Below are 56,335 nucleotides of genomic sequence, written 5' to 3' on the forward strand. Positions count from 1 at the left end.
TTGCTTTCGGTCCAGGAAACGTTGGCATCCGGAACATCGCGCAGCGCAAGGGCCATGGCCTTGATGACCATGTCGTTGACGGAGAGCTTGTAGGCGGCGCCGCCATCCTTGCGGGGAGCCGCGTCGTTAAGCTGGGCGCGCAACGCCAGCAGCGCATCGAGTTCGCAATCGACGGTGACGTAGAAGTGCGGCACGGTCTGCTTGGATTCGACGAGGCGCTTGGCGATGACCTTGCGCATGCCGTCATGCGGCACGAGCTCATAGGAGCCGGGCTCGAACAGCTTGAGCACGGCCTCCTCAGAAGCGCCCTTCGGTGCGGAGGCAGGAGCCGCGGCAGCCTGGGGAGCAGCTGTAGCAGGTGCCGGAGCAGCCTTTGCACCGCCGCCTGCGGCCGCAGCTTCCACGTCGCTCTTGACGACGCGACCGTGCGGACCCGAACCAGCGATTGCCGACAGGTCGATACCTGCTTCCTTCGCCAGTCGACGTGCGAGCGGCGAGGAGAAGGTGCGGTTGGTGTTTTCAGCAGGCGCTCCGGTGTCGACCCGGCCGGTCGCAGCCACCGACGCGGACGGCGCGGATGCGGGTTCGGCCTTCGGCGCAGCGACAGCTTCGGCCTTCGGAGCCGGAACGGCAGCACCTGCACCGCTGGCCGCAGCGCCGACGTCTTCGCCGTCGGCAGCCAGAACCGCGATCAGCGCATTGACCTTGACGCCTTCGGTGCCGGCGGGAACGACGATCTTGGCAACGGTGCCTTCGTCGACGGCTTCGACTTCCATCGTCGCCTTGTCGGTTTCGATCTCGGCGATCACATCGCCGGACTTAACCGTATCGCCTTCCTTGACGAGCCACTTGGCCAGATTGCCTTCTTCCATCGTCGGAGAGAGGGCAGGCATCGTGATGTTGATAGGCATCGAAATACCCTCCCCTTGTTACTTGTAGCAAACGGCCTTCACGGCATCGACGACTTCGCCGACATTCGGAAGCGCGAGCTTCTCGAGGTTGGCGGCATAAGGCATCGGAACGTCCTTGCCGGCGATCGTCAGGACAGGCGCGTCGAGATAGTCGAAAGCCTGCTGCATGACGCGGGTGGCGATTTCCGTACCGACCGAGTTCTGCGGATAGCCTTCTTCGACGGTGACCAGGCGACCGGTCTTCTTGACGGATTCGATGACCGTTGGCAGGTCCATCGGACGGATCGTGCGAAGGTCGATCAGTTCGACGTCGATGCCGAGCTTTTCGAGTTCGGCGACAGCCTTGGTGGCATAGGTCATGCCGATGCCGAAGGAAACAACCGTGACGTCCTTGCCGGGGCGGTGGATGCGCGCCTTGCCGATCGGCAGAACGAAATTGTCGAGCTTCGGCACGTCGAAGTGCTGACCGTAGAGAATTTCGTTTTCGAGGAAGACAACCGGATTCGGATCGCGGATAGCAGCCTTCAGCAGGCCTTTGGCGTCGGATGCCGTGTAGGGCATGACGACCTTGAGGCCGGGGATCTGGCTATACCACGACGCGTAGTCCTGGCTGTGCTGGGCGCCGACGCGGGCCGCCGCACCGTTCGGGCCGCGGAAGACAATCGGTGCGCCCATCTGGCCGCCCGACATGTAGAGCGTCTTGGCAGCGGAGTTGATGATCTGGTCGATCGCCTGCATGGCGAAGTTGAAGGTCATGAACTCCACGATCGGCTTCAGGCCGGACATCGCGGCACCGACGCCGACGCCGGCAAAGCCGTGCTCGGTAATCGGCGTATCGATCACGCGGCGTGGGCCGAATTCCTGCAGCAGACCCTGGGTAACCTTGTACGCGCCCTGGTATTCGGCAACCTCCTCGCCCATGACGAAGACATTGTCGTCAGCGCGCATTTCTTCGGCCATCGCGTCGCGAAGCGCTTCGCGAACGGTCATGGAGACCATTTCGGTGCCTGCCGGGATCTCCGGATCGTTCGGCACGTATGCCTTCGGCTCGGCCGGTACTGGAGCCTGCGCAGCAGCGGCAGCCGGCTTTTCTTCAGCCTGCGGTGCAGCGGCGGGAGCCGGCACTGCTGCCGGAGCGGCAGTGGATATGTCGGAAGCTGTTTCACCGTCCTGGAGGAGAACAGCGATCTTGGCATTCACCTTCACGCCTTCGGTACCGGCTGGAACCAAAAGCTTGCCGATGACGCCTTCGTCGACCGCTTCGACTTCCATCGTCGCCTTGTCGGTTTCGATCTCGGCAATGACGTCGCCTGAAGTGACCTTGTCACCTTCCTGCTTGAGCCATTTGGACAGTGTGCCTTCTTCCATCGTCGGAGAGAGGGCGGGCATGAGAATATCGATTGGCATGGGTCAACCCTCCCCTTAAAGCAGAATGTCGGTGTAAAGCTCGGAGGCATCCGGCTCAGGAGCGGACTGAGCAAAATCGGCGCTGTCGGCGACGATATCGCGGACATCCTTGTCGATCGCCTTCAGATCGTCCTCGGATGCCCAACCGTTCTCGATGAGGCGCGCTTTCACCTGCTCAATCGGATCGGATTCGGAGCGCATCTTCTGCACTTCGTCCTTGGAACGATACTTCGCGGGATCGGACATCGAGTGGCCGCGATAGCGATAGGTCAGCATTTCGAGAATGATCGGGCCCTTGCCGGAGCGGCAATGCTCAAGTGCCTCGTCGGCAGCCGCCTTAACGGCGCGAACGTCCATGCCGTCGACCTGGATGCCGGGGATGCCGAAGCCCGAGCCGCGCAGCGAGTAGTTCGACTGAGCCGTCGCGCGCGCAGTCGAGGTGCCCATGGCATAGCGGTTGTTCTCGACGATGTAGATGATCGGCAACTTCCAGAGAGCAGCCATATTGAAGCTCTCGTAGACCTGGCCCTGGTTGGCGGCACCGTCGCCGAAGTATGCGATCGAGACGCTGTCGTTGCCGCGGTAGCGGTTCGCGAACGCCAGGCCTGTGCCCAGAGATACCTGGGCGCCAACGATACCGTGGCCGCCGTAGAAATGCTTCTCCTTGGAGAACATGTGCATCGAGCCGCCCTTGCCCCGGGAATAGCCGCTGATGCGTCCGGTCAGTTCCGCCATGACGCCGCGGGCGCTCATGCCCGTGGCCAGCATGTGACCGTGATCACGATAGGCCGTAATGACCTGATCGCCTTCCTTCTGGGCCATCTGCATGCCAACGACGACAGCTTCCTGACCAATGTAGAGATGACAGAAACCGCCGATGAAGCCCATCCCGTAAAGCTGGCCCGCCTTCTCCTCGAAGCGACGGATGAGCAGCATCTCGCGATAGGCCTTCAGCTCGTCTTCGCGATCGAAGTCGGCGATTGCGCCTCCGTTCGATTCCTTGCGTGCAGGTTTCGCGCTGGTTTTGCGGCTGGAAACGGTCGCGTTTTTTCGCGGCGCCATTCAACCCTCCCTATGGGTTTATCGGTTCTTAGGTGGCGCGTACCATAGGGAAGAAATTTCGCCACAGCAATGCCATAAATGCATGGCTCATATTCTGTGTTAAATTGTTGATAAACCTGATTTTATTTCGATTAACCTGAATTCGGTTAATTTGAATAATGACTGAATATGACGATCTCGTCGGCACGCGAGAAATTCAGCTGCAGACGCGCCTTCTCGTCCAGCATATCCCTGTCCATCGAACCATCGCTCAACAGCGCGACCTGATTTTCAAGATGCTCGCGCTTGGCCTTCAGAACCGTCAGCTCTCTCTCCCGCGCGACACGCTGGCGCTCGAACACTTCGGTTGCGCGCAGGCCGTAGTCGCCGTGGATGCAATGGTAGCCGAAATAGGAAAGAAAGGCGACAGCCATGGCCGGAACGACGAACCGGCCGATCTTTTTCTTCTTATGGTGCTTTGTCCACATAGACGCATTCTCGAAACGCATTACCTTTACGAGCGAGACTACCGACGAGAGATTAACCGTCCGTTGACTATGAACGCCACGCAACAAAAAACCCGCGCCGAGAGGGCGCGGGTTCCAAATACTTGAAATCAGACGGAATTAACCGCGGATGATCGAGCGGCCAGCGTAGCGTGCCTGCGGTCCAAGCCCTTCCTCGATGCGGATCAGCTGGTTGTACTTGGCGAGACGGTCCGAGCGCGACAGCGAGCCGGTCTTGATCTGGCCGCAGTTGGTCGCAACTGCGAGATCGGCGATCGTCGAGTCTTCGGTTTCGCCCGAGCGATGCGACATGACCGCGGTGTAGGCTGCCTTGTGTGCGGTGTTGACGGCGTCCAGCGTTTCCGTCAGCGAACCGATCTGGTTGACCTTTACGAGGATCGAGTTGGCAACGCCCATGCGAATGCCGTCACGAAGGCGCGCGGAGTTGGTGACGAAGAGATCGTCGCCCACCAACTGAACCTTCTTGCCGGCCAGATCGGTCAGCGCCTTCCAGCCGTCCCAGTCGTCCTCGGCCATGCCGTCTTCGATCGAGATGATCGGGTACTTCGCGGCGAGTTCGGCCAGGTATTCGGCCATGGCGCCCGGCTCCAGCGTGCGGCCCTCACCTTCGAGAACGTACTTGCCGTCCTTGAAGAATTCCGTCGAGGCGCAGTCGAGGCCGAGTGCGATATCGTCGCCCGGCGTGTAGCCGGCTTTCTCGATCGACTTCATGATGAAGTCGAGCGCCTCAGGCGCGCTTTTCAAGCCAGGTGCAAAGCCACCCTCATCGCCGACGTTGGTGTTGTGGCCCTGCGCCGACAGTTCCTTCTTGAGAACGTGGAAGACTTCAGAACCCATGCGGACCGCTTCGCGGATCGAATCGGCGCCAACGGGCAGAATCATGAATTCCTGGAAATCGATCGGGTTGTCGGCATGTGCGCCGCCGTTGATGATGTTCATCATTGGAACCGGCAGCAGGTGGGCGCTGGCGCCGCCGACGTAGCGGTAGAGCGGCAGTCCCGAGGCTTCGGCTGCAGCCTTTGCGACTGCGAGCGAAACACCGAGGATGGCGTTGGCGCCGAGGCGCGACTTGTTCGGGGTACCGTCCAGCTCGATCATCAGGTTGTCGATCTGGATCTGGTTTTCGGCATCGATGCCGCCGATTGCGTCGAAGATTTCCGTGTTGACGGCCTCGACCGCCTTTTCGACACCCTTGCCGAGATAGCGCTTGCCGCCGTCGCGAACTTCGACGGCTTCGTGCGCGCCCGTCGACGCGCCCGACGGAACAGCCGCGCGGCCCATGCTGCCATCCTCAAGATAGACATCGACTTCGACGGTGGGGTTGCCACGGCTGTCGAGAATCTCGCGGGCGATAATATCGGTAATTGCGGTCATGGGCTCTTCCTGCTCGAGGGTGGATAAATCGTTTGAAATTCGTCTTAATCGAAGATGCGCAAATTACAATGGCGGTTTGCGCGTCCTTGTCGACGATCATCGTGCGTGGCCTATTACACGATCATGTCAGTCTTTTGAACGTCAGCCCTTGGCGATCGCGTCAAAGGCCAGCAGCTTTTCAAGAAGGCGCGGCATATCCTTCAGGAAGACCATGTTCGGACCATCGGAAGGCGCGTTGTCAGGATCTTCATGCGTCTCGACGAACACGCCAGCAACGCCGACGGCAACGGCCGCACGCGCCAGCGTTTCGACGAATTCGCGCTGGCCGCCGCTGGAACCGCCCTGCCCGCCGGGCTGCTGGACCGAATGGGTCGCATCGAAAATCACCGGCGCGCCCATGGCCGCCATGATCGGCAGCGAACGCATGTCCGAAACCAGCGTATTGTAGCCGAAGGAGGCGCCGCGCTCGCACAGCAGAATGTTTGGATTGCCAGTCGAATTCAGCTTGTTGAGGACGTTCTTCATATCCCAGGGCGCCAGAAACTGGCCCTTCTTGACGTTGATCACGCGGCCGGTCTTGGCAGCGGCGACCAAAAGATCCGTCTGACGGCTGAGGAAAGCCGGTATCTGCAGAATATCGACAACGGTTGCCACGTCGGCGCACTGGTCTTCGGTGTGGATGTCGGTCAGAACGGGAAAGCCGTATTCCTTCTTGAGATCGGCGAAAACCTCAAGCGCTGTCTCCAGGCCGATGCCGCGTTGCGCCGAAAGCGAGGTGCGGTTTGCCTTGTCGAAGGAGGATTTGTAGACCAGCCCGATGCCGAGCTTGTCACACAGTTCCTTGAGCACGCCGGCGATCATGAATGCATGATCGCGGCTCTCCATCTGACAGGGTCCGGCAATCAGCGACAGCTTGCCGCTGTTCGAAAATACAACTGCGCCGGCACCCTCGCCGACTGCGACTTCGGAGTTTGTCTGGCTCATCATTTCTCCTCGAAAGCGAAGAGCGCACCTTGCCCTGAGGCCGCCTTCACTAGAATTCGATTGTTCTTGCGCGTGTAAGTGATCCCGTTAGCAGCCAAATGCGCTTCTGTCACGGCGAGATCGGCGACCTTGAACACGATGGCAACGCCGCGCAGGCCGCGATCGACGCCCGGTACGGCGAGATCGAAATAGGCATTCAACCCATCCGGCGAAAGAATGCTGATGCGAGCATTGGGCGTGGAAAGGCTGATGCCGAACGCCTCCTCGCGAACCGACGGCGTCGAAGAGGAAAAGCGCATGAACAGGCCAAACGCCTTCGGATCAGGGGCAGCGAGCACGATCTCGGTGATCCCGGTCACGCCATTCGTATGCGTTTCCAGTATCTTGCGGTCGGTGGGAAGCGCATTGATCCGCTGGCAGGTGAAGAGAAAGAAATCCGGTGCGCGAAGGTCCGCGGCAAAGGCGAGCCTGAAGGCCGCGGTCGTGCCGGAACCATCGGGCATCTTCATCGGGCGCTCGAACTGCAGCACCTCACCGCCGCTTATCCTGTCGGCATGGAAACGCGCGTGGTCGCGATCGGCATCCGTTGTCGCCAGGGCGATGGCCGACAGCCCGTTCTCGCCACAACGGAAACGAAAGGCGCGATCGCGCGCCGTGAAGACGTTCCCCTTCTTGATCGACGCCTCGTAGGCATCCGCGCCCGCGATGGCGAGCGGCTCGAGATATGTTTTGTCGGCGAAGAAGATACAGGCGTTTTCCGTTCCGAACGGGTGCCGCGCATCGGCTGCAACGGTGAAACCGAGCTTGCCGAGGCGCTCCCGCGCTAGGCCGACATTGGCGACAGGCAGGACAACGTGGTCCAGCGGATGGGCTTCACTCATGGCAAATCCTCTTCCGAAATTCGAAAATGATGTGCGCTGGCCTGCGGGACATTGCAAGAGGCATCAGCGGCATAGGTCGAATGAAGTGTAAAAACGCGACAAATCAGGGCCAAGTTTTACGAAAATTTAGGTACTTGCGGAACACATATGGAACATATAGTGTCTGTTCTGGCTTTGTTTCACGACTCTGGGGTTGACTTCGATGCTCACACGCAAGCAACAGGAACTTCTTTTGTTCATTCACGAGCGAATGAAGGAGTCCGGGATTCCCCCTTCCTTCGATGAAATGAAGGATGCGCTCGACCTTGCGTCGAAATCGGGCATCCACCGGCTGATCACGGCGCTCGAAGAGCGCGGGTTCATTCGTCGGCTGCCCAATCGCGCCCGCGCACTCGAAGTCATCAAGCTCCCTGAAGCGTACAATCCGAGCCTCCAACCACGACGCGGGTTTTCGCCGAGCGTCATCGAAGGCAGCCTCGGAAAACCGCAGATGGTCGCTCCCGTCGCGCCGAAGCCGGCTCCCAGTGCCGACAATGGCAATTCAGCTTCCGTACCGGTCATGGGACGCATCGCAGCAGGCGTGCCTATTTCAGCTATCCAGAACAACACCCATGACATCGTGGTTCCAGCCGACATGCTTGGTTCCGGCGAGCACTATGCGCTGGAGGTCAAGGGCGACTCGATGATCGACGCCGGTATCTTCGACGGCGACACCGTCATCATCCGCAACGGCAGCACTGCAAATCCGGGCGATATCGTCGTCGCGCTGGTCGACGACGAGGAGGCAACACTGAAGCGCTTCCGCCGCAAGGGGGCCTCGATCGCGCTCGAAGCCGCAAACCCCGCCTATGAGACGCGCATCTTCGGGCCGGACCGCGTCAAGGTACAGGGCAAGCTCGTGGGTCTCATTCGGCGCTATCACTGATCGGCAGTTCAATATCCGCGAAGCGGCCGCTGCGCCAGTCGTATGCGCGGTGGCGCATCCATGGGCGGCCGAGCTTTCCATGTGCCGCCGTGACGAGCGGAGTCCCCTGGTCGCCTATTCGTATTTCGAGGGCTCCGGACCGACGAAGTGTTTCGCCTGTCAGAAGCATCGACCCCGAGCGGCATTCTCCAGGACGGAGCCGAACCGGCGTGATAACGATATCGGCTGCGTCGCAGGCAGGACCGAGGTAGGCGGCGTTTTCAAGTGTCGCGACGACGTAGCCGCTGTCGAGCAGCGCCACGCACCATGCAGCCTTCAGGCAGACAAAACCACCCTCCGGAAGATCGACAGCGCGACGCATCATCCCTCGTGCCTGTTGCCGTTGCTGCGGCGTTAGCATCAATCGTTCTCCATCCTTCTTTTTTGGCACCACGAGCGCCCTGTTGCCGAGATACTGCGGTGGCTGATGGCGTTCGAGCGCCAGGGCTCTCTGCCACTGACTGAAGATGAAATCTTGGGGACGCTCTCGATTGGTCGCCAGGGCTTTTCCCGTGACGACGGCGACAAGTGTGCCGTCCTCCGAAACAACGAGGTCGGCAAGGGGCGCGGATGGCAGCAGCATGAGAGGCACTGTCGACACCGCAACGACAACCGCCCCCAGATAGCGCAGAGGCGTCAGCAACAGCGTCAGCAGAAGGAAACCCAGGACCGCCGCAAGAAAGTACCACTGCGGCAGTCGGCCCATGTCCACCGTTCCGCCCCATCCCGACACCATCTTGGCTATGGCGATGACCACATCCAGTCCAAGCCCAGCCGCCTTCCATGGCAGCACATCGAGCCCAAGCGGCGTCAGCAGCATGGCGAGCATTCCCATCGGCATCACGACGAACGAGATCACGGGCATGGCCATCAGGTTCGCCGGCAGCCCATAGGCGCTTAGCCTATGGAAATGCTCGATCGAAAACAGAGCCGTCGCGAAACCACCGATTACCGACGTCAATGCGACGCCGCCGAAGAACCGGACGACCGAGAAGACAGCCCTGATGACCGGATGTTTGAGAGGGAAGCCGTCGCAGTATGGCCGCTTCGCCCAGATCGCATACCCCGCCACAAGCGCGAGCGTCGCCGCAAAGGACATCTGGAATCCAGGGCCGAGCACCTTCGAGGGGGATGTGAGAATGATCAGCAGCGCCGACAACGCGATGTTGCGCAGGCTGATCGACGGCCGGTCGAACAGGACGGCAACCAGCATGATCGCCATCATGATGAAAGCGCGTTCGGCAGAGACGGAGAAACCTGATATCAGATAATAGGCAGTCAGCGCCAAAAGAGCACCGGAGGCCGCGATCTTCTTTGCCGGATAGGCCTGCGCGAAGGCCGGAAAGAGCCCGAGCACGGACCGCAATCCGACGAAGAAGATGCCCGCCGAGAGCGCCATGTTCAGACCGGAAATCGCGACGATATGGGCAAGTCCGGACTGGCGAAGCGCCTCCGTCGTTTCCGGGGAGATCGCGCGTCGCTCATCGGTCACCAGCGATGCCGCAAAGGCGCCGGTATCTGCCGGCAGGATCGATCGGATGCGATCGCCGATGCCGCTTCTTAGCCCGTAGAGCCACTCCACCGCCTTATCCCGCGTAGCGAGAGTGCGGGTCTCTTGCGGGGGCAAAGCTGAGGAAGGCGCGCCATAGAAAAAACCGTTGGCGCCGACCCCGTCGAAATAGGCGGAGAACGCAAAGTCGTTCAGACCTGGAAGTGCTGGCCCCGCCGGCGGTATCAGCCGGACGCGCCCGGTCAGCCAGGCACCGACTGCCAGCGGCTCACCGGCGCGCGCGACCAGCGACACACGCGCCGGCGCGCGTTTCACCCTCGGAGAATTCGTTTCGGTTACAGCCACGATGTAGCGCCATCGGCCGTTGTCGTCCCCTTCTCGACGCTCGACGCGCCCGCTCAGCGTGGTCGTCACGGCAGAGTCCAGGATCACCGTTCCGGCACGCCAGGTTTCCACTTGCGCCGCCGACATGCCGGCGACGCACAGCAAGCCGGCCAGAGCGGCTCGCCTGACGATCATGCGCCGGATCCCCGCAGCCAGCATGACAAGGAGCAGGGCTGCGAACCAAGCCGAGAGGCGGGTCAATGCAACATCGGCGTCGAACTTGAACCATGCTATCGCGCCCGCACCCATAAAGACCGGGGAGATCAGGAAGTACCGTCCGTGATCGAATTCCTCGGCCAGCGCGAGGCGTCCGGCTGCAACATGTCTGCGAGTGGCGCGTCCGGTTCTTGCCGTCCATCGAGACGCGGCCTGCGTCGGCGCTCGCCGCACGATGACGGCACCGCCGCGCTCGTCGGGATGAGCGCGCAAACGAATAGCGGGCGCCGTCTCAGACGCTGCAGAACCCGCTTCGATCGTTTTCAACTCCGGCATGCATCTGCACCCGGAAGCCACCTTCGCCCACCTCAAGAATGCAGGCTTCCGACGCTACAGGCAACAGTAATCGATTGAATTTCGAAGAGAAATCGGAACGCGGAAAAAACGAGGATAATCATCGGCTTCCGCTATGCGCGGCAGGCATCGCAGCACTGCCTAAAAGTTGATACTGCGATGCACAAAATGGCATCAAGAGAACTTGGCATTAACCGCGCGATCATATAGCTATCGCAAGCGACGCTTAACCCTATGGCGCTTTTATGGCGCCACCCGCCAGTTTGGAGGATCATAATGACGGATCGAAGCGCAACACTGAAACTTGGTGACAAGTCGGTCGACCTCGCCGTGAAAAGCGGCACGATCGGCCCCGACGTCATCGATATCGGCGCCCTCTATAAAAACACGGCTTCCTTCACGTACGATCCTGGTTTCACCTCGACCGCGTCTTGTGAATCGAAAATAACCTACATCGACGGCGACGAGGGCGTGCTGCTCCATCGCGGTTATCCGATCGAGCAACTGGCCGAGCATGGCGACTTTCTCGAGGTCTGCTACCTCCTGCTCTATGGAGAATTGCCGACCTCGGCGCAGAAGAAGGACTTTGATTACCGCGTTACGCACCACACGATGGTGCACGAGCAGATGTCGCGCTTCTTCACCGGCTTCCGACGCGATGCGCATCCGATGGCTGTCATGTGCGGCTGTGTCGGGGCGCTATCGGCTTTCTATCATGACTCGACCGACATCACCGATCCGCATCAGCGCATGGTTGCCAGCCTTCGCATGATCGCCAAGATGCCGACGCTTGCTGCCATGGCCTTCAAGTACCATGTCGGCCAGCCCTTCGTTTACCCGAAGAACGATCTGGACTACGCATCGAACTTCCTGCGCATGTGCTTTGCCGTTCCCTGCGAAGAGTATGTCGTCAATCCGGTGCTTGCCCGCGCCATGGACCGTATCTTCATCCTGCACGCCGACCACGAGCAGAACGCGTCGACCTCGACCGTACGGCTGGCCGGCTCTTCGGGCGCCAACCCGTTCGCCTGCATCGCGGCCGGCATTGCCTGCCTCTGGGGTCCTGCGCACGGCGGTGCCAATGAAGCGGCACTCAACATGCTGACCGAAATCGGCTCGGTCGACCGTATTCCGGAATATATCGCCCGCGCCAAGGACAAGAACGATCCGTTCCGACTGATGGGCTTCGGCCACCGCGTCTACAAGAACTACGATCCGCGCGCCAAGATCATGCAGAAGACGACGCATGAAGTGCTCGGCGAACTTGGCATCAAGGACGATCCGCTGCTCGACGTGGCAATGGAACTGGAGCGCATCGCGCTTACGGACTCCTACTTCATCGAGAAGAAGCTCTATCCGAACATCGACTTCTACTCCGGCATCACGCTGAAGGCTCTCGGCTTCCCCACGACCATGTTCACCGTGCTTTTCGCTCTTGCCCGCACCGTCGGCTGGATCGCCCAGTGGAACGAAATGATCGAGGATCCGCAGCAGCGCATCGGCCGTCCGCGCCAGCTCTACATCGGCGAGCCGCAGCGCGATTACGTGCCGGTTTCCAAGCGCTGATCTGCTAATTCTGGCGCCAACCAGCGTCAAAAGCCAACAAAAAACCCGGTCAGAAATGGCCGGGTTTTTTCTTTCGGAGAACGTCCAGAACGATCTCGGCGGCATGTTCGCCCGGCGGCTTTTCCGTTTGCATCCGCTGCCAGACGAGATCGTAGCCTTCCATCATGGATCTGCGCGGCAGCGTATCGCTGGAGAGCTTCTCCATCCACCGCGTGAAACTTGCGCCGCGAACGACCTCGTTGATGTATTCGGGGACCACGGCGTAGTCGGCAATCAGATTCGGGATGGCTGCCGTCCAGATCTTGATGCGGCCTGTCAGCAGCTTGATGATCCAGTCGGTCTTGTAGGCGGAGACGCAGGGTACCCCGGTCAGCCCCAGCTCGAGGATGACAGTACCGGATGCAGCCATGGCGGCGTCCGCTTCGGAAAAGGCGTGCCACTTCGCATCCGTGCCCGTGACGATATCGGGCTTTATCGGCCAATCCTTCACCAGTTCGCGAACCAGCGCTTCCCTGCGCAATGTCGTCGGCAGGACGAAGCGCGTCTCGCCGTTACGCCCGGCAAACTCGCTGACGGCATCGCCGAAATACGGCAGCAGCTTGGTTATTTCGGAGGATCGGGATCCCGGCAGCAGCATGATCGTCTTGCGACCGCCGTCGCCAAGCGGTTTCGTTTCGGCCCTGCGGCGACGCGCTTCCAGCAGCGCCGGCTCCGCCGTCAGACGATGACCCACGTAAGTCGTGGGCGGTCCGCCGAGGGTCTTCATGACCTCGGGTTCAAACGGAAGCACGGCAAGCACATGGTCGACGTAAGGGAGCATGCGTTGCGCCCGGTATTCCTTCCACGCCCAGACGCTTGGGCAGACGTAGTTCACCACAGGGAGGTCGGGCAATGCCGCACGCGCCCGCTTGGCAACGCGGTGGGTGAAATCAGGGCTGTCGACGATCACCAGGACATCCGGCTTCGCGGCAATAACCGCGGCCGCCGTCTGTCTGATACGCCGGACCAGGTTGGGAAGCTTGCTGAGAACCTGGGTGATGCCCATGATCGACAGCTCGGAAAAGTCGAACAGCGACCGCAAGCCCTGCGCTTCCAGTCCCTCGCCGCCGACGCCGATCAGTTCGATGGGTCCCTGATACAGGCCCCTCAGGCCCGCGACGAGATCAGCAGCGAGCAGGTCGCCCGAGACCTCGCCGGCTATGATTGCAACCTTCAACGCACGCGCATTCATTCAAGCCCCCAGGATGGCAATCCGCGATCCAGGCCGCAAACGAAGATGCCGGCCGCATCGGCCGCTGCGATCACTGCCGAACGGTCGAGGATCAGCGAGCGTCCCGCATCAACAGCGACGCCCGCGAGCCCCGCTTTGCGGGCATTCTCGACCGTCGAAATCCCGATGGAGGGCAAATCGGCGCGAACATCCTGCTGCGGCTTGCAGAGTTTCACCAGAACGCCGCGTCGGCGCTGGGATATCCGGCCGGCGGCGCGCAGACCCGCGACACGCTCCAGCATGCTGTCGGTGCCTTCCACCCCCTCAAGCGCGACGATACGTCCGCCGACTGAAACGGCACCCTGGCCGACATCAAGTCGCCCAAGCGCCTCGGCGGCCTCGCCTGCCCTTGCAATATCCTTTGCGTCATCCGCATCGGGCGCGACGGCACCGAGCGGCCCGACTGTCGCCAGAAGATCCGGGGCGATTTCCTGAACCCCGATGACCCGGCGGCCGTCTTTCTCGATCAGCTTGATCACCATGCGCAGCACGGTGTCGTCGCCACCTGACATAAGCGTACGAACGATGGAAGGAACCTTGGCCAATGTCTTCAGCGTCGGCCGGACCTCGCGCCATTCAGGGCGGCGTCTGACGCCCCCCGACATGACCACCCGCTCGATACGATTGACCTCTAGCAAACGATCGATCGCAGCAAAGTCCCCGACACCGACGACAACGTGCTCGAAACCATCCCAGGTGCGATCCGTTTCGTTTTTGAGCGCAATGATCAAGGGGTCCTCTCCACCGCTCTGCGCCGCCTCGGCGACATAGGACGGCAGAAAACCGCTTCCGGCAATAATTGCCAGACGGCCCTTCGCGTTATCGCTGACCGGAGACAAAGCTCACCCTTTCTGTCCCCTCGTCGGAGAGGAAAGAGCGCGGTCGCTTTCTGCTGCTATGAAGTCGAGGATATGCATGACCTGCTCGCAATCGGCATACTCTTCACGGATGGCGGCGGCATTGTCGCGCACAGACCCGGTGCCTTCGAAGATCGCTTTGTAAGCACGGCGAACGATGTGGATGGTTGCGCGATCGACGCCGGCTCGTGTCATGCCGACGACGTTCAGCCCACCGAGCAGGCCAGGATTCCCGTTCAGCATGCCGTACGGGATGACGTCGTAACTGACAGCGGAGAGACCGCCAACAAACGCGTGCCGACCGACGCGCGTGAACTGATGTACGGCCGAACCGCCGCCAAGGATGACGCGGTCTTCGATGACCACATGTCCGGCAAGCATGACATTGTTCGACATGATGACATGATCGCCGACGCGGCAATCATGCGCGATATGCGAATTTGCGAGGAAGAGGTTGTTGTTGCCGACGATCGTCTTGCCGCCGAAATCGGCGGTGCCGGTGTTCATCGTGACGCCTTCCCGGATCGTGCAGTTATCGCCCACCGAAAGCGTCGTCTCTTCGCCGCCATGATGAACGCTCTGCGGGTCGCCACCAACGACCGCCATTGGGAAAATGCGTGTTCCCTTGCCGATCGTCGTCCTGCCGGCAACGACAGCGTGCGCGAGCAACTCGACGTTGTCGCCTAGAACGACGTGCGGTCCAACATGGCAGAAAGGACCGATCTTGGCGTTTTCACCGATGACGGCTCCATCCTCGACGACCGCCATGGCATGAATGCTCGCACTGGCTGCAATTCTGCTCATGCTTGATCCTTGCGAACGATCATCGCACCAATGTCGGCTTCGGCGACGAGCATGCCGTCAACCTTGGCGTCGCAATGGAATTTCCAGATGTTGCCGCGCTGTTTTTGTTTTCGCACATGATACTCGACGCGGTCGCCGGGCACCACAGGTTTACGGAAGCGGGCATTGTCGATGGTCATGAAATAGACCAGATTGCCGCCTTCGCTTTCCTTCTTGGCACAGATTGCGCCGGCCGTCTGAGCCATGCCCTCGACGAGAAGAACACCGGGCATGATCGGCTTTTCAGGAAAGTGACCGGTAAAATGTGGTTCGTTTGCCGTCACGTTCTTGATGCCAATCGCTGAATCGTCACCGTCGATCTCGATGATCTTGTCGACCAGCAAGAACGGATAGCGATGCGGCAGGAGCTTCATAATCTCGATGATATCCGCCGAAGAAAGCGACTTCTTGACTTCCTCAGTCATTCTTTTCTCCCGTTTTCCTGGCGTTCGTTGTCCGCATCATCACCGCTGCAACTTCGCGCAGGAAGTCATGCACCGGCCGCGCGGGGATACCCCCATAGCGTTCCCCGGCGGGGATATCGGAGATGACACCGCTCATTGCCGCGATCTGGACGCCGTCGCCAATGGTAATATGGCCCTTAATGCCGCTATGACCACCGATCTGGACGCCATCGCCGATTATGGCGCTGCCGGCGATCCCCACCTGCGAGACGACAGCGCAATGCCGCCCGATGCGAACGTTGTGACCAATCTGCACGAGGTTATCGATCTTGGTGCCTTCGCCGATGACCGTGTCATCCATCGTGCCGCGGTCGATCGTGGTATTGGCGCCAATCTCGACATGGTCCTGGATGATGACGCGCCCGATCTGGACGATCTTGATCATTCCGCGCGGGCCTGGCGCATAGCCGAAGCCGTCCTGCCCGATCCGGGCGCCGTTGTGTATGATGACACCGTTTCCGACAAGCGCGCAGAGAACGCTGGCGCCTGCCGCGATCGAGCAGTTGCGGCCGATCTTGACGCCCGGCCCGATAATCGCACCAGCACCGATACGGGTACCCTCGCCTATCTCGGCATGCGCGCCAATGGCCGCGAAAGGCTCGATGGCGACGTTCCTCTCAAGCCTGGCGGTCGGGTCGACGGCTGCACGGTCGGAGACGCCCGACCCGTCCGACATAAGCGCCAGCGGCTGCAGTGCCTTCGGATACAGAAGTCCGCCTGCCATGGCGAAAGCTGCATGCGCATTCCTGGAAAGAAGAACCGGGACATGCGGCGGGACTATTGACTGCAGCGCTACACTGCAAAGCACCGCCGACGCCTCACATGTTGCAAGTTCGTCCTTGCTTCTCTTCGAGATGACATAGCACAGGTCGCCGGATTTCGCCCGGCTAACGGGCGAAACGGAATGAATCACAACATCGGCGTGTTTGGGGTCGGCAAGTTCTGCCCCAAGATACTGCGCCAGCTCCCAGAGCTTCACGCCATCGTGGGGCAGAAAGAAACCAGTTTGCTCCATCGGCAAATCTCCAGAACGGAATTCGATTGTACGGTTCCGGACTGCCGATATCAGAATTGGTTGTTTATGCCAAACTTGAAGTTCTGAACCTTGTCGAAGTCTTCCTTGAGCACCGGAACTGCATAGTCGACACGCAATGCGCCGAATGGCGAATTCCAGACCAGGCCAACGCCGACGGACGCGCGAATTGCAGCGTTGTCACCGTTCACGAACTCAGGTGAGTTGACCGGCACCTTGTTTCCGAACAGCGTACCGGCGTCCGCAAACACCGCGCCACGCAGACCGAAGTCACGCGGCACAGCCGGAAGCGGGAACGTCGCTTCTGCGGAGACCGTGAAATAGGTCGTACCGCCCAAGGGATCGTCCGGACCACCGCCTACGCGGGGGCCGATACCCTTGTTCTCAAAGCCTCTGATATCGCCATTCGTCAGGGTGAACTGATCGAACACGTTCAGATCGTCCTTAAATCCAATGACATAGCCGGCAGAACCGCTAATCGAACCGATGATATCGGCATCGTCAGCCAGAAGATGGAAATAACGCGCCTTGCCGTAGAGCTTGTAGAACTGAGAGTCACCGCCGAGCCCGGCGATTTCCTGGGTGGCGCTGGCGTAAACACCTTCGCGCGGCAGGATCATGTCATCAAGAGTGTTGTATGTCAGGGTCTGGGAGACCGACGACTTCACCCACGGGCTGTTTTCAACGAGGTTCTGATAGGGCTCGGACAAGGAATCCAGCGATCCAGACGGATCGTACTTCATCTGCTTGTAGTTGTAACGGAACGTCGTCGCGAGGTCTTCGGTGATCGGCGCCGTTGCGCGCAGGACAACGTTGTTTTCCTCGTAGTCGTAGTTGTCGTTGCTCGACGTCTCACTGTGATTGAGGTCGAAACCGACAGCCAGACGATAGCCGAGGAAGTAGGGTTCGGTGAAGTTCAGGCCGTAGGTCCGCGAACCTTCCTGACCACCACCAGCCGTCACCTTGATGTACTGGCCGCGTCCGAGGAAGTTCTTTTCTTCGATCGACGCTTCGAGCATCAGGCCGTCGCCGCCCGCGGCATAACCTGCGCCGATACCGAACGAACCCGTTGACTGATCCTGCACGTCGACGACAACGACGACACGGTCCGGAGAACTGCCCGGCTGCGTCGTGATGTTGACCGAAGAGAAATATCCGAGCGCTTCAAGGCGACGCTTGGCTCTGGTGATCATCTGCTGGTTGAAGGCATCGCCTTCGCTCATGTCGAACTCGCGACGAATGACGAAGTCGCGTGTGCGGCTGTTGCCCCGGATCTCGATACGTTCGACGTAGGCGCGCTCGCCCTGGTCGACCAGATATTCGACACCGATGGTGTTGTTGTTCAGATCGCGGTTGCCGCGCGGCGTGACACGGGCGAACGGATAGCCGGCAGAGGCCACCTGATCAGAAATCGCTTCCATCGACTTCTGAACCTTGTTGGCGCTGTAGACATCGCCTTCCTGCGTCTGCACGAGGCCCTGCAACTGCGCGCCGTCCACACCCTGAACGGTCGACTGCACGGAAATCGCGCCGAAATTATAGCGCGGACCCTCTTCGATGTTGAAGGTCAGCGTGTACTTGTTGGTCGCCTCATCGAAGGCGGCGTCCGACGAAACGATACGGAAGTCGGCATAACCGCGATTGTAATAGAACTGGCGCAGCGATTCCTCATCGGCATGCAGCTTGTCGTCGCTGTATACGTCCTTGCGCGTCAGGAAAGACAGGAAGTTCGAACGCTTGGTATTGATGACGGACGCCAGACGGCCGGAGCTGTAGGCGTTGTTGCCGACGAAATTGATCGCCGCGATCTTGGTCCGGTCACCTTCGTTGATGACGAACGCCAAGTTGACGCGACCTTCGCCGAGCGGGACGACCTGGGTCGTGACCTCGATCTCATTGCGGCCCGTCGCAGCATACGCATCCTTGATGGACTGAATGTCAGCCTGGACCTGCGCCTCGCTGTACGGACCCGATGGCTGGGTCTTGACGATGGCAGCGAGCTTGTCGTCCTTGATCTTGCGGTTGCCGTTGAAGACCACCTGATTGACCAGCTGGGCTTCCTGGACTGTCACGACCAGCGTGCTGCCGGACACGGAAATCTTGACGTCGGAGAAGTAGCCCGTGTCGTAAAGCTGCTTGACGGAGTCGTCGATATCGGTGTTCGAGAAGCTCTTCCCGGGCGAAATCGTCAGGTTGGATCGCACCGCCTCGGCGCCGACACGGCTCGCGCCGCGCACATCGACACGCTGGATGACCGCAGCTTCAGCTGTTGTAGCAGATACGAATACAGTTGCGCCCGCTCCCGAAGCAACAATCCCAGCAGACAGCGCAACCGCCGATACTGCGTTCAAAAATCTTGAACCAGCCTTCATTTCACCCATTACCTTTTTTCTCGTCCCCGGCTTCAGGCGTCCCCCGATTCCGGTCACGTGTGTCGTTTTACCCGCTTTTGACATACAAGCAAGGGAGCAAGTTAATTTCTGTTTACTTCATTTCGAAGCGTGACGCATTCGCCACTACAGCTTTGAAACATCGTAAATAAACGGTAATTTTCCTTCGTCCTGCAATCAGCCAATCAGTGCACTTATGTCGTTCCAGGTAGCAAAAACCATCAAGCTCAGAACCATGGCCAGTCCGATGCGAAATGCAATCTCCTGCGCCGACGATCCCAGCGGCTTTCCCCTCACCGCCTCAATCGCATAGAACATCAGGTGGCCGCCATCAAGTACCGGAACAGGCATGAGATTGAGTAATCCGATGGAAACCGACAAAACGGCAGCCAATTGAAGCAACGCGGCAACGCCGAGCGTCGCCATCTGCCCTGAAGCCTGGGCGACACGGATCGGTCCCCCGAGTTGGTCGGGCTTCATGTAGCCGGAAATCAGATTGCCGATATATTTGAAAGTCCCGGTGACGATGTGCCAGGTCTGGATGGTGCCCTCTTTGAGAGCCTCCGCCGGCGAATACGTCTGCAGGCGGAAATGACCGACCTCCTGGTTGGTCACGATGCCGATCAGGCCGATCTCGATCTTGTTGCCGAACTGGTCCGTCATATCGGTCCGCGCCGGAACCATGGGGACATCAAGCTTTTCGCCGTTTCGCTCGACCGTCACCACGATCTTCTGCTCGGGGCGAATGCTGACATAGCGCCGAACGTCGTCGAAGGTCTCAACCTTGGTGCCGTCGATGGCGATCAACAGGTCGCCTGGGATGACGCCAGCGACCGCTGCAACACTTCCCGGCTTGACCTCGGCGACCACGGGATCGGCGACCGATCGGCCGTAGATGGCAAACAGCACGGTAAAGATGGCGATCGCCAGGATGAAATTTGCGATAGGGCCGGCCGCAACCGTGGCGGCTCGCTTCCAGAGCTTGGCGCCAGCGAAAGATCGCGAGCGCTCGTCGTCCGACATTGCCGCAAGTCTATTCTCGTCGGGCTTGCTGGATGCGTCCTCGTCCCCGAAGAAACGCACATAGCCGCCGAGGGGTATTGCGGAAAGCTTCCAGCGCGTCCCGTGCCGATCGGTGAAACCAAGGAGTTCCGGCCCGAATCCGATCGAGAAGGCCAATATCCGGATCCCGCTCCAGCGGCCGACGAGATAATGCCCCATCTCGTGGACGAAGACGAGCAGCGACAACACGAGAACGAAAGGAACGATATATCCCGTCAGAAACGCAAAAATTCCGGTCAAGCCTGCCATAAGATCTTTCCGCCCGCGTTTGCAGACATTACACGCCGAACAGGGCTGCGCCGAGCGACGTCGCTTCACCGCCCTTTATCAGCGAAAAAAGCCCAGCTAGCAAGAACGCCGCAAAGCAGGCGAAAATGAGCCCGTCAACCCGATCCATGACACCCCCGTGTCCCGGAATCAGGCGGCTGGAATCCTTCACGCCGAAGCGGCGCTTGATGAACGATTCGAAGAGATCGCCGATCTGGCTGCAGACCGACAGGATGAACGCGATCGGCGCTGCCAGAAGAACGCTTTCGGGGAATGCAAGGTATGCGACCAGACTCCCGGCGACGACGGCAGATACGGCGCCGCCGATCGCGCCGGACCAGGTTTTTCCGGGCGATATCTTCGGTGCAAGCTTCGGGCCACCGATTGCCCGGCCAACGAAATACGCAAGGATGTCGGTCGCCCAGACGACCGCGAATACGAACAGCATGGCATAGAGCCCGAGGGTGTCGGCGCCCCGGATGCCGGAAAGCGCTATACCTGTCAGCCCGGCGTACACCGTGCCCGCCGGAAACCAGCGCGACGTATTGCGCAGCGCCACAAAGCCGACTGCTATTGCTAAGAACAGGATCAGGAGAATGAGCGAATAGCCAACCGTTCCAGCGACGACGGCCACGGCGATGGCTATCTGCCCGATCCAGCCAACGGCGTTGGCAACAGGCTGCTCGGTGCGCATTCGCGTGATCGTCGACCATTCGTAGTAGATCAGCAGTCCGATCAACGCCGAGAGAACGCTGAATGCGAGACCGCCGAACCACGTGGCGCCAAGAACGAGGATTGCCAGGATCAGTCCGGAAATGATGCGAAGTCGCAATTCCTGATGCATCAGGTGCCCACTGCCGCAGCCGTCTGCGCGACCAATCCGCCAAAACGGCGATCGCGCGACGCAAAGGTCTCGAGCGCGGAATACAGCATCTCCCGGCTGAAATCCGGCCAAAATTCCGGAACGAAGATGAATTCCGAATAGGCGGCCTGCCACAGCAGGAAGTTGGACAGGCGCTCTTCCCCGCTTGTCCGAATGATCAAGTCGGGATCGGGAATGCCCGCAGTGTCGAGCCGCGCATTGATCAGGGCGGGCGTAATGTCCTGCGCCCGCAAGCAGCCCGCTTCCACATCTCTTGCGAGGCTTGCGACAGCCCGTGCAATCTCGTCGCGAGAACCGTAGTTGAAGGCAATCACGAGCGTCAGCGCCGTATTGCCCTTTGTCCGCTCTTCCGCGTCGACAAGAAGGTCCAGGATGTCGCTTTGCAGGCTGTGCCGGTCGCCGATCACTTTGACGCGCACGTTCTGGCGGTGCAGTTCCGCGAGATCGCGCCGGATGAATGCCTTGAGCAGGCCAAGCAGATCGGTGACTTCCGTTTCAGGGCGGCGCCAGTTTTCCGATGAGAAGGCGAACAGCGTGAGATACTTGATGCCGACATCACCGGCCGCGCGCACGGTTTCGCGCACGGCATCGACGCCCTTGCGATGGCCCATCGTGCGCGGCAATCCGCGTTGCTTGGCCCATCTGCCGTTGCCATCCATGATGATGGCAACATGTTCTGGCACTGTCAAAAATGTTCGTTCAGACATTTCCCGTCCGGTTCTTCCAGCCCAAGGCGCAGGCGCAGAGCGCTTTAGACCTGCATGATTTCCTTTTCCTTGTCACCAAGCAAGCGGTCGATCTCAGAAATCGTCTCGTCCGTCATCTTCTGCACACGATCCGACTGCGCGCGGCTAACATCCTGGCCAATCACACCGTCCTTTTCGGCTTTCTTAAGGCCGTCCATGCCGTCCCGGCGAACGTGGCGAATCGCGACCTTGCTCTTCTCGGCATAATCGTGAGCAACCTTGACGAGAGATTTGCGGCGTTCCTCGTTGAGTTCCGGCAGCGGAATGCGCAGGTTCTGGCCGTCGATAATCGGGTTGAGACCCAGACTCGATTCACGAATAGCGCGCTCGGTCGCGGAAACCATCGACTTGTCCCAGACCGAAACCGACAGCATGCGCGGTTCCGGGACCGTGATATTGGCGACCTGGTTCAGCGGTACACGCGAACCATAAGCCTCGACCGTCACTGGGTCGAGAATATTGGCCGAAGCGCGGCCGGTGCGCAGCGATGCGATATCGCTCTTGAACGAGGAAATGGCGCCATCCATGCGGCGCTTGAGTTCCTTGATGTCGATGCCTTCACTCATGTCAGTGCTCCCGTCTCGGTAGAAGCTGCGGCCAATTGGCGCCGCCACTCAATCAATTATCGGAGACGATGGTCTTGAGACCACCGCCCTTGAGGATTTCAGCAAAACCGCCCTTCTCGTGGATCGAGAAGACGATGATCGGAATGGAATTCTCGCGCGCGAGCGCAACGGCTGCAACGTCCATGACGGCAAGTCCTTTGTCGAGGACTTCCTTGTGCGTCAGTCGATCGAAGCGCGTGGCGTCCGGCTCCTTCTTCGGATCGGCCGAATAGATACCATCGACCTGCGTTCCCTTGAAGATCGCCTGGGCACCCATTTCCGCGGCGCGCAACGCTGCCGCAGAGTCCGTCGTGAAAAACGGGTTGCCCGTGCCGCCGGCGAAGATGACGACCCGACCGAGCGACAGGTGATAAAGCGTGGCGCGCTGCGAGAAGCTCTCGCAGATCTCGGGCATCGCGATTGCGGAAAGCACGACGGTGTCGATGTTAAGCTTGCGCAGCGAGGTCGCCAGCGCGAGCGCGTTGATAATCGTGGCGAGCATCCCCATGTGGTCGCCCGTCACGCGGTCGCCGCCCTTCGAGGCAACGGCGACGCCGCGGAAAATGTTGCCGCCGCCAACGACGACGCCGACTTCCACGCCCATCTGTCGCGCCTCGGCGATATCAGCCGCGATGCGATCGGCAACGGCCACATCGATGCCAAATCCCTGGCTGCCCATGAGGGCTTCGCCGGAAGCCTTGAGTAGAACGCGCTTATAGACAGGTTCTGACGACATCTTGGCTCCTCATTTGTGACTATTGACTGCCGGATACACGAAGGGCACCGCGTTGTCACGCGATGCCCTTCGGTTTTCACATGTATACGAACGATCAGCCCTTGGCGACAGCAGCCACTTCGGCAGCGAAGTCCGTCTCTTCCTTTTCGACGCCTTCGCCGAGGAGAAGACGCGCCATGCCGGTGACTTCGATCGGAGCGCCGGCTTCCTTTTCAGCTTCCTTGATCGCAGCGCCGACCGTCAGATCAGGGTTGATCACGAAGGCCTGCGAGAGAAGGGCAACTTCTTCGAAGAACTTGCGCATGCGGCCGTCCACCATCTTTTCGATGATGGCTTCCGGCTTGCCGGATTCGCGGGCCTGTTCGATGAAGACATTGCGTTCGCGCTCGGCAACGCCGGCATCGACTTCTTCGGCGCGGATGGCGAGCGGGTTGGTCGCAGCGATGTGCATTGCGACCTGACGGCCGATCGACGTCAGAACGGCCTTGTCGCCGACCGACTTCAGCGCAACCAGAACGCCGAGCTTGCCGATGCCGTCGCCGGCAGCGTTATGAATGTAGGTCGCGACAACACCGTGCTCGACTTCGAGCTTGGCAGCGCGACGCAGGGTCATGTTCTCGCCAATCGTTGCGATCGCGTCCTTGATGGTGTCGGAGACCGGCTTGCCGGACGCCGGATAGGTCGCGGCCGAAATGGCCTCAACCGTGCCGTCGGTCGCCAGAGCGACGTTGGCGATGCCGCGAACCAGGTCCTGGAAAGCGTCGTTGCGGGCAACGAAGTCAGTTTCCGAGTTGAGCTCGACGACAACGGCCTTGTGGCCGGCGCCGGCAATGGCGATCAGGCCTTCAGCAGCGGTGCGGCCCGACTTCTTGTCGGCCTTGGAGATGCCCTTGGCGCGCAGCCAGTCGATCGCGGCTTCGATATCGCCGTTGTTTTCGACCAGCGCCTTCTTGCAGTCCATCATGCCTGCGCCAGACTTTTCGCGCAGTTCCTTCACCAATGCAGCCGTAATCTCGGTCATAAGCTTCCTCTTGTCGGTTCAAACAGTGGCCCGCAAATGGCGGTGCGGCACCGGATTGAGGCACGAAATGTACCTGTATGTATGACAGCGTGATGAAAGACGCGTCATAACGAAACTCATATGGCGGCGGGCGGATCGCCCTCGCCTGAAACGGTCAAGGCCGCCGAACTTCTAAAAGTCGCGAGCGGCCTTTCCCAATCTCTGGAAAGCATGACGGACGAATTTGGCCCGCCTGCTTCTTTTATCAGGCGCCGGTTTCGTCGAGCGCCGGCTCAGCCGGGGCTTCGATCGAAGCGCCGAGGTCGCGGCCCGACGAGCTCTGCTGGCGAGCGATGCCGTCGATGGCAGCGCGCGCGATCAGGTCGCAGTAAAGAGCGATGGCGCGCGATGCGTCGTCGTTGCCCGGGATCGGATAGTCGATGAGGTCCGGATCGCAGTTCGAGTCGATGATCGCAACGACCGGAATGCCCAGGCGCTTGGCTTCGTCGATCGCGATCTTTTCCTTGTTGGTGTCGATGATGAACATCAGGTCCGGCGTGCCGCCCATGTCCTTGATACCACCGAGGGCCTTGTCGAGCTTCTCGCGCTCGCGCTCGAGGTTCAGACGTTCCTTCTTGGTGAAGCCCTGGGCGTCGCCGTTGAGGATTTCGTCGAGCTTGCGCAGACGCTGGATCGAGTTGGAGATCGTCTTCCAGTTTGTCATCATGCCGCCGAGCCAACGCGAGTTGACGTAGTACTGTGCGGAACGCTTTGCGGAGTCTGCAATGAGCTCCGAAGCCTGGCGCTTGGTGCCGACGAACAGAACGCGGCCGCCGCGGGCAACGGTGTCGCTGACGACCTGCAGCGCGCGCGACAGCAACGGAACCGTCTGAGCGAGGTCGATGATGTGGATGTTGTTACGATCGCCGAAAATGTACGGCTTCATCTTCGGGTTCCAGCGGTGCGTCTGGTGGCCGAAGTGGACGCCTGCTTCGAGGAGCTGGCGCATAGAGAAATCGGGCAATGCCATGCCTTGTTATCCTTTTCCGGTTGAACCTCCGCAAGGCGAACAGCATCCTCTTCGAAGATGCCACCGGGCGGAACCATCCGGATTTCTCCCGGACAACCCCATGCCTTACGTGTGGAATGCGGGTGGCCTTAACCTCCCTCCAAGGGAAAAGCAAGGCTTATCGCCAAAAATAATGCCAGACCTAACGCCTCAATCGGAATCGCAGGGCCAACTCTGCGGCACCGTCAGGCCAGCCGGCAGCTTCGTGTTCGAATCGCCGCACGCGAGCTCGATCTGTGCCTGCTGCAGGCCGGTTGCTTTGGAAAGATCGAGACCGCTGATGCGGGTCAGAAACATGAAGGCGCGGTCGAAGGAAATGGGGCCTTCGAATGTCGCTCCGCTGAGATCTGCGCGCGACAGGTTCGCGAGCGAAAAGCTTGCTCCCGTCAGCACTGCCTTGGTAAAGCTTGCGCGGCCGAGCTCCGCCTTTTCGAAATTCGCGCCGGTCAGCGTCGCGCCATTGAAATTGGAGCGCTGCAGCTCCGCGCCTGCGAAGGAAGCGCCCTGGGCAGAGACGTTCTCGAATCCCGAACGATACGCTTCGACCTTCGCGAAATTCGCCTTGTCGACCTGAGCACCGGTAAACCAGGCGCGCACCAACGTAGCCTTTTCGAGATTCGCCGAGGTGAGATTGGTTCCGCTCAGATTGGTCAGGGTGAAATCGGCGTCGACAAGATTGGCCTTCTGGAAGTCGCCTCCCTCCAGCATCAGGTTCTTCTTGTTGCAGCCGCCCCAGTCGATCCCAGAGGACGGCGTCATGCCGCAATCGGCAGCAAAGGCAGAACCGCAGGATGCCGCGGCCGTCAGAGCCAGGGTCACACCCAACAGGACAATCGTCGACACACTATGACTTGCAGCCAAAATCTTCACTCCATCCCGCGGTCACCGCTCAATCACACACCCGAGTCCTAGCATGGAGGACATCCTGCTGCATACATCGGCATTCGTCTGACCGCCAAGCGATCGTCCAATGCTGGCAATTGGTTACAGGCAACGATCTTACTTGCAGGCGACGGCCTTGGCGTCGAGCAGCTCGAGCTTCGACAGCTTGCCCGAGAGTACGAAGTCGCCGTAGTCCATCGTCAGATCCCGCGTGATGCCGTTCTCGTAGAGCTTGAACGACATGCGGTAGACGGGCAATGCGTCCGTCTTGGTGTTTTCGTTGAAGTAGGAAATGGTCACCGGCCAGAACGCCGTCTTGGAGAAGGCGCCGGCATTGCTTGCATCCGTCTCGTCTTTGGAGGGCGTTACCTGCTTGCCCACGACCGTGGTCGTGGCAAGAGCCTTGTCGCCATCGTCGGAGCCGTCGAAGACACGTGCTTCGAACAGGCGCTTTCCGGCCTTGGCGTTCTGGATGACGTCCAGCATGTGCTCGGTCGGGAAGCGGCTCGCGGCGAGCTGAAGCTCCTTGCTTGAGGGCTGCTTGAGATCGACCTTCACGCCCTCGGCCCGATCCTCGGCCGCACCATTGACTTCCTTGTCAAGCTGGTCGTCGGTGAAGGATTTCGTGTCGAAGGTGAACTTCCGATCCTTCAGGTTCTCGAAGGTCTTCGTCTGCTGATCGCTCAGACGCACCGCATCGCCCGTATCGATCTGCGTCACGAAGCGGAAGTTGGTGGTGTAGCCGCTGCAATAGTTGCCGTCGAACTCGTAGACCATGCGGCCCGACATGCCTGAAATGCCGGAGCGCTCGGATGCGTCCTTCAGCTCAAGATCATAGACGGCACGATGAGCGACCAGACCCGTGGCAATTGCCGCGCTGGTTACCGGTGCCGCTGCAAAGGCGTTTGCCGAAACGCCTGCTAGGAAGAGTGCGGCAAGACTCGATCGGACCATTGATAATCTCCTGTTGGACTCGCCTGCGATGTTATAAGAACGCTTTCGGCCAAATCGAGGCTCGATCATGTCACAAAATAGATTCAAGCCTTGATGCATAATTTTAGAACTATTGACAACAAAAGCGGAGAGGAAAATGTCCGATCAAATCGCTGCGCGGCTGAAAGAGATGGGGATATCCCTGCCTGAGGCCGCGGCACCCGCCGCAAACTATGTTCCATATGTGATCAACGGCAACCTTCTCTACATTTCCGGACAGCTGCCGCTCGACGGCGGCAAGATTGCCGTTTCCGGCCACCTTGGAAAGAATGTCGACGTGCCGGCGGGCCAGCGGGCCGCGGAGCTGTGCGCGATCAACATCCTCGCACAGGCCAAAGCCGCGCTCGGCGGCGATCTCAGCCGGATCAAGCGGGTCATCAAACTGAACGGTTTCGTGGCATCGACGCCCGACTTCGTCGAGCAGCATCTCGTGATCAACGGTGCATCGAACCTGATTGCCGGCGTCCTCGGCGAAGCCGGAAAGCATGCTCGCGCCGCAGTCGGCATGGCAGCACTACCCATGAACGCCGCGGTCGAAATCGACGCAATCATGGAAGTCGCGTCATGACCTCGGCAGCTTGGCTCAAGGAACTGCCCGTCGCCCACCGCGGTTATCATGACCTCAACAACAAGGTCTGGGAAAACACCCTCTCCGCGTTCTCGCGCGCCGTCGAGGCCGGCTTCGCCATCGAGTGCGATCTCCATTACGCTTCCGACGGCGTGCCGGTCGTCTTCCACGACGAAGACCTGGAGCGCCTGTGCAACCTGAAGGGTGACGTTCGCGAGCGGACTTCCCAGGAACTGGGGCTGCTTTCGATCGGCGGCACCGGCGACAAGATTCCGACGCTGAGACAGATGCTGGATCTCGTCAAGGGCAGGGTTCCGCTGGTGATCGAGCTCAAGGGGCGCGAAGCTGACGACGCAGGCTTCGTCGAAGCCGTTCTCGAAGTACTGGAAGGTTACGAAGGCAAAGTGGCGCTGATGAGCTTCGACCACTGGCTGCTGCGTGAACTCAAGGCCCTCGATGCGCCCTACCCGCTCGGCCTGACGGCGGGCGGCAACAAGCCGGACGAATTCGAAGCCAATGAAAAAGCGATGCAACTCGGCCTCGACTTCATTTCGTACTTCTTCGCCGATCTTCCCAATCCCTTCATCAGCGCGCAGCGCGAGAAGGGTATCGTCGTCATCACCTGGACGGTCCGGGACGAGAAGGCACGCAGGCACAGCTTCGAGAACGCCGACCAGATGACGTTCGAGGGATTTGATCCGCGCGTTCTGGTTTGACGCTCGCTTTTTGGACACGTTCATGCGCAGACTGGATCGGAGCCCCATTATCCTCCCAAACGGTCTCGCACTCGCTTTATGACAGACGAACTCTCAATCCGCATCGAGCGGTCCTTCACCGATATTTCCCCTGAGAGCTGGTCACGGCTTTCCGGGGCTTCAAAAGGCGATAGCGCGCTCGCCTACAATCCCTTCGTCTCGCACGCTTTCCTGTCTTCACTCGAAGAATCGGGATCGGCAACCGCCGAGACAGGCTGGCTCGGACATCATATGCTGCTGGAGAGTGCCGACGGACAACTCGTCGGCGCCCTGCCCGGCTATCTGAAAAACCATAGCCAGGGCGAATATGTCTTCGACCATGGCTGGGCCGATGCCTTCGAACGGGCGGGCGGCCGCTATTATCCAAAGCTCCAGTGCTCGATACCGTTTACGCCTGCAACCGGTCCGCGCCTGCTGGTCGCAGCCGGTGTGCAGCGCCGTCCGATTCAGGACGCAATGGCTGAAAGCCTCAAGGAGGTCGTTCGCCGCCTAGGCGTCTCGTCGGCACACATCACCTTCGTTCCCGAGGACGAAATCGCCGTGTTCGAGACCGATGGCTATCTGCACCGAACCGATCAACAGTTCCATTTCATCAACGAGGGCTATGCCGACCACGACGCGTTTCTCGAAACACTCGCCTCGCGCAAGCGCAAGGCACTGCGCAGGGAACGCCGTACGGCGCTGGAAAACGGCATCAGCATCGACTGGCTGACCGGCAGCGATCTGACGGAGCGCATCTGGGACCAGTTCTTCGCCTTCTACATGGACACGGGGAGCCGCAAATGGGGCCGCCCCTACCTTACGCGCAAGTTCTACTCGCTGATCGGCGAACGCATGCCCGACGACATCCTGCTCGTCATGGCCAAGCACAACGGGCGCTATGTCGCCGGTGCAATCAATTTCATTGGTGGCGATACGCTCTATGGCCGGCATTGGGGCTGCATCGAGGATCATCCGTACCTGCATTTCGAGGTCTGCTATCATCAAGCGATCGACTTCGCCCTGGCGAAAGGCCTGAAACGCGTCGAGGCCGGGGCGCAGGGCGAGCATAAGCTGGCGCGAGGTTACCTGCCAGTGACAACGCATTCCGCCCACTATGTCGCGCATGCCGGCCTTCGCCGGGCGATCGCGGACTATCTCGAGCGCGAGCGCGACGACGTCGAGCACATGAACGAGATTCTGGCCGAGCACAGCCCGTTCCGAAAAGGCGAGCGGCTTCAAGAGGATTGACGCCCTCGCCCGTGCCGCGCTACCGGAACAAGGCACCAACGAGGAGATTTCGCATGACCAGCGCCGCTTATGACAGCAACAACATCTTTGCAAAGATCCTGCGTGGCGAAATTCCCTCGCACCGTATCTACGAAGACAACCACACCGTCGCGTTCATGGATGTGATGCCGCAGGCGCCCGGCCATGTTCTCGTCGTCCCCAAGACGCCTTCGCGCAATCTACTCGACGCCGATCCGGCCACGCTGGCACAGACCATCCCGGTCGTCCAGAAAATCGCCAATGCCGTCAAAGAGGCGTTCGACGCGGACGGCGTCTTCGTCTGCCAGTTCAACGAGCCGGCGGCGGGCCAGACCGTCTTCCACCTGCATTTCCACGTCATCCCCCGCCACGAGGGCGTGGCGCTGCATCCGCATTCGGGGAAAATGGAGGACAACGCCGTACTTGCTGCAAATGCCGAGAAAATCAAAGCTTGGCTTTGATCACGGCTTCGCACCGGTAGCGACCTTGCGTGGCAATCGCGCCTGCAGCGTTTCACATTGCCATAGCGCAGCGTCTGCCAGTCGGTAGGCAATGCCAAACACGACAAGACCACCGATGACATCTGCGAGATTGTGCCCGCCCTGAATGAGGATCGCGGGCACCATCAATGCATTGAGAATAAGGAACGGCACCGCCAGCGGGCCAAAGCGCAGAAGAAAGCAGGCGGACATCGCCGCCATCACTGTGTGAAACGACGGGAATCCGATCAGCCCGAGTACATTTTTCGGCGACAGATACGTCGCACCGTGGCGGCCCAATTCGACAAGCTGCGCACCGTAGTCCGGGCCGACGGCCAGTGGAACTGCGTCGGTAACGTCCTTCGGCAACACATAGATCGACGAAGCACCGAACGAGGGGAAGAACGACCAGCAGACGATAGCGAGAAGCGCTCCAATCACACCTGTCAGCAGGAAGTGGTGCAACAGGCGAATCCGACCCGAGAACCCCAGGATGAAGAGAATTGCCAGCAGTTGGGGCAATGACGTCGCATAGACGGCTTGCAGCAGCATTCCGGCACGCGGATACTGCGACGCCCAGGTCACAAAACTTGGCCAGTGAAAGCCGAGCTGTTCGTCGATGCGCGCAAGAACCGGATCGACGGGATGAAAGAGCAGCGGCAGCAGCAGATAGTTGAACACCGAGCCGACGATCGTGAAGAGTATGAAGAGCCCAGCAGCTGTTGCAGTCGCTGCGATACCCTCGTTGGGCCTGACATGTCTGTAGAACTGGCCGATAGCGATGGCTGATGATCCGCACGCGATCAGGCTTGCATAGCCTGCTGCATCGAACCCGATCCCCTTCCACGACAGAAGAACAACATCGAGCGACGCCAGCACCGCGATGATCGTAACAATGAAACGTTCGGCGGGCAGAAACACCATAGACCGGCTCCTTGCTGAAGCCTGAGATAGTCGATTGCACTTAAAATTCGGCTAAGCACCCGTGCAACCGCCGAAGAAAAAGCGGCCCGAAAGCCGCTTTTTCCATTGACCTACTTCTTTGGCACCCGTGGGACAGCGCTGCCCTTCCTGGGCGGACTCTTGACCTCGGGTTCGGCGACTGGCGCCTTCGCCTTTTTCACCGAAGCCGTGGTCTTCTTGGGCCGCGTCTTGGTCTTCAGTTCGCCGTCATCCTGGTCGTCACCTTCGGGGTGGACAACCTCGGCCTCCGGCTTCGGCTTGATCGGCGCACTGTCCGACATCGATTCAAGGATGATGCCGGGTTTGCCGTCTTCCTTCGGGCCTACAGTGACGGTGACGACGCCACCCTTCTTCAGCTTGCCAAAGAGGATTTCGTTGGCCAGCGGCTTCTTGATGACATCCTGGATCACGCGGGCCAGCGGGCGGGCACCCATCTTTTCGTCGTAGCCCTTGTCTGCCAGCCAGGCGATCGCATCCTCGTGCAGGTCGAAGGTGACGTTCCGCTCGGAAAGCTGTGCCTCGAGCTGCATGATGAACTTCTGCACGACCTTGTGAATGACGACCGTCGGCAGCGCCGCGAACGGAATGATCGCGTCGAGACGGTTGCGGAACTCCGGCGTGAAGATGCGGTTCAGCGCCTCTTCGTCCTCGCCCGTCCGCTTGGACGAACCGAAGCCGAATGCCGCCTTGGCCATCTCGGATGCCCCCGCATTGGTCGTCATGATCAGGATGACGTTGCGGAAGTCGATCTTCTTGCCGTTGTGGTCGGTCAGCGTGCCGTGGTCCATGACCTGCAGCAGGATGTTGTAGATGTCGGGATGCGCCTTCTCGATCTCGTCGAGCAGCACCACGCAATGCGGATGCTGGTCGACGCCATCGGTCAGGAGACCGCCCTGGTCGAAGCCGACGTAGCCGGGAGGTGCACCGAGCAGACGGGAAACCGTATGCCGCTCCATATATTCCGACATGTCGAAGCGCAGAAGCTCGACACCGAGCGACGACGCCAGCTGCTTGGCCACCTCGGTTTTGCCGACGCCCGTAGGCCCAGAGAAGACATAGGAGCCAATCGGCTTGTTCGGCTCGCGAAGGCCGGCACGCGCCAGCTTGATCGAGGTCGACAGGGCTTCGATTGCCGTATCCTGGCCATAGACGACCGAACGCAGTTCCTTCTCGAGATTGGCGAGAACGGCTTCGTCGTCCTTCGACACGGTCTTCGGCGGAATGCGGGCCATCGTGGCGATCGTCGCCTCGATCTCCCTTTCGGTGATCAGCTTGCGACGCTTGGACGGCGGCAGCAGCATCTGGGCCGCACCCGTCTCGTCGATCACATCGATCGCCTTGTCGGGGAGTTTGCGGTCGGAGATGTAGCGTGCCGACAGCTCGACGGCTGTCTTGATCGCCTCGTTCGAGTAGCGCAGGTGGTGATACTCTTCGAAATAGGGCTTCAGGCCCTTCATGATTTCGATCGCATCGTCGATCGACGGTTCGGCGACGTCGATCTTCTGGAAGCGGCGAACCAGAGCCCGGTCCTTCTCGAAGAACTGACGATATTCCTTGTAGGTGGTCGATCCGATGCAACGAATCGCGCCCGACGACAGGGCCGGCTTCAGCAGGTTCGACGCGTCCATCGCTCCGCCTGACGTGGCGCCTGCACCGATCACCGTGTGGATTTCATCGATGAAAAGAACGGCGCCCGGATATTCTTCGAGCTCCTTGACGACCTGCTTCAAGCGCTCTTCGAAATCGCCGCGGTAGCGCGTGCCGGCCAGAAGCGTTCCCATGTCGAGTGAAAAGATGGTGGCGTCGGCAAGCGCTTCCGGCACCTTGCCTTCGACGATGCGCTTGGCCAGGCCTTCGGCGATCGCCGTCTTGCCGACGCCGGGATCGCCGACGTACAGCGGATTGTTCTTCGAACGGCGGCACAGGATCTGAATCGTGCGGTTGACCTCGGCATGACGGCCGATCAGCGGATCGATCTTGCCGACCTTGGCCTTCTCGTTGAGGTTCACGCAATAAGCCTTCAGGGCATCCTGCTGCTTCTTGGCGCCGCCTTCTTCCTGTTCGCCGCTGCCGCGCGATGCCGGCTTGCTCTCCGATTCGCCATCGTCGGCACCACGCGGCGTCCGCGTTTCAGACGATCCGGCGCGCTTGCCAATCCCGTGGGAAATGTAGTTGACGGCATCGTAGCGGGTCATTTCCTGCTCCTGCAGGAAATAGGCGGCATGGCTTTCGCGCTCGGCGAAGATGGCGACGAGCACGTTTGCTCCGGTTACTTCTTCGCGACCGGACGACTGAACATGAATGACGGCACGCTGAATGACGCGCTGGAAGCCGGAAGTCGGCTTGGAGTCCTCGTCATAACCCGTGACCAGGTTGGAGAGTTCGTTATCGACATATTCAACAAGGGTTTTGCGGAGCGCGTCGAGATTGACATTGCAGGCGCCCATGACCGCGGCCGCATCGGCATCGTCGATCAGGGCGAGCAGCAGATGCTCGAGCGTCGCATATTCGTGATGCCGCTCGTTGGCAAAGGTCAGTGCCTGATGGAGCGCCTTCTCAAGACTAGGCGAAAATGTTGGCACGTTCAGATCCTCACTTCTTTTCCATGACGCATTGCAGCGGATGCTGGTGCTGTCGGGCGAAGTCCATCACCTGACTCACCTTGGTCTCCGCTACCTCGTATGTAAATATTCCACATTCGCCGACGCCATGATTATGGACATGAAGCATGATGCGGGTGGCACTTTCACGGTCCTTCTGAAAAAAACGCTCCAGGATATGGATGACGAACTCCATAGGCGTGTAGTCGTCATTCAAAATCAGCACACGGTACAGATTGGGTTTCTTCGTCTTAGGCTTTGTGCGCGTGATGACCGAGGTGCCGCGATTTCCGTTGTCCCCGTTCCTTTCGCTATCATTTTGCATCCGGATCGGCTGTACGATCATATTCATTCATTCCCCGAACAATCCGGCGGTGCATGGGAGGCCTGCTTTACCCGCCGAATTTCTGAATTACTAACTTAGTTCATTGTAGAGCGATTTTAAGCCCCTCGCTTCACACTGCAATCACAATTCAACCGGACTTGGCGCAAAGACACAAAAACTAGCGACAGGGACGCAAAACGTTTCGTGAAAAACGAAAAAGACCGGCTGCAGATGCGTAGCCGGCCTTCGTTTTTCAAGGGGTATGCAGCTTTTGCACCGTCCGCCCCCTAAGCCGCGGCGGGCGTCACCACCGCAGGCTTGGCAGCTTTCGCGACGGCGGCAGCTACCGGCGCCTCGTATGGCCGGTAGGCGCTCTTGGCGATGTCAGCGTACATTTCGCTCAGTTTCGTCGCTTCAGCGACAAAGCTCTCGTATGCGGCCTTCACATAGCCGGTTTGCAGTTCGAAGACAGCTTCGAGACTGCGCGCGCCGGACAGCGTCTCGAAATGCGTGACTGCATCCTGGAAAGATTTTTTGGAATATTCGGTCGCCTCCGTGGCGATCGCCTGAAATCCCTTGGTCGTCTCGGAATAGCTCTTGAGTACCGTTTCCATGGCTTCCTTGCTCTTTCCAGCGGCGTCATCAAAGTTCAGCATGAAAATCCTCCTTGTGCTCGGAAGCCAAAAGGTAGTCGCACCGCACACAAAGATCAAGCGATCTTGTGCGTCGCACAACACTCTATGGTTGCATTTGAAGATGCGCAAATTCCGAGGACGGCAGGCAATGTGGCCGGATAGTTGATATTGCTAAAATATATCAGAGGGCCGCAACCAGAGGCTTCGCAAAGAATCCGATTGCGGCACTCGAACGATTAATCGAGGAGATCGGCCGGGACCTTGCCGCCGTTTTCCGACAGCCGCTTCATCAGCGCCTTGTGCAGAAACATGTTCATCGTCGCGGTATCGTGGGTATCACCGGTGTAGCCGAGTTCCGTGGCCAGTTCCTTGCGCTCGGCAAGGCTCGCGTCCATTCCCACGGCTTTCATCAGGTCGACGATCGAACGGCGCCAGTCCAGCTTCTGCCCGCTTTTCTTCACCGCCGCGTCGAGTGCCGAAACGATATCGACGGCCGCCGCTGATGGAGTTGCCGCAGGTGCTGAGCTTGGCGCCGGCGATGGCGCGGCAGAGGGCGAAACAGGCGCCTGTGCCGGCTCTATCTTCGGCGCCGCGGCCTGCGTCACCGGAGCAGCCTGTGCCTCCCCGAAAATGGCATGCTTGATCTTGTCGAAAATACCCATCCTCAACATCCCCTTGCTGGCAATCGAGCACATGCTCACCACTCAAGATGGAGCGGTTGGCCAGTTGGTCCAGAGACGAATTCTCTTTTCGGCACGCCTTCGAGTGGCGGTCGGCGTGATTTTTCAGTTATTTCGAGGGATTTAGGGTCGTGCAGGGCCGGCATTTGCCGGTTGCAGGCAAGCCGCATAAGCTGCGGCCTGCGTCATCGTTTGCGCATGAGCCGGGCTCAGCGCCGGCGATCATGCCAGATCGACGTCCAGGATCGCCATCGAGAAATTGTAGGACCGGTCGCCGTCCTCGTCGTCGATATAGACGACACCCAGAAACTCTTCGTCGAGGTAAACTTCAGCGGAATCGTTCTTGCGCGGACGAGCCTTGACGACGATCTGCGGATTGAACGTGCGCTTGAAATACGCGTCGAGTTTCTTGATTTCTTCGGGCTTCACACTTCATCTCCTGAGCGATCTCGATTGGCCGCTTCTTGCACATGAAAGACGGCGCTGTAAAGGCGCGGGAACCGATGATGATCGCTATCCCCGCCGTTGTAAGGGCGGCTGCCTGGCTGCATGCGACACCCGATATCCTCGATGCGGGACCTAGATATCCGCGCCGATTACTTGATCCATGATCCGCGACGGTTCCGAACACCCCGCTGCTCCGACCACACGCGCGGGGACGCCCGCGACCGTCGTCTTCGGCGGCACAGCCTTCAGCACGACCGAGCCAGCGGCAATGCGCGAGCAATAACCGATCTCGATATTGCCGAGGATCTTCGCACCGGCGCCGATCAGCACGCCGCTGCCGATCTTCGGATGCCTGTCCGCGCCTTCCTTGCCGGTGCCGCCCAGCGTCACGCCATGGAGGATCGATACGTTGTCGCCGATCACCGCAGTCTCGCCGACGACCAGGCCGGTCGCGTGATCGAGGAAGATGCCGCGGCCGATCCGGGCAGCCGGATTGATGTCAGTCTGGAAAACGCTCGAAGACCGGCTCTGCAGATAGAGCGCAAGGTCGCGGCGCCCGCGATTGAGGAGCCAGTGTGCCAGGCGATGCGTCTGCAGCGCGTGGAACCCCTTGAAATAGAGCACGGCTTCCATGAAGCGCAGGCAGGCGGGATCACGGTCATAGATCGCCTGGATATCGACCCGGAGGATCGCTCCCCACTCCGGCCAGTCTTCCAGCATCTGGTCGAAGGTCTGGCGAAGCAGGATCGCCTGCATGTCGGGATGGTCGAGGCGCTCGCAGATACGGTAGATGACGCATTCTTCCAGCGAGCGATAGTTGAGAACGGTCGAATAGAGAAACGCCGCCAGCACCGGATCGCTTTCGGCGGCGACGCGCGCTTCCTCGCGCAGGCTGTCCCAGATCGGATCCATCACCTTGAGCGAGCTTGGCGTCTCAAGAGGACGAATGTCTGTCTTTGCGACCATGGAAGGTCTCCTCGTATGCCGTCTGAATGGCTCTATATACGGCAAAATGCCGCTGACATAAATGGCTTATGCGCGAATGGTTTCCGGCATGTTTCCGCCGCCGCAACGGCGATCGAGATGTCACTCACCGGCGACTTCATCGTAGAATTCGAGCACTGCCTTCTTGAATACCCGGTCGCCTACGGCCAGCATATGGTCGCGTCCGGGAATATCGAGCGCCTTGGCATTCGGCATCAGCGCGGCCAGTTCCCCGGGGGATCCCGCGATATCGTCCTTGGTGCCCACGCCGATGAGCGTCGGCGCATCGATCTTCCCCATGTCGGCTCTCGCCACCAGGTCGCGCGAACCGCGAATGCAGGCAGCAAGCGCGCGGCGGTCGCTTTTTGTCTGGTCGGCGAAGGCACGAAACATGCGGCCGCGCTCGTGGCTCACGTCATCCAGCGATGGCGCCAGCAGTGCATCGGCGATCGGATCCCAGTCGCCGACTCCGTCGGTCATGCCGATGCCCAGGCCACCTAGCACAAGCGAGCGGACGCGGTCCGGGTTCGCGAGGGCGGCAAATACGCAGATGCGCGCGCCCATGGAGTACCCCATAAGGTTGGCTTCCGGTATGCCGAGATGATCGAGGAGCGCAATTGCGTCGCCGGCCATGTGCCAGGGCCGGTAAGCCTCGGCTTCGGTCGGCTTGTCGCTGCCGCCGTGCCCCCTGTTGTCGATGGCGACCACCCGGTAACCGGCATCGCCGAGCGTCTTCAGCCAACCGGGATGCACCCAGTTCACACTGGCGGTCGATGCGAAGCCGTGGATGAGGAGCACCGGGGCGCCGCTCGGATCGCCCTCATCGAAATAAGCGAGTTTGAGCCCATCGTGCGTGAAGCTGGAAAAGGCTGGCGTATTCAAGTTCATCGAGGCGGTCCTGTTTTTCGGCTGGACCATATTTTATCGACCGGCGGACGGGAACCCTGCCCGGGCCAAAAACTGTCCGGAGTGCGTCTCTTTGGCTCTACACATTTGCGGCGAAGGATTATAAGGTCCGCGCACATTTCAAAGCATTCGGAGATCACCATGGCCGGTCACAACATTCCCCACTTCCAGAACGACGGCGGACACCGCGTTGTCGAAGTCGGTGTGAAGGAATTCATGTGCACCGGTGCCTCGGCTCCTTTCGACCACCCGCACATCTTCATCGACATGGGCGATGACAACGAGAAGGTCTGTTCCTATTGCTCGACGTTGTACCGCTTCAACAGCGCGCTCAAGGCAAACCAGACCAACCCTGCCGGTTGCGTTTTCCACGTCAAGGCAGCGTAAAGCCGCGCCCTAGAGATCGGACATACCGATGCCGGTCGAACATGCCGCCATCATCGGCGCGGGCGTCGCGGGTCTGACGGCGGCACTTGCGCTGGCAAAGCATGGCATCAGCTCCGAAATTTTCGAGCAGGCACCGGCGTTGACGGAAGTCGGCGCCGGCCTCCAGCTCTCACCTAACGCGACGCGAATTCTCGACAGGCTCGGCGTTATCGAGAGCTTGACCGACGTCTGGCTGGAGCCGCAGTCGATCCGGCTGATATCAGGCACCTCGCTTCGCGAACTCGCGGCCGTTCCCTCGGGCCAGTTTGCTCGCAGTCGCTGGAACGCGCCCTATGGCGTGCTGCATCGCGCGACGCTGCAGGCCACCCTGCTCGATGCCGTTCTGAAGAGCCCGCACTGCACGCTGCATCTCGGCGCAGGCATCGAAAACGGCGAATTGCCCAGCGTAATCCGCAAGGCCGATGTGTTGATCGGCGCGGACGGCGTCTGGTCAAAGGCGCGCGGGCTGATCGACGGCAGCCCCTCCTCCCGCTTTTCCGGCAATGTTGCCCACCGTTTCACGATTGCGGCGAAGAATGCGCCCGCGTTCCTTGATCGCGCCAGCGTATCGGCCTTTCTCGGGCCGTCGGCCCACCTCATCTGTTACCCTCTCCGGGAAACCGAGAGCTTCAACATGGTGGCGATCGCCTCCGGGCATGCTGCGTCCCATGCCTGGCTTGGGCAGCCGACAGCTGCTCAGCGGCAACACCTGATATCGCGGTTTTCACGCTGGAACGGCGCGCTTGTGTCGCTTTTCGCCGGCGCGGGGGAGATGACCTTCTGGCCGCTTTACGAAGCGACGGCCGGCAAATGGCAGAACGGTCGCGATACCGTGCTGATCGGTGATGCGGCGCATGCGATGATGCCGTTTGCGGCGCAGGGGGCGGCCATGGCGATCGAGGACGCCTATGAACTCGCGGCATTCCTCGCCACGCGCTCCACAGCCGAAGCCCTTCCGCTCTTCGAAGCGCATCGGCTGCCACGCATAAACCGGCTGCGACAGCGCGGCGCATTCAACCGGTTCGCCTATCACGCCCGCGGGCCGATCCGCGTCGGACGCGACATCGTGCTGTCGCTGAAACCGCCGCAAAGTCTCGCGGCGGATCTTGACTGGATCTACGGCTACCGTGCCATCGATTGATCAGACGGCCTTTGCGGCGGCAAATCCCCGCTCGATATCGGCCTTGATATCGGCCACATCCTCCAGGCCGATCTGCAGGCGGATGACCGGTCCTTCGGTCGGCGCCTTGGTGACGCGGCGGTCGTTGAGGCCTACGTGAACAGCAAGGCTCTCGAAGCCACCCCAGGACCAGCCGAGACCGAAGATCTGCAAGGCGTCGAGGAAGGCATGCGCCTTGGGCTTGAAGCTGCTGACTGTGTCAGCCTTGAGCACGAAGGAGAAGATGCCGCTCGCGCCCTTGAAGTCGCGCTTCCAGAGATCGTGCCCCGGAAAGCTCGGCAGAGCTGGGTGCATGACCGCAGCGACGTCCTCCCTGCCCTCGAGCCACTTGGCGATCGTCAGAGCGCTCTCGTAGTGACGTTCGAGACGAACGCCCATGGTCCGCAGGCCACGCAGGATCTGGTAGGCATCGTCCGGAGCACCGCAGATGCCCAGCGTGATATTCGCCTCGTGGAGCTGTTCCCAATGTTTGGCGTTGGCCGAGACCGTGCCCATGAGAATGTCGGAATGGCCGGACGGATATTTCGTGGCCGCGTGGATCGAGATGTCGACACCGTAATCGAGCGGCCTGAAATAGATCGGCGTCGCCCAGGTGTTGTCCATCGTCACCACCGCGCCATGCTTGTGCGCGATTGCGGCGATTGCCGGTATGTCCTGCATTTCAAAGGTGTTGGACCCGGGAGCCTCGGTATGGACAAGCTTGGTGTTCGCCTTGATCAAGGATTCAATACCCGCGCCGACCATCGGGTCGTAGTAGTCGACCTCGACGCCGAGGCGCTTCAGCATCGTATCGCAGAAATGCCGAGTGGGGCCGTAGACCGAATCGACGACCAGCGCATGGTCGCCCGACGACAGGAACGCGAGGAACGGAACGGTGACGGCTGCAAGGCCCGACGGGACCAGGATGGTGCCTGCCGATCCTTCAAGCGCGTCGATCGCGTCGCAAAGCGCGTCGGTGGTCGGCGTGCCACGTGTTCCGTAGGTATATTTCTGCGCGCGCGTTTCCATCGCCTTTGCCGTCGGGAACAATACGGTCGAGGCATGTACGACCGGCGGATTGACGAAGCCATGGTAATCGGCGGGATCGTTGCCGAGGTGGGAAAGGCGCGTATTGATGCCTGCGTTCAGTAGCAGACCGTCTCTGTCTTTCATGTCGGAAATAGCCTTTGGCGGTGGGATGGAAGTGGCAGACTCTTGAACCTGCCCGGCCGTGCGGTCAACCCCCGCGCGAACGTGCGACCATGTTCCGACACTACGAATCCGCTCGCCAGATCAGTGCTTTCCAGCGGATTTTTTCGCCAGATGCTGCCTAACGGATAGTCATCTGCTTGTTTTGCGCTCCCGGGCGAGCGATTTGCCGAATTATCACGCAATATTGCGGCGCGACACTTGACCGTAGTGACATTTGCGACTGTGATAGAACCACTCGCGCCGGGAGGGTGTCGGGTCGCTTGGGAGGTTTGTGCGCTTCGGCCGACGCTCCCACAAGAAAAGATAAGACAAAGGAAAAGGTTGGGAAAAATGAAGATTAAGCTTCTGTCGGCCACGATCGGCGCAGCGATTTTCGCGCTTGGCGCTTCGACCGCTTCGGCCACCACTCTGGAAGAAGTGAAGGCAAAAGGCTTCGTGCAGTGCGGCGTCAATACCGGCCTGACCGGCTTCGCCGCGCCTGACGCATCCGGCAACTGGGCCGGTTTCGATGTCGATTTCTGCAAGGCGATCGCCTCTGCCGTCTTCGGTGACCCGACCAAGGTCAAGTATACGCCGGTCAACGCCAAGGAGCGTTTCACGGCTCTGCAATCCGGCGAAATCGACGTCCTGTCGCGCAACACGACATGGACCATCAACCGCGATACGGCACTCGGCTTCAACTTCCGTCCGATCACCTACTACGATGGTCAGGGCTTCATGGTTCGCAAGAGCCTGAACGTGAAGTCGGCTCTGGAGCTTTCCGGCGCTGCAATCTGCGTCCAGGCCGGCACGACAACCGAGCTCAACCTCGCCGACTACTTCAAGACCAACAATCTGCAGTACAACCCGGTGGTTTTCGAAAACCTGCCGGAGGTCAACGCTGCATACGACGCTGGTCGCTGCGACGTCTACACGACCGACCAGTCCGGCCTCTATTCGCTGCGCCTGACGCTCAAGAATCCCGACGAGCACGTCATCCTTCCGGAAATCATCTCCAAGGAGCCGCTCGCGCCGGCAGTTCGTCAGGGTGACGACCAGTGGTTCGACATCGTTTCGTGGACGTTCTACGCCCTGATCAATGCTGAAGAGTTCGGCATCACACAGGCCAACGTCGACGAGATGAAGAACTCTCCGAATCCTGACATCAAGCGCTTCCTCGGCACCGAAACCGACACGAAGATCGGCACCGACCTCGGCCTCACCAACGAGTGGGCCTACAATGTCGTCAAGGGCGTCGGCAACTATGGCGAAGTCTTCGAGCGCAACGTCGGCCAGGGCAGCCCGCTCAAGATCGCGCGCGGCCTGAACGCTCTGTGGAACAAGGGCGGCATCCAGTACGCACCGCCGGTTCGTTAGTCGAACCAGCAACGAAAGCCAGGAAAGGCGAGCGATCGCCTTTCCTCTTCCAAAAAGAAAGCCCGAAAACGGGCGCATAGGGGAATGGCTCGGCATGACGCAAGAGGCAGTGGAATCGACACATTTGCCCGGGACCGGCTGGAATATAAGATCGGCCATGTACGACCCGAAGTATCGGGGTATCTTCTTTCAGGCTTTGACACTGGTGATCCTCGTCGCCTTCGTCTGGTGGATCGCTCACAACACGGCCGTAAACCTTGCCCGGAGCAACACCGCATCCGGCTTCGGATTTCTTCGCGGCCGCGCCGGCTTTGAAATCGGCCAGTCGCTGATTTCATTTTCCAGTGACGCGACCTACGGGCGCGCCTTGCTGGTCGGGATACTGAATACCTTGCTCGTGGCCGTCACCGGCATCGTCACGGCGACAATCATCGGCTTCATCATCGGGATCGGGCGCCTCTCGCACAACTGGCTGATCGCCAAACTGTGCACGATCTATGTCGAGGTATTCCGCAACATCCCGCCGCTGCTTGTCATTTTCTTCTGGTATCTTGGGGTTCTCGCCGTTCTGCCGCAACCACGCGAATCCCTCGCTTTGCCGCTCGGCATGTTCCTCAACAACAGAGGTCTCGCCTTCCCGAAAGCCATCTTCGGGACCGGCATGATCGCCGTCGGAATCGCATTCCTGATTGCAGTCGTTGCCGTGTTCTTCATGGCGCGGTGGGCTCATAGACGCCAGGCGGCCACGGGTCAGCCGTTCCACACGGTATGGGCGTCGATCGGACTGCTCATCGGACTGCCGCTTGTCGTCTTTCTCCTGACCGGCCTCCCACTGTCGTTCGACATGCCGATTGCCGGAAAGTTCAACCTGACGGGCGGTTCGGTTGTCGGCCCGGAATTCATGTCGCTCTTCCTGGCGCTGTCCTTCTACACTGCCTCGTTCATCGCCGAGATCGTTCGCGGCGGCATTCGCGGCGTACCCAAGGGGCAATCCGAGGCGGCTGGTGCGCTGGGACTGCATCCGTCGAGCGTCACGCGACTTGTTGTCGTGCCGCAGGCGTTGCGTATCATCATACCGCCGCTGACCAGCCAATACCTGAACCTGACGAAGAACTCGTCGCTCGCCATCGCGATCGGCTTTGCGGATCTCGTGGCGGTCGGTGGGACAATTCTCAACCAGAGCGGCCAGGCGATCGAGATCGTCTGCATCTGGGGCATCGTCTACCTCGGCATCAGCATCGTCACATCGCTGTTCATGAACTGGTTCAATGCCAAAATGGCGCTGGTGGAGAGATAAGATGTCCGTATCCAATCATTCCTTCGTCAGATCGGCCATGATTGCCCCCGCGCCGGCTCCGTCGAGCCAAAAGGGTGCAAATGCATGGATTCGGAAGAACCTGCTCGCGACCCCCAAGGACGTCGTCCTGACGATCCTTGCGCTTACGCTGCTTGCCTGGTGCGTGCCGCACCTGGTCAACTGGCTGTTCGTTCAAGCCGTCTGGACCGGACCGGACCGGACATTCTGTGCCACGACCGTGCAGGGCGGCGTGCAGCCTGAAGGCTGGAGCGGAGCCTGCTGGGCGTTCGTCAGCGCCAAATACGACCAGTTCATCTTCGGGCGCTATCCGCTCGCAGATCGCTGGCGCCCGACCATCGTCGGCATCCTGTTCGTTCTCCTTCTTGTGCCGATGCTGATCCCCTCGGTGCCGCGCAAGGGACTGAACGCCATCCTGCTCTTCATCGTGTTCCCGATCGTTGCCTTCTGGCTGCTCCACGGCGGCCTGGGTCTCGAGATCGTTGATACACCGCTCTGGGGCGGCCTGATGGTGACGCTGATCCTGTCCTTCGTCGGCATCGCCGTGTCGCTTCCCTGCGGCATCCTGCTGGCGCTCGGGCGACGATCGACAATGCCAGTCATCCGGATGCTGAGCGTAGCTTTTATCGAGATCATCCGCGGCGTTCCGCTGATCACCGTGCTCTTCATGGCAAGCGTCATGCTGCCGCTCTTCCTGCCAACCGGCTGGACGGTGGACAAGTTGCTGCGCGCGCTGATCGGCGTTTCGATCTTCACGTCGGCCTACATGGCCGAAGTTATCCGCGGCGGCCTGCAGGCGATCCCGAAGGGGCAGTCCGAAGGCGCGGACTCGCTCGGCCTCGGCTATTGGCAGAAGACACGGCTGATCATCCTGCCGCAGGCCATCAAGCTCGTCATCCCGAGCATCGTCAATACCTTCATCGGCACGTTCAAGGATACGTCGCTGGTCACCATTATCGGCATGTTCGACCTGCTCGGCATCGTGAAATTGAACTTCTCGGACGCCAACTGGGCGACTGCCGTCACGCCGATGACGGGCCTGATCTTCGCAGGCTTCGTTTTCTGGCTATTCTGCTTCGGCATGTCGCGCTATTCAGGATTCATGGAACGTCATCTCGACACAGGCTATAGACGATAAGCCGCAAGCAACAAAAATGAGGGAACACGCATGGCTGAAATCAAACCCAAGAAATTGACCGTCTCCGCGACCGATGTGGCCGTCGATATTGTCAACATGAACAAGTGGTACGGCGATTTTCACGTGCTGCGCGACATCAACCTCAAGGTCATGAACGGCGAGCGCATCGTCATTGCCGGGCCGTCGGGCTCCGGAAAATCGACGATGATCCGCTGCATCAACCGTCTGGAAGAACACCAGAAGGGCCAGATCGTCGTCGATGGCGTGGAACTGACCAACGATCTCAAGAAGATCGACGAGGTGCGCCGCGAGGTCGGCATGGTTTTCCAGCACTTCAACCTGTTCCCGCACCTGACCATCTTGGAAAACTGCACACTGGCTCCGATCTGGGTGCGCAAGATGCCGAAGAAGCAGGCCGAAGAAGTCGCGATGCACTTCCTCAAACGCGTCAAGATCCCCGAGCAGGCGAACAAGTATCCGGGCCAGCTTTCGGGAGGCCAGCAGCAGCGCGTGGCGATTGCCCGCTCGCTTTGCATGAATCCGAAGATCATGCTGTTCGACGAGCCGACATCGGCACTCGATCCGGAAATGATCAAGGAAGTGCTCGACACGATGGTCGGGCTTGCCGAAGAAGGCATGACCATGCTCTGCGTCACCCACGAAATGGGCTTTGCCCGCCAGGTGGCAAACCGAGTGATCTTCATGGACCAGGGGCAGATCGTCGAACAGAATTCGCCGGCCGAATTCTTCGACAATCCCCAGCACGAGCGCACCAAGCTCTTTCTCAGCCAGATCCTCCACTAGGTACAGCGCCCCACACCCATGCGAAGGCCGCCGGCTATGCCAGGCGGCCTTTTTCGTTCGGCAAAGCGGCCGGCGGCAAAATACGGCGCCCAAAAAAAGAGGGCCCCGCGATGCAGGGCCCTGGCACTCCTGGCAGACAGGCGTTCTCGGTAGCCGAGCCTGTCAGGTCTTCAGCTTGGCATTGCAAAGGCTGTAATAACCGCCGCCCTTCTGGATCCACTTCAGGCCGTTGAGCGTGTTGGCCTCCTTGTTCACATGATAGGAGTCGACGCAGGTGTGCATACGACCCTTGCCCGGTGTTTCCTTGGCATATTTCGGGGCGATTGCCGTCGGGAACGTCACGCCCTTCGGCGCCGTCATCGTCGGCTTCACGGGTTCTTCATCGGTCGCCATGGAAACATCAGGCTCGGCCGTCGCGTCGGGACCGCACTGCGCCTTGCGGAAGTCGTTCCACTTGATGTCCTTGGCGGATCCGTCGGCCTGTGCCGACTTATACTTCGCGCTGCACTCCTTCATGGTAAGCGCCGAGGAGGGAGTGGCGAAGGCAAGCGCCCCGAGCAGGGAAACGGAAGCAAGAAGTGTCAAATGCTTGATCATGATCATTCCTCCAACGCCTCAGATAGGCTAACCGACTATCATTCCCGGTATTTTTCTTGTCAACGCGGCATTTTCGCAACCGATGCGATAAATTGTCGGGCGCACATCGACGTCTGCTCCGTCAGCCGCCGGGCAATCCGCGCCGCCGTCCGGATGCGTCCTTCCGTACCCTCTGCGTGAGTGGTACACTGGCGGCTGCTGGTTCTTCCCTGCATTTCCAATGGAGGATGACATGCGCCAACCCGACATGCAGAAAGTGGATGCCCTCGTCGGCCGGTTGATCGGCGACGTCGGCGCAGCCGTATCCGGCGCCCTGGTGGTGCTCGGCGACGATGTGGGACTTTTCAAGGCCATGGCCGACGGCATCCCGGTGACGTCGACGGAGCTTTCCAAGAAGACCGCGATCAAGGAGAGGTATCTGCGCGAATGGCTCTCCGCATTGGCGGCAGCCGACTATCTGACATACGACGAGAAGACGGACCGCTTCTGCCTGACGCCCGAACAGGCCATGGTCTTCGCCGAGGAAGGCAGCCCCGCCTTTTTCACCGGCGCCTTCCAGTTGGTACAGGCGATGTGGACCGACGAACCCAAGATCGCCGATGCCTTCCGCACCGGCAAGGGTGTCGGCTGGCACGAACACAGCAACTGCCTGTTCCGCGGTACTGAGCGCTTTTTCCGGACAGGCTACAACAACAGTCTGATCGCCGACTGGATTCCAGCGCTTCAGGGTGTCGAGGCACGCCTGAAGGCCGGCGCCAAGGTTGCCGACATCGGCTGCGGCCACGGCGCCTCGACCATTCTGATGGCAAAGGCCTATCCTGCTTCGACGTTCTTCGGCTTCGACTACCATATGCCGTCGATCGAGCGGGCGAGAGCCGCCGCCAAGGAGGAAGGCGTTGCCGATCGCGTCACCTTCGAGCAGGCATCGGCGGCGAGCTTCCCGGCGGGGCGCTACGACCTCATCGCCATGTTCGACTGCCTGCATGACATGGGCGATCCTGTCGGCGCGGGAAAGCACGTGAAGGAATCGCTCTCTGACGACGGGACGTGGATGATCGTCGAACCCTTTGCGCATGATTGCCTGAAGGACAACCTCAACCCGGTCGGGCGCGTCTATTACGGTGCGTCGACGATGATCTGCACGCCTGCTTCGATGTCTCAGGAGGTCGGACTGGCGCTCGGCGCGCAGGCCGGCGAGACGAAGCTGCGCAAGGTGGCGCTCGACGCCGGCTTCAAGCACTTCCACCGGGCGACGGAGACGCCGTTCAACATGGTCTTCGAGGTGCGCGCCTGACGGCGGGCCTCCCACGCGAGCCGGCCGCATGCGGCATTCACGCGACCGGACAATGCGTCATCGAAATTAGCATAGATATATCAGCAACATAGATAAAATGCCGGAAAGCCCTATCAAGATCAGAACGCCGGATTCATCCACAGGCGCAGAAAAAATCGCGTCATTCAGACTTTTCTTTGCTTTGCCGCTTGCGGGATTCGGAAGGCCTGACTATAAGGGCGCCACCACGAAGGAAGCGCCCTTCGTCTATCGGTTAGGACACCAGATTTTCATTCTGGGGACTCCCCTAGGGCGTGCCACTTCTCTCTGTTTTCCATCCCATTCGACGCTTGCAGAAGACGCCAGTCTTTCCTATTTTCAGTGGGTACGGAGCGCCCTTCGTCTATCGGTAAGGACGACAGATTCTCATTCTGTAAAGAGGGGTTCAACTCCCCTAGGGCGTGCCAATTTCATTTGCGCCTCGCTTCAAACATATGTGCCTCACGAGAATGGTACGCGCGGGTCCTGCACCAGGTAGAATTCGGGAACCGGCGTGACGTCGGTGATGAAGAAGCCAAACTCCGTTTTGTCCTGGGGATCCGTGTGGCCGTTTTCGAAGCGTAGCCGATCGAAGCTCTCGAAGTGGCTTTCGAAACGGGCAAAACGGTCGGAGGAGATGAAGTCCGGATTGGGGTTGGTCTGGCCAAACGACAGACCGTCATTGAAGTCGCTCGGTTTGCCACTGATCTCCTGAAGTTCGAATTCGAACGCGATCCAGGCCAGTCCGCTCTTGTTCACGGCGACGACACGCAGGTGGAAGGCACCGCCAGTCGACCTGTGAAGCTGAGCTGCGGTCCTGATCACCAGCGTGACCGGGGCCGCCGCGTCGAGTTCCTCGTCGATTTCGATCGGATCGGATTTCGTACCCGATCCTGTCACGGACAGGATGCGAAAGCCGCCAAGCTCATCGGAGAAGGAATATTCGCCGGCATACCAGCGCCCGTCGTCAGCCGGTCCGGCACTGATGAGTGACAGTGAGAGCAACGCAGCCAGAATTCGCAAATGACGGGTCATCGATCTGGTTCCTCGGGGACGTCTCGACCTCGGGCGACATTCGCAGGATGCGTAGCTGACGACGCGCCTGCAGCTACATGTATGTGCTCCCAGTTCTCTTCCGACGCGTTCGGGACCGCCAATCGCGGCCTAGTCCCGATACTGCGGTTCCTCGGCGTCGAGCGTACGTTTGATCGCAGCCAGATGGAGCCTGGCGGATTCCGGATCGCCCTCCCGCATCTGCCGATAGGCGGCTTCCGCGATGGCCGGGTCGACCGGGAGCACCTCCCGGCCGGTCGATAGCGCCAGGGTCTGCACCTGGCAGGCGCGCTCCAGAAAGTAGAGATCGTCCCATGCCTCGGCGATATTGGGCGCAAGCACCATGACGCCATGGTGTTTCATGAACACGACATCGGCATCGCCGACCGCAGCTGCAATCCGGTCGCCTTCGCGCTCGTCCAGTGCCAAGCCGTTGTAATTCTTGTCAAAGGCAGTGCGCCCGTAAAACTTCAGCGCGGTCTGCCCGGCAAAAATGAGCGGGTCGCCTTCGGTCATCGACAGGGCCGTCGCATAGGGCATATGGGTGTGAAACGCCACCTTGGCACGCGGCAGCCGCTTGTGGATACGCGCATGGATATAGAAAGCGGTCGCTTCAGGCTGGCCTTCGCCCGAAACCACATTGCCGTGGAAATCACAGACCAGCAGTTTCGAGGCGGTTAATTCGCGGAACGCGGATCCGTACGGATTGACGATGAACAGGTCGTCGTATCCCGGGACGACCGCGGAGAAATGATTGCAGATGCCCTCCTCCAGGCCGTATCTGGCCGCCATTCTGAAGCAGGCGGCAAGATCGACCCTCGCCTGCCAGACGACGTCACTGTCGAGATCAGGCTGGTTGGCACCTGGGATATTCGGGGCGACGGATGGAATGTCGAGAGCGTGGGCCATAGTCTATTCCGATGGGATCGTTGGGTCAGAGTTTTGCGGCAGGCGACGGCGGACGATTGCCGCATGGTAGCGGGCTCCATGCAGAAGGCCAGCGTCGTCGAAATCAAAATTCGGATTGTGCAGCGGCGCGGAACCTTCGCCATTACCCATAAAGACGAAGCAACCCGGGACCTTCGCCAGAAAACGGGCAAAGTCCTCCGATGCGGTCATGGGCTCGCGTGCGATCTTCGCATTGGTCTCGGGCAGCACCGAGAGCGCAGCGGCAAACGCCTCGTCGACCAGTGCGGCATCGTTCAACAGCGGCACGAATTCTCGTGTGTAATCCACCTGCACCGCGACATTGTAGGCAAGGGCCGTTCCCTGTGCGATCGTGCGCATCTGCCTTTCGATCTCGGCGCTGACCTCCGGCCGGAAGCTCCTGGCGTCGCCAAGAATGCGCGCGAGCCCCGGCAGCGCGTTGCGCGTACCGTCGGTGACGAGTTCGGTGACCGACACCACAGCAACGTCGGCAGGACTCAGCCGGCGTGAAACGATGGTCTGGAGGTTTGTGACCAGCGCGCAGGCGGCGACCAGCACCTCGTTGCCCGCATGCGGGCGGGCGGCGTGCCCGCCGATACCCGTGAGCACGATCTCGAAATTGTCTTCCGCGGCCATGACAGGTCCGGCGCGCGTTTCGAAATGGCCGACCGGCAAACCCGGCATGGTGTGCAGGCCGTAGATCTCCTCGAACGGAAAGCGCTCCATCAGGCCGTCGTCCAGCATCGCCATCGCCCCCTTGCCCCATTCCTCGGCCGGCTGAAACAGAAATCGGACGGTCCCGTCGAAGCCACCCTGCTCTGCCAGGAGCTTTGCGGCACCCAGCAGCATTGCCGTATGGCCATCGTGGCCGCAGGCGTGCATCGTGCCGGGCGTCTGCGAACGATAGGCCCGTTGTCCCTGCTCGGTGATACGCAGCGCATCCATGTCGGCGCGCAAGGCGATGGAGCGATTGCCGGAACCGCGCGAGAGCGTTCCGACGACCCCGGTGCCGCCGACACCCTCGGCCACCTGCAGCCCGAATTCCCGCAGCTTGGCTGCAACGAAGGCCGAGGTGCGCTTCTCCTCGAAGCCGAATTCCGGATGGGCATGGAGATCGTGCCTCCAGGCCGTCATCTCTGCGTGCAACGCTTGCAAATCGGTCATCTCGGCTCCTTCACGCTGGCACGGTCAGTGCGACGACAGCATCAAGCAGACTGCCTGCGCCTGCGACAAGACAGGCCTCGCCTGCCGGTCGGTGAAAACTTTCGATCATGTGGGGGCCCCCGATCGGACAGCAACATCGGCCGGCTCCATTCCAACCAGTTCGGCGTAACGCTTCGGATCGGTGGCACCTTCGGTGTTGATGACGAAAACACGGGATTGGCCGTTCAAACCGAGGGCCTCGCTTGCCGCCGGATCGTCAAGAGCGCGGACCAGGCCGGCCAGGCCGGCGCCGCCGCTTTCACCGGCGACAACAGGCGGATCGCCGGCGGACGGACGCGCCAGCCGGTTCATGGCTACAATCGCATCGTCTTCCTCCACCGTCATAAAGGCATCCGCCACGCGGGACAGAATACGCCAGGCAACGGGCGACGGATCGTAGCATTCCAGCATGGCCATCACAGTCGGTGCGCCATGCTTGATCTTCGCCGGCCGGCCGGTTCTGGCCGCTTCGAACATGCAGGCGGCGCGTGCGGGATCGACCACGGCAAAGATCGGGCGCGCCTCACCGAAAACCTCGGCGAGGTGGGCAGCGACGGCTGCGGCAATGCCGCCGACACCGCACTGCACGAAGACGTGCGTCGGCGGGACCCGCATCTGGCGCAGCGCCTCCCGCACCAACACGGTATAGCCCTGCATCACCAACCCGGGGATCCGCTCGTAACCGGGCCATGAGGTGTCCGACACAATCGTCCAGCCGTACTCAGCGGCGACGCGCGCGGCCTCTGCGACCGAATCGTCGTAGTTGCCGTCGACGCGAACGATCTCCGCCCCGAACCGCGCAATGGCAGCCACACGTTCGTCGCTGACGCCGGCATGCACTGAAATCACCGACCGGGCTCCGACAAGCTTTGCCCCCTGGGCCACCGAGCGGCCGTGGTTGCCATCCGTCGCGCAGGCGAAAGTCATGGTTGCGGCGACCGCCCGGACTTCGGGCGAATGCAACTCGGCGACGTTCACAATACGCCCGAGGCGCCGTTCGGCCTCTTCGAGCAGTAATCGGACGACAGCGTACGATCCACCAAGCGCCTTGAAGCTGCCGAGGCCGAGGCGATGCCCCTCGTCCTTCACATGGATGGATCCGACCCCGAGTTCACGAGACAAAGCCGGCAAGGCGTGGAGCGGCGTTTCCGCGTGATGCTCGCGATGCTGCAGATAGCGCTCGGCGTTTTCGGCGGCGGCCAGGCCGAGCATTTCGGCATCTGAAGTCAACAATGGCGTATTGTAGTCGATGTGGATGTTTTTCAAAAACATGTCGATCGCTCCCTTGTGCAAGAATATAGTGCAAGGGAGGCGAAAGATGCGCTGCATTTACGCCGATCATTTGCAAGTTTGTATCGTGGAGCGCGCCGATGCCAACCGACCAAGCGGCCCTGGACGCCTTCGACATCGCCATCCTGCGGATTCTGCAGCAGGATAATACGACGCCCCAGCGAAGGATCGGCGAAGCCATCAATCTGTCTGCTCCGGCGGTCCAGAGGCGGATCAAGCGCATGGAGCAAAACGGCGTCATCAGGCAGAATACGGCCCTGCTCGATCCAGCCCAGGTCGGCCAGCCGATCACCATCTTCGTGGAGGTGGAAGTCGAAAGCGAGAAAGCGGAGCTGATCGATGCGCTGAAGCAAAGCTTCGCCGCCGCTCGTGAGGTCCAGCAGTGCTACTATGTAACCGGCGGGGCGGATTTCGTGCTGGTGGTACTGGTGCCTGATATGGCGCACTACGAGCGGCTGACGCGGCGGCTCTTTTTCGATAGCGGCAACGTCCGGAAATTTCGGACTTTCGTCGCAATGGACAACGTCAAGTCGACGCTCTCCGTGCCACTCTGACGCTTCGCCGGGATCTAGGCGCTCATCGCGCCGGGGCTCCGTCGAGCACCCGCAGCTGGATGCGTCGCGAACCCTGATAGTGTTCCGCCCCCAACGAGCCGGCAACATGCATGCTGGCACCGCGCGAGTTCAGAAACAGGTTGCCGAGCTGGGTATCGGCGTCGCGGAAGGCAATTCCGTCAAGGCGGGCGCCGTCCATAGCTTCGAGCGTCACCTTCACATGCTTTTCCCCGACTATGCGGGCATCGCGCACGCGGTGCGCGGGGATCGCAAAGATCGGCTGCGCGTGACCCGATCCATAGGGACCGGCCGTCTCCAGCCGGTCGATCAGGTCGACCGTCGCACCGCTGGCGCCGATCGCGCCATCGATCTTCAGCGTCTCGTTGGCGACGAGGCTCGCCACGGTCTTTTCGGCACGCTCCGAAAAGAAGCTGCGAAGGCGGCCGAGCTTTTCGCGCTCGACCGTTAATCCCGCCGCCATCGCGTGGCCGCCGCCCTTGACGAGCAGGCCTTCGTCGACGGCTGCGCGGACCATCTTGCCCATGTCGAAACCATTGATCGAGCGTCCCGAGCCGGTGCCCCTGCCCGACGGATCGAAGGCGATCGCAAAGGCCGGGCGCTTGAACTTTTCCTTGAGGCGCGCGGCAATCAGCCCGACGATGCCCGGATGCCATTTCTCATGCGCCGTGACGATCACCGAAGCGCCCTCGCCGTCGCCGTATTCAGCCAGCGCCTCCGCCTCGGCCTCCTGCAGCATCGCAGCTTCCATGACCTGGCGGTCGCGATTGAGTTCGTCGAGCTTCTGGGCGATCACCTCCGCTTCCCCGGCGTCGTCCAGCGTCAGCAGCCGGCTGCCCAGCGCAGCATCGCCGATGCGGCCGCCGGCATTGATGCGCGGGCCGATCAGGAAGCCGAAATGATAGGGCGTCACCGGCCCGGCAAGCCCGGCCTTGCGAAACAGCGCCGCAAGCCCCGCATTTCCCTGATGGCGGGCGGCGATCAGGCCTTTCACCACATAGGCGCGGTTCAGACCCTTCAAGGGCACGACGTCGCAGACGGTCGCCAGCGCCACGATATCCAGCCACTGGAGCAGATCGATGGAACGCGCTCGCGGATCGCCGGCCTCGCGCAACAGGCGCAAGGTGGCCACGAGGACGAGGAACACGACGCCTGCCGCGCAGAGATGCCCCTGCCCGGAGAGATCGTCCTCCCGGTTCGGATTGACCAGCGCGTGGCAGGGCGGAAGGTCATGTGTCACCTGGTGGTGATCCACGACCACGACGTCGACCTGGCGCCTGGCGGCCGCCGCCAGCGCATCGTGGCTCGTGGAACCGCAATCGACGGTCACGATGAGCCGGGCGCCGTTGTCGATCAGCTGATCGATCGCGGCGGCGTTCGGCCCGTAGCCTTCGAAGATGCGGTCGGGAATATAGATCGCGGCCTTGACGCCGAAATGCGTCAGGAAGCGGTAGACCAGTGCCGAGGAAGAGGCGCCGTCGACATCGTAGTCGCCGAAGATCGCGACCTGCTGCCGGCCGCGGATCGCCTCGACAAGCCGCTTTGCGGCTTTTTCGCAATCGGTCATCGTGTAGGGATCGGGCATGAGGTTGCGCAGCGTCGGATCGAGAAACTCGACGGCCTCGTCAACCGTGACACCACGTCCGGCCAGGACGCGCGCAATCAGGTCCGGCATACCGTGCATCTGCGACATCGCCAGCGCGCGGTTTTGGCCGGCCTGGTCCAGGCGCGATATCCAACGATTGTCCAGAACGGATTTCTCGACGCCGAGAAACGCTCGCTGTACCGGATCGGCGGGTATTTCCACTCTGTCGCCTCTTTGCCTCGTCTGATGTCACCGCCCCGGGACCGAGGCGACATCGGCACATCTAGGCTGCTTCCTGCGACGTGGCAACGCCTGCTCGTTCCTTCTCCCCAGCGGGAAGAAGGAACTGCTGCCGGTCAGGTGTCTTTCGGGCGCTCGATGCGGATGACCTGCGGCTCGCCGACGTGGAATCCCTCTTCCTTGATCGCGTTGACGGCCTTGCGTACGGACTGCTCTGTGGTCGCGTGGGTGACCATGATGATCGTCTGATGGTGCGAAGGCGCCAGGTGCTGCTTCGAGCGCTGCACGATCGATTCGAGCGAGATCTGGTTCTCGGCCATATGGGTAGCGACGCTGGCGAAGACGCCGGTACGGTCGAGCACCGTCAGGCGGATGAAGTAACCGCCTTCGTGGCTCTGCATCTGCGCCTTGCGGTAAGGCTCCAGTGACTTGGCGGGATGGCCGAGGACCGGAACCTGCTGCACGCCCGGACGGCTCTTGGCGATGTCGGCGATATCGCCGAGAACGGAAGAGGCGGTTGCGTTGCCGCCGGCACCGGGACCGACCATCAGCAGTTCGCCGAGGACGTCCGATTCGATCGCCACCGCATTGGTGACGCCATCGACCTGGGCGATGACGGAATCGACCGGTACCATGGTCGGGTGCACGCGCTGCTCGATGCCGGTTTCCGTCCGCTGGGCAACGCCGAGCAGCTTGATGCGATAGCCGAGGTCGGCGGCCGCATGGATGTCCTCGATCGAGATGTTAGTGATGCCCTCGAGATAGATGTCGTCGACCGCGATCTGGTTGCCAAAGGCAAGCGTCGTGAGGATGGAGAGCTTGTGGGCCGTGTCGTTGCCCTCGATATCGAAAGCGGGATCGGCCTCCGCATAGCCGAGGCGCTGCGCCTCTTTCAGGCAATCTGCGAAGGACAGGCCTTCCTTCTCCATCTTGGTCAGGATGTAGTTGCAGGTGCCGTTCATGATGCCGTAGACGCGCGCGATCGTATTGCCCGTCAGGGATTCACGCAGCGCCTTGATAACAGGAATGCCGCCGGCAACCGCTGCTTCGAAATTCAGCAGCGCACCCTTCTCTTCCGCAATCGTCGCCAGCTCCACGCCGTGATAGGCGAGCAGCGCCTTGTTGGCTGTCACCACATGGAGACCACGCTGCAGGGCCGTGCGAACCGAGAGGTTCGCCGAGCCTTCGGCACCGCCCATCAACTCGACGAAGACGTCTATATCGCCCTTGGCCGCGAGGTCTTCCGGCCGATCGAACCACTCGATGCCGCCGACATTGATGCCGCGGTCCTTGGTCTTGTCGCGGGCCGAAACGCCCGTAATCAGGATCGGACGGCCGCATGTTGCGGCAAGCTCGTTGCTACGCTGCTGAATGATACGGACAAGCGAAGCACCAACGGTACCCAAGCCCGCAATGCCGATTTTGAGGGCATCTGCCATGGATCGATCCTGAGATTTGTCATGAGGCAGCCGCCGGAAGCGGCTGCCGTTGAGGGATTATATCAGCGGTGAGCGTTCAGCGAGACGACATTGTGCATCGTCTGGTCCGCAGTCGACATGAACTTCTTGATGTTGCGGGCCGCCTGGCGGATGCGATGCTCGTTCTCCACCAGTGCCAGGCGCACGTAGTCATCGCCCTGCTCGCCGAAGCCGATACCGGGCGCGACGGCGACGTCGGCCTTCTCGACCAGTAATTTGGAGAACTCCAGCGAACCGAGATGCCGGAACTTCTCCGGGATCTTGGCCCAGGCAAACATCGTCGCAGCCGGCGGCGGCACGTCGAAGCCGGCCTTGCCGAACGAATCGACCATGACGTCACGGCGGCGCTTGTAGACGCTGCGAACTTCCGCAATGTCGGAACCGTCGCCGTTCAGCGCGTGCGTGGCCGCAACCTGGATCGGCGTGAAGGCGCCGTAGTCGAGGTAGGACTTGACGCGCGTCAGCGCCGCGATCAGGCGTTCGTTGCCAACGGCGAATCCCATGCGCCAGCCGGGCATGGAAAAGGTCTTCGACATCGACGTGAATTCGACAGCCACGTCAATCGCGCCCGGAACCTCCAGAACGGAAGGCGGCGGTGCGTTGTCGTCGAAATAGATTTCCGAATAGGCAAGGTCCGACAGCACAATGATGTCATGCTTCTTCGCGAAGGCGATGACGTCCTTGTAGAAATCCAGCGTCGCGACGTAGGCCGTCGGGTTCGAAGGATAATTGAGGATCAACGCGATCGGCTTCGGGATCGAGTGCTTCACCGCGCGCTCCAGCGGCGGGAAGAAGCTCTCGTCAGGCTCGACGGACATCGAGCGGATCACGCCGCCTGCCATCAGGAAACCGAAGGCATGGATCGGATAGGTCGGGTTCGGGCAAAGAATGACATCGCCTGGCGCGGTGATCGCCTGGG

General features: G+C 60.5%; 54 protein-coding genes and 2 tRNA genes (2 of these 56 only partly in view). 16 read left to right on the plus strand and 40 right to left on the minus strand.

The genetic code is table 11. The annotated features are described in order from the left end of the window. The 7 genes from ASC97_RS13305 to ASC97_RS13335 all read right to left on the minus strand — a co-directional run. Nucleotides 1–911 carry the 5' portion of a pyruvate dehydrogenase complex dihydrolipoamide acetyltransferase gene (locus ASC97_RS13305; protein WP_057468793.1) on the minus strand. The gene continues 433 nt to the left of window position 1, outside the view, so only the first 911 of its 1,344 coding nucleotides appear in the window; the start codon lies at nucleotides 909–911; the stop codon falls past the left edge of the window. Between the two features lie 18 nt (nucleotides 912–929). Beyond that, nucleotides 930–2,318, minus strand: a complete 1,389-nt coding sequence (locus ASC97_RS13310) for a pyruvate dehydrogenase complex E1 component subunit beta (RefSeq protein WP_057468794.1) — start codon at nucleotides 2,316–2,318, stop codon at nucleotides 930–932. 15 nt (nucleotides 2,319–2,333) lie between these two features. Further along, nucleotides 2,334–3,380 carry a pyruvate dehydrogenase (acetyl-transferring) E1 component subunit alpha gene (pdhA, locus tag ASC97_RS13315; RefSeq protein WP_057468795.1) on the minus strand — a complete coding sequence of 349 codons (1,047 nt, stop codon included), beginning with the start codon at nucleotides 3,378–3,380 and terminating at the stop codon, nucleotides 2,334–2,336. Between the two features lie 146 nt (nucleotides 3,381–3,526). Then, complete coding sequence (locus tag ASC97_RS13320) at nucleotides 3,527–3,847, minus strand: FtsB family cell division protein (RefSeq protein WP_057468796.1); 321 nt, start codon at nucleotides 3,845–3,847, stop codon at nucleotides 3,527–3,529. A 138-nt stretch (nucleotides 3,848–3,985) separates the two neighbouring features. Further along, nucleotides 3,986–5,260 carry a phosphopyruvate hydratase gene (gene eno, locus ASC97_RS13325; protein ID WP_057468797.1) on the minus strand — a complete coding sequence of 425 codons (1,275 nt, stop codon included), beginning with the start codon at nucleotides 5,258–5,260 and terminating at the stop codon, nucleotides 3,986–3,988. A gap of 141 nt (nucleotides 5,261–5,401) precedes the next feature. Continuing rightward, nucleotides 5,402–6,247 (minus strand): 3-deoxy-8-phosphooctulonate synthase, encoded by an 846-nt coding sequence (kdsA, locus tag ASC97_RS13330; protein ID WP_057468798.1) that lies wholly within the window; start codon nucleotides 6,245–6,247, stop codon nucleotides 5,402–5,404. After that, a complete protein-coding gene (locus ASC97_RS13335) occupies nucleotides 6,244–7,125 on the minus strand; it encodes a VOC family protein (RefSeq protein WP_057468799.1) in 882 nt (293 codons plus the stop codon). The genes kdsA and ASC97_RS13335 overlap by 4 nt, the downstream gene beginning before the upstream one ends. A gap of 202 nt (nucleotides 7,126–7,327) precedes the next feature. Here ASC97_RS13335 and lexA point away from each other — a divergent pair, with 202 nt between their 5' ends. Beyond that, nucleotides 7,328–8,050, plus strand: a complete 723-nt coding sequence (lexA, locus tag ASC97_RS13340; RefSeq protein ID WP_057468800.1) for a transcriptional repressor LexA — start codon at nucleotides 7,328–7,330, stop codon at nucleotides 8,048–8,050. Here the strand turns inward: lexA and ASC97_RS13345 are convergent. Continuing rightward, a complete protein-coding gene (locus tag ASC97_RS13345) occupies nucleotides 8,031–10,475 on the minus strand; it encodes a ComEC/Rec2 family competence protein (protein ID WP_057468801.1) in 2,445 nt (814 codons plus the stop codon). The two genes, lexA and ASC97_RS13345, sit on opposite strands and share 20 nt — an antisense overlap. A gap of 294 nt (nucleotides 10,476–10,769) precedes the next feature. Here ASC97_RS13345 and gltA point away from each other — a divergent pair, with 294 nt between their 5' ends. Next, nucleotides 10,770–12,059 carry a citrate synthase gene (gltA, locus tag ASC97_RS13350; RefSeq protein ID WP_057468802.1) on the plus strand — a complete coding sequence of 430 codons (1,290 nt, stop codon included), beginning with the start codon at nucleotides 10,770–10,772 and terminating at the stop codon, nucleotides 12,057–12,059. Between the two features lie 49 nt (nucleotides 12,060–12,108). Here gltA and ASC97_RS13355 read toward each other — a convergent pair whose 3' ends face one another. From ASC97_RS13355 to ASC97_RS13425, 15 genes are all read right to left on the minus strand, one after another. Next, nucleotides 12,109–13,290 (minus strand): lipid-A-disaccharide synthase, encoded by a 1,182-nt coding sequence (locus tag ASC97_RS13355; RefSeq protein ID WP_057468803.1) that lies wholly within the window; start codon nucleotides 13,288–13,290, stop codon nucleotides 12,109–12,111. Further along, the gene (locus ASC97_RS13360; protein ID WP_057468804.1) at nucleotides 13,287–14,168 is read right to left on the minus strand and encodes an LpxI family protein; all 882 of its coding nucleotides are present in this window, start codon (nucleotides 14,166–14,168) and stop codon (nucleotides 13,287–13,289) included. Before ASC97_RS13360 ends, ASC97_RS13355 begins: the two co-directional genes overlap by 4 nt. Nucleotides 14,169–14,171: 3 nt before the next feature. Beyond that, a complete protein-coding gene (gene lpxA / locus ASC97_RS13365; protein ID WP_057468805.1) occupies nucleotides 14,172–14,990 on the minus strand; it encodes an acyl-ACP--UDP-N-acetylglucosamine O-acyltransferase in 819 nt (272 codons plus the stop codon). Beyond that, a complete protein-coding gene (gene fabZ / locus ASC97_RS13370; protein ID WP_057468806.1) occupies nucleotides 14,987–15,454 on the minus strand; it encodes a 3-hydroxyacyl-ACP dehydratase FabZ in 468 nt (155 codons plus the stop codon). Before fabZ ends, lpxA begins: the two co-directional genes overlap by 4 nt. After that, nucleotides 15,447–16,508, minus strand: coding sequence for a UDP-3-O-(3-hydroxymyristoyl)glucosamine N-acyltransferase (gene lpxD, locus ASC97_RS13375; protein WP_057468807.1), 1,062 nt, complete (start codon nucleotides 16,506–16,508; stop codon nucleotides 15,447–15,449). The genes fabZ and lpxD overlap by 8 nt, the downstream gene beginning before the upstream one ends. Before the next feature lie 50 nt (nucleotides 16,509–16,558). After that, entirely contained in the window at nucleotides 16,559–18,898 is a 2,340-nt protein-coding gene (bamA, locus tag ASC97_RS13380) for an outer membrane protein assembly factor BamA (protein WP_057469355.1), read from the minus strand. 195 nt (nucleotides 18,899–19,093) lie between these two features. Further along, entirely contained in the window at nucleotides 19,094–20,227 is a 1,134-nt protein-coding gene (gene rseP, locus ASC97_RS13385) for an RIP metalloprotease RseP (protein ID WP_057468808.1), read from the minus strand. Between the two features lie 28 nt (nucleotides 20,228–20,255). Continuing rightward, nucleotides 20,256–21,089, minus strand: coding sequence for a phosphatidate cytidylyltransferase (locus ASC97_RS13390; protein ID WP_057468809.1), 834 nt, complete (start codon nucleotides 21,087–21,089; stop codon nucleotides 20,256–20,258). Beyond that, complete coding sequence (locus ASC97_RS13395) at nucleotides 21,089–21,835, minus strand: isoprenyl transferase (RefSeq protein ID WP_057468810.1); 747 nt, start codon at nucleotides 21,833–21,835, stop codon at nucleotides 21,089–21,091. The genes ASC97_RS13390 and ASC97_RS13395 overlap by 1 nt, the downstream gene beginning before the upstream one ends. 44 nt (nucleotides 21,836–21,879) lie before the next feature. After that, a complete protein-coding gene (gene frr / locus ASC97_RS13400) occupies nucleotides 21,880–22,440 on the minus strand; it encodes a ribosome recycling factor (RefSeq protein ID WP_057468811.1) in 561 nt (186 codons plus the stop codon). Between the two features lie 52 nt (nucleotides 22,441–22,492). Further along, complete coding sequence (pyrH, locus tag ASC97_RS13405) at nucleotides 22,493–23,215, minus strand: UMP kinase (RefSeq protein WP_057468812.1); 723 nt, start codon at nucleotides 23,213–23,215, stop codon at nucleotides 22,493–22,495. 94 nt (nucleotides 23,216–23,309) lie between these two features. Next, on the minus strand, nucleotides 23,310–24,236 hold the full coding sequence (gene tsf, locus ASC97_RS13410; protein WP_057468813.1) for a translation elongation factor Ts: 927 nt from the start codon (nucleotides 24,234–24,236) through the stop codon (nucleotides 23,310–23,312). A gap of 244 nt (nucleotides 24,237–24,480) precedes the next feature. Beyond that, nucleotides 24,481–25,245: a 30S ribosomal protein S2 gene (gene rpsB, locus ASC97_RS13415; protein ID WP_057468814.1), complete on the minus strand. Its 765-nt coding sequence runs from the start codon at nucleotides 25,243–25,245 to the stop codon at nucleotides 24,481–24,483. Between the two features lie 189 nt (nucleotides 25,246–25,434). Then, nucleotides 25,435–26,118, minus strand: a complete 684-nt coding sequence (locus ASC97_RS13420) for a pentapeptide repeat-containing protein (protein WP_244481479.1) — start codon at nucleotides 26,116–26,118, stop codon at nucleotides 25,435–25,437. Between the two features lie 165 nt (nucleotides 26,119–26,283). After that, a complete protein-coding gene (locus ASC97_RS13425; RefSeq protein ID WP_057468815.1) occupies nucleotides 26,284–27,120 on the minus strand; it encodes a cell envelope integrity EipB family protein in 837 nt (278 codons plus the stop codon). A gap of 136 nt (nucleotides 27,121–27,256) precedes the next feature. Between ASC97_RS13425 and ASC97_RS13430 the strand changes: the two genes are divergently transcribed. The 4 genes from ASC97_RS13430 (at nucleotide 27,257) to ASC97_RS13445 (ending at nucleotide 30,191) form a co-directional block, all read left to right on the plus strand. Continuing rightward, nucleotides 27,257–27,727, plus strand: a complete 471-nt coding sequence (locus ASC97_RS13430) for a RidA family protein (protein WP_057468816.1) — start codon at nucleotides 27,257–27,259, stop codon at nucleotides 27,725–27,727. Further along, the gene (locus ASC97_RS13435) at nucleotides 27,724–28,443 is read left to right on the plus strand and encodes a glycerophosphodiester phosphodiesterase (protein WP_057468817.1); all 720 of its coding nucleotides are present in this window, start codon (nucleotides 27,724–27,726) and stop codon (nucleotides 28,441–28,443) included. Before ASC97_RS13430 ends, ASC97_RS13435 begins: the two co-directional genes overlap by 4 nt. 78 nt (nucleotides 28,444–28,521) lie before the next feature. After that, a complete protein-coding gene (locus ASC97_RS13440) occupies nucleotides 28,522–29,712 on the plus strand; it encodes a GNAT family N-acetyltransferase (protein ID WP_057468818.1) in 1,191 nt (396 codons plus the stop codon). Between the two features lie 53 nt (nucleotides 29,713–29,765). Beyond that, nucleotides 29,766–30,191 carry an HIT family protein gene (locus ASC97_RS13445; RefSeq protein WP_057468819.1) on the plus strand — a complete coding sequence of 142 codons (426 nt, stop codon included), beginning with the start codon at nucleotides 29,766–29,768 and terminating at the stop codon, nucleotides 30,189–30,191. Here the strand turns inward: ASC97_RS13445 and ASC97_RS13450 are convergent, their stop codons facing one another. The 8 genes from ASC97_RS13450 to ASC97_RS13485 form a co-directional block, all read right to left on the minus strand. Further along, nucleotides 30,192–31,133, minus strand: coding sequence for a phosphatase PAP2 family protein (locus ASC97_RS13450; RefSeq protein ID WP_057468820.1), 942 nt, complete (start codon nucleotides 31,131–31,133; stop codon nucleotides 30,192–30,194). It lies immediately after the preceding gene. 110 nt (nucleotides 31,134–31,243) lie between these two features. Continuing rightward, entirely contained in the window at nucleotides 31,244–33,754 is a 2,511-nt protein-coding gene (gene clpA / locus ASC97_RS13455; protein WP_057468821.1) for an ATP-dependent Clp protease ATP-binding subunit ClpA, read from the minus strand. Between the two features lie 10 nt (nucleotides 33,755–33,764). Next, nucleotides 33,765–34,118, minus strand: a complete 354-nt coding sequence (gene clpS, locus ASC97_RS13460) for an ATP-dependent Clp protease adapter ClpS (RefSeq protein ID WP_037061466.1) — start codon at nucleotides 34,116–34,118, stop codon at nucleotides 33,765–33,767. 266 nt (nucleotides 34,119–34,384) lie between these two features. Beyond that, on the minus strand, nucleotides 34,385–34,753 hold the full coding sequence (locus tag ASC97_RS13465; protein WP_057468822.1) for a phasin family protein: 369 nt from the start codon (nucleotides 34,751–34,753) through the stop codon (nucleotides 34,385–34,387). Between the two features lie 215 nt (nucleotides 34,754–34,968). Next, a complete protein-coding gene (locus ASC97_RS13470) occupies nucleotides 34,969–35,394 on the minus strand; it encodes a DUF3597 domain-containing protein (protein WP_057468823.1) in 426 nt (141 codons plus the stop codon). 240 nt (nucleotides 35,395–35,634) lie between these two features. Beyond that, on the minus strand, nucleotides 35,635–35,841 hold the full coding sequence (locus tag ASC97_RS13475; protein ID WP_037061461.1) for a DUF3126 family protein: 207 nt from the start codon (nucleotides 35,839–35,841) through the stop codon (nucleotides 35,635–35,637). Between the two features lie 150 nt (nucleotides 35,842–35,991). Continuing rightward, complete coding sequence (gene cysE / locus ASC97_RS13480) at nucleotides 35,992–36,825, minus strand: serine O-acetyltransferase (RefSeq protein ID WP_057468824.1); 834 nt, start codon at nucleotides 36,823–36,825, stop codon at nucleotides 35,992–35,994. 120 nt (nucleotides 36,826–36,945) lie between these two features. Further along, the gene (locus ASC97_RS13485) at nucleotides 36,946–37,731 is read right to left on the minus strand and encodes an alpha/beta fold hydrolase (protein WP_057469357.1); all 786 of its coding nucleotides are present in this window, start codon (nucleotides 37,729–37,731) and stop codon (nucleotides 36,946–36,948) included. A gap of 159 nt (nucleotides 37,732–37,890) precedes the next feature. Between ASC97_RS13485 and ASC97_RS13490 the strand changes: the two genes are divergently transcribed. Next, nucleotides 37,891–38,136 carry a zinc-finger domain-containing protein gene (locus ASC97_RS13490; protein ID WP_057468825.1) on the plus strand — a complete coding sequence of 82 codons (246 nt, stop codon included), beginning with the start codon at nucleotides 37,891–37,893 and terminating at the stop codon, nucleotides 38,134–38,136. 28 nt (nucleotides 38,137–38,164) lie between these two features. Continuing rightward, nucleotides 38,165–39,316, plus strand: a complete 1,152-nt coding sequence (locus tag ASC97_RS13495) for an FAD-dependent monooxygenase (protein WP_057468826.1) — start codon at nucleotides 38,165–38,167, stop codon at nucleotides 39,314–39,316. Here the strand turns inward: ASC97_RS13495 and ASC97_RS13500 are convergent, their stop codons facing one another. Next, a complete protein-coding gene (locus tag ASC97_RS13500) occupies nucleotides 39,317–40,507 on the minus strand; it encodes a cystathionine beta-lyase (protein ID WP_057468827.1) in 1,191 nt (396 codons plus the stop codon). It abuts the gene before it with no gap. A 369-nt stretch (nucleotides 40,508–40,876) separates the two neighbouring features. On the opposite strand from ASC97_RS13500, the gene ASC97_RS13505 reads away from it, so the two are divergent. The 4 genes from ASC97_RS13505 to ASC97_RS13520 all read left to right on the plus strand — a co-directional run bounded on the left by ASC97_RS13505 (nucleotide 40,877) and on the right by ASC97_RS13520 (nucleotide 45,159). Then, a complete protein-coding gene (locus ASC97_RS13505; RefSeq protein ID WP_057468828.1) occupies nucleotides 40,877–41,902 on the plus strand; it encodes an amino acid ABC transporter substrate-binding protein in 1,026 nt (341 codons plus the stop codon). Between the two features lie 94 nt (nucleotides 41,903–41,996). Further along, entirely contained in the window at nucleotides 41,997–43,199 is a 1,203-nt protein-coding gene (locus tag ASC97_RS13510; RefSeq protein ID WP_057468829.1) for an amino acid ABC transporter permease, read from the plus strand. A 1-nt stretch (nucleotide 43,200) separates the two neighbouring features. Beyond that, a complete protein-coding gene (locus ASC97_RS13515) occupies nucleotides 43,201–44,355 on the plus strand; it encodes an amino acid ABC transporter permease (RefSeq protein ID WP_057468830.1) in 1,155 nt (384 codons plus the stop codon). 30 nt (nucleotides 44,356–44,385) lie between these two features. Then, nucleotides 44,386–45,159 carry an amino acid ABC transporter ATP-binding protein gene (locus ASC97_RS13520; RefSeq protein ID WP_037061447.1) on the plus strand — a complete coding sequence of 258 codons (774 nt, stop codon included), beginning with the start codon at nucleotides 44,386–44,388 and terminating at the stop codon, nucleotides 45,157–45,159. Between the two features lie 162 nt (nucleotides 45,160–45,321). Here ASC97_RS13520 and ASC97_RS13525 read toward each other — a convergent pair whose 3' ends face one another. Beyond that, nucleotides 45,322–45,756, minus strand: a complete 435-nt coding sequence (locus tag ASC97_RS13525) for a hypothetical protein (protein WP_057469358.1) — start codon at nucleotides 45,754–45,756, stop codon at nucleotides 45,322–45,324. A 232-nt stretch (nucleotides 45,757–45,988) separates the two neighbouring features. Between ASC97_RS13525 and ASC97_RS13530 the strand changes: the two genes are divergently transcribed. From ASC97_RS13530 to ASC97_RS13535, 3 genes are all read left to right on the plus strand, one after another. Beyond that, nucleotides 45,989–47,050, plus strand: a complete 1,062-nt coding sequence (locus tag ASC97_RS13530; RefSeq protein WP_057468831.1) for a class I SAM-dependent methyltransferase — start codon at nucleotides 45,989–45,991, stop codon at nucleotides 47,048–47,050. Nucleotides 47,051–47,285: 235 nt separating this feature from the next. Then, nucleotides 47,286–47,349 (plus strand) — tRNA-Glu (locus ASC97_RS33970). A gap of 72 nt (nucleotides 47,350–47,421) precedes the next feature. Next, nucleotides 47,422–47,496, plus strand: a tRNA-Glu gene (locus tag ASC97_RS13535). Nucleotides 47,497–47,530: 34 nt separating this feature from the next. Here the strand turns inward: ASC97_RS13535 and ASC97_RS13540 are convergent. The 4 genes from ASC97_RS13540 to ASC97_RS13555 all read right to left on the minus strand — a co-directional run bounded on the left by ASC97_RS13540 (nucleotide 47,531) and on the right by ASC97_RS13555 (nucleotide 51,523). After that, nucleotides 47,531–48,103, minus strand: a complete 573-nt coding sequence (locus ASC97_RS13540; RefSeq protein WP_057468832.1) for a hypothetical protein — start codon at nucleotides 48,101–48,103, stop codon at nucleotides 47,531–47,533. 129 nt (nucleotides 48,104–48,232) lie between these two features. Then, entirely contained in the window at nucleotides 48,233–49,030 is a 798-nt protein-coding gene (locus ASC97_RS13545) for an aldolase (protein WP_057468833.1), read from the minus strand. Between the two features lie 3 nt (nucleotides 49,031–49,033). Then, complete coding sequence (locus ASC97_RS13550; RefSeq protein WP_057468834.1) at nucleotides 49,034–50,212, minus strand: M20 aminoacylase family protein; 1,179 nt, start codon at nucleotides 50,210–50,212, stop codon at nucleotides 49,034–49,036. 105 nt (nucleotides 50,213–50,317) lie between these two features. Beyond that, the gene (locus tag ASC97_RS13555) at nucleotides 50,318–51,523 is read right to left on the minus strand and encodes a diaminopropionate ammonia-lyase (RefSeq protein WP_057468835.1); all 1,206 of its coding nucleotides are present in this window, start codon (nucleotides 51,521–51,523) and stop codon (nucleotides 50,318–50,320) included. Between the two features lie 98 nt (nucleotides 51,524–51,621). Here ASC97_RS13555 and ASC97_RS13560 point away from each other — a divergent pair, with 98 nt between their 5' ends. Next, nucleotides 51,622–52,095 carry an Lrp/AsnC family transcriptional regulator gene (locus ASC97_RS13560; protein WP_057468836.1) on the plus strand — a complete coding sequence of 158 codons (474 nt, stop codon included), beginning with the start codon at nucleotides 51,622–51,624 and terminating at the stop codon, nucleotides 52,093–52,095. Nucleotides 52,096–52,117: 22 nt separating this feature from the next. Here the strand turns inward: ASC97_RS13560 and recJ are convergent, their stop codons facing one another. From recJ to ASC97_RS13575, 3 genes are all read right to left on the minus strand, one after another. After that, entirely contained in the window at nucleotides 52,118–53,920 is a 1,803-nt protein-coding gene (gene recJ, locus ASC97_RS13565; RefSeq protein WP_057468837.1) for a single-stranded-DNA-specific exonuclease RecJ, read from the minus strand. Nucleotides 53,921–54,054: 134 nt separating this feature from the next. After that, entirely contained in the window at nucleotides 54,055–55,377 is a 1,323-nt protein-coding gene (locus ASC97_RS13570; protein ID WP_057468838.1) for a homoserine dehydrogenase, read from the minus strand. A 62-nt stretch (nucleotides 55,378–55,439) separates the two neighbouring features. Continuing rightward, nucleotides 55,440–56,335: the 3' portion of an LL-diaminopimelate aminotransferase gene (locus ASC97_RS13575; RefSeq protein WP_037061425.1), read on the minus strand. Its footprint extends 325 nt past the window's final position; the window shows 896 of its 1,221 coding nt (coding positions 326–1,221); its start codon lies beyond the right edge, outside the window; it ends in the stop codon at nucleotides 55,440–55,442.

It is taken from the genome of Rhizobium sp. Root1203 (assembly GCF_001424945.1).
In the GTDB taxonomy this organism is placed as follows: domain Bacteria; phylum Pseudomonadota; class Alphaproteobacteria; order Rhizobiales; family Rhizobiaceae; genus Rhizobium.

Excerpts from the sequence above, each read along its gene's own strand:
- ASC97_RS13310 (WP_057468794.1), bottom strand. The coding sequence starts at position 2,318 with ATGCCAATCGATATTCTCATGCCCGCCCTCTCTCCGACGATGGAAGAA.
- pdhA (WP_057468795.1), bottom strand. The coding sequence starts at position 3,380 with ATGGCGCCGCGAAAAAACGCGACCGTTTCCAGCCGCAAAACCAGCGCG.
- ASC97_RS13320 (WP_057468796.1), bottom strand. The coding sequence starts at position 3,847 with ATGTGGACAAAGCACCATAAGAAGAAAAAGATCGGCCGGTTCGTCGTT.
- eno (WP_057468797.1), bottom strand. The coding sequence starts at position 5,260 with ATGACCGCAATTACCGATATTATCGCCCGCGAGATTCTCGACAGCCGT.
- kdsA (WP_057468798.1), bottom strand. The coding sequence starts at position 6,247 with ATGATGAGCCAGACAAACTCCGAAGTCGCAGTCGGCGAGGGTGCCGGC.
- ASC97_RS13335 (WP_057468799.1), bottom strand. The coding sequence starts at position 7,125 with ATGAGTGAAGCCCATCCGCTGGACCACGTTGTCCTGCCTGTCGCCAAT.
- lexA (WP_057468800.1), top strand. The coding sequence starts at position 7,328 with ATGCTCACACGCAAGCAACAGGAACTTCTTTTGTTCATTCACGAGCGA.
- ASC97_RS13345 (WP_057468801.1), bottom strand. The coding sequence starts at position 10,475 with ATGCCGGAGTTGAAAACGATCGAAGCGGGTTCTGCAGCGTCTGAGACG.
- gltA (WP_057468802.1), top strand. The coding sequence starts at position 10,770 with ATGACGGATCGAAGCGCAACACTGAAACTTGGTGACAAGTCGGTCGAC.
- ASC97_RS13355 (WP_057468803.1), bottom strand. The coding sequence starts at position 13,290 with ATGAATGCGCGTGCGTTGAAGGTTGCAATCATAGCCGGCGAGGTCTCG.
- lpxA (WP_057468805.1), bottom strand. The coding sequence starts at position 14,990 with ATGAGCAGAATTGCAGCCAGTGCGAGCATTCATGCCATGGCGGTCGTC.
- fabZ (WP_057468806.1), bottom strand. The coding sequence starts at position 15,454 with ATGACTGAGGAAGTCAAGAAGTCGCTTTCTTCGGCGGATATCATCGAG.
- lpxD (WP_057468807.1), bottom strand. The coding sequence starts at position 16,508 with ATGGAGCAAACTGGTTTCTTTCTGCCCCACGATGGCGTGAAGCTCTGG.
- bamA (WP_057469355.1), bottom strand. The coding sequence starts at position 18,898 with ATGAAGGCTGGTTCAAGATTTTTGAACGCAGTATCGGCGGTTGCGCTG.
- rseP (WP_057468808.1), bottom strand. The coding sequence starts at position 20,227 with ATGGCAGGCTTGACCGGAATTTTTGCGTTTCTGACGGGATATATCGTT.
- ASC97_RS13390 (WP_057468809.1), bottom strand. The coding sequence starts at position 21,089 with ATGCATCAGGAATTGCGACTTCGCATCATTTCCGGACTGATCCTGGCA.
- ASC97_RS13395 (WP_057468810.1), bottom strand. The coding sequence starts at position 21,835 with ATGTCTGAACGAACATTTTTGACAGTGCCAGAACATGTTGCCATCATC.
- frr (WP_057468811.1), bottom strand. The coding sequence starts at position 22,440 with ATGAGTGAAGGCATCGACATCAAGGAACTCAAGCGCCGCATGGATGGC.
- pyrH (WP_057468812.1), bottom strand. The coding sequence starts at position 23,215 with ATGTCGTCAGAACCTGTCTATAAGCGCGTTCTACTCAAGGCTTCCGGC.
- tsf (WP_057468813.1), bottom strand. The coding sequence starts at position 24,236 with ATGACCGAGATTACGGCTGCATTGGTGAAGGAACTGCGCGAAAAGTCT.
- rpsB (WP_057468814.1), bottom strand. The coding sequence starts at position 25,245 with ATGGCATTGCCCGATTTCTCTATGCGCCAGCTCCTCGAAGCAGGCGTC.
- ASC97_RS13425 (WP_057468815.1), bottom strand. The coding sequence starts at position 27,120 with ATGGTCCGATCGAGTCTTGCCGCACTCTTCCTAGCAGGCGTTTCGGCA.
- ASC97_RS13430 (WP_057468816.1), top strand. The coding sequence starts at position 27,257 with ATGTCCGATCAAATCGCTGCGCGGCTGAAAGAGATGGGGATATCCCTG.
- ASC97_RS13435 (WP_057468817.1), top strand. The coding sequence starts at position 27,724 with ATGACCTCGGCAGCTTGGCTCAAGGAACTGCCCGTCGCCCACCGCGGT.
- ASC97_RS13440 (WP_057468818.1), top strand. The coding sequence starts at position 28,522 with ATGACAGACGAACTCTCAATCCGCATCGAGCGGTCCTTCACCGATATT.
- ASC97_RS13445 (WP_057468819.1), top strand. The coding sequence starts at position 29,766 with ATGACCAGCGCCGCTTATGACAGCAACAACATCTTTGCAAAGATCCTG.
- ASC97_RS13450 (WP_057468820.1), bottom strand. The coding sequence starts at position 31,133 with ATGGTGTTTCTGCCCGCCGAACGTTTCATTGTTACGATCATCGCGGTG.
- clpS (WP_037061466.1), bottom strand. The coding sequence starts at position 34,118 with ATGATCGTACAGCCGATCCGGATGCAAAATGATAGCGAAAGGAACGGG.
- ASC97_RS13465 (WP_057468822.1), bottom strand. The coding sequence starts at position 34,753 with ATGCTGAACTTTGATGACGCCGCTGGAAAGAGCAAGGAAGCCATGGAA.
- ASC97_RS13470 (WP_057468823.1), bottom strand. The coding sequence starts at position 35,394 with ATGGGTATTTTCGACAAGATCAAGCATGCCATTTTCGGGGAGGCACAG.
- cysE (WP_057468824.1), bottom strand. The coding sequence starts at position 36,825 with ATGGTCGCAAAGACAGACATTCGTCCTCTTGAGACGCCAAGCTCGCTC.
- ASC97_RS13485 (WP_057469357.1), bottom strand. The coding sequence starts at position 37,731 with ATGAACTTGAATACGCCAGCCTTTTCCAGCTTCACGCACGATGGGCTC.
- ASC97_RS13490 (WP_057468825.1), top strand. The coding sequence starts at position 37,891 with ATGGCCGGTCACAACATTCCCCACTTCCAGAACGACGGCGGACACCGC.
- ASC97_RS13495 (WP_057468826.1), top strand. The coding sequence starts at position 38,165 with ATGCCGGTCGAACATGCCGCCATCATCGGCGCGGGCGTCGCGGGTCTG.
- ASC97_RS13500 (WP_057468827.1), bottom strand. The coding sequence starts at position 40,507 with ATGAAAGACAGAGACGGTCTGCTACTGAACGCAGGCATCAATACGCGC.
- ASC97_RS13505 (WP_057468828.1), top strand. The coding sequence starts at position 40,877 with ATGAAGATTAAGCTTCTGTCGGCCACGATCGGCGCAGCGATTTTCGCG.
- ASC97_RS13510 (WP_057468829.1), top strand. The coding sequence starts at position 41,997 with ATGACGCAAGAGGCAGTGGAATCGACACATTTGCCCGGGACCGGCTGG.
- ASC97_RS13515 (WP_057468830.1), top strand. The coding sequence starts at position 43,201 with ATGTCCGTATCCAATCATTCCTTCGTCAGATCGGCCATGATTGCCCCC.
- ASC97_RS13520 (WP_037061447.1), top strand. The coding sequence starts at position 44,386 with ATGGCTGAAATCAAACCCAAGAAATTGACCGTCTCCGCGACCGATGTG.
- ASC97_RS13525 (WP_057469358.1), bottom strand. The coding sequence starts at position 45,756 with ATGATCAAGCATTTGACACTTCTTGCTTCCGTTTCCCTGCTCGGGGCG.
- ASC97_RS13530 (WP_057468831.1), top strand. The coding sequence starts at position 45,989 with ATGCGCCAACCCGACATGCAGAAAGTGGATGCCCTCGTCGGCCGGTTG.
- ASC97_RS13540 (WP_057468832.1), bottom strand. The coding sequence starts at position 48,103 with ATGACCCGTCATTTGCGAATTCTGGCTGCGTTGCTCTCACTGTCACTC.
- ASC97_RS13545 (WP_057468833.1), bottom strand. The coding sequence starts at position 49,030 with ATGGCCCACGCTCTCGACATTCCATCCGTCGCCCCGAATATCCCAGGT.
- ASC97_RS13550 (WP_057468834.1), bottom strand. The coding sequence starts at position 50,212 with ATGACCGATTTGCAAGCGTTGCACGCAGAGATGACGGCCTGGAGGCAC.
- ASC97_RS13555 (WP_057468835.1), bottom strand. The coding sequence starts at position 51,523 with ATGTTTTTGAAAAACATCCACATCGACTACAATACGCCATTGTTGACT.
- ASC97_RS13560 (WP_057468836.1), top strand. The coding sequence starts at position 51,622 with ATGCCAACCGACCAAGCGGCCCTGGACGCCTTCGACATCGCCATCCTG.
- ASC97_RS13570 (WP_057468838.1), bottom strand. The coding sequence starts at position 55,377 with ATGGCAGATGCCCTCAAAATCGGCATTGCGGGCTTGGGTACCGTTGGT.